This is a genomic window from Rossellomorea sp. RS05 (assembly GCF_039822645.1).
In the GTDB taxonomy this organism is placed as follows: domain Bacteria; phylum Bacillota; class Bacilli; order Bacillales; family Bacillaceae_B; genus Rossellomorea; species Rossellomorea marisflavi_B.
Window position 1 is genome coordinate 57,672 of sequence record NZ_JBDKWY010000010.1, and the last position, 57,671, is coordinate 115,342.

Genomic DNA, 57,671 nt, shown 5'->3' on the forward strand with positions numbered 1-57,671 from the left:
GATGACGGCAAGATCAAAGCCATTCCAATCGATTTCACGGCAGTCGGTCTATTCATCAATAAAGACCTGTTTGACGAAGCCGGAGTTAAGTACCCGACATCAGGTGATGATGTGTGGACATGGGATGAGTTTGTAAGCGCTTTAAAGACAGTGACTGAAAAAACGGATGCAAAATACGGGATGGTCATGGATCAATCCGAACACCGTCTGAGCACCTTGCTCTATCAGTTCGGAAGCAAAGGATTCTATGAGGAGAATGGAAAGTACACCACGAATCCTGAAACGAAAAAAGGCCTTGAATATTTCGTGAAGCTGAACGACGACAAAATCATGCCGAAAGCCGTTTGGGCTGCGGGTGAAGATCCATCTTCCATGTTCAAGAGCGGACAGGTGGCAGCATACTACTCAGGTGTATGGCAGGTAAAAGATTTCGAGAAGAACATCAAGAACTTCGAATGGGCAAGCGTCCAGATGCCGTATGAAACGGTCCGCTCCACGAACTTCGGTGGAAACTACATGGTGAAATTCGAAGGATCCGGAGTGGAGAAAGAAACGCAGAAATTCATCGACTGGCTTTACACGAAGGAAAACTATGAAGAGCTTGCAGGTCTCGGCGGATATCTTCCGGTTGTCGAGGGTGCAGAAGTGGACTACGGTGTAGGCGAAGCAGGAACACATGCGTATGAAGTATACAACGAAGAGATCAGCTCTACGGCCAAGGTGGCTGCAAAGTCAAAATCAGAACGCGATACGATGCAATTGACATCTGAAAAAATAGCCAATAACGTGCTCCGCGACAACATGATCAAGACGTTGAACGGCGAGCAATCCATCGATGACACCATCAAGACGGTAGAGCAAAGGTACACGGATGCGTATGTAAAGTAACATTAAAAACCGGCGCGGGAGTATGGTCCATACTCCCCGCTTTATGAAAAGAGGCTATGTAAATGAATGACTATCATTTTACCGTCCAGCCGGGTGAACCGCTAAACCGCTGGGTCCACACCGATTTAACCATCGCTCCATACCAATCCGAAAAGGCCGTATTCGATCACCCTGTGAACATCACGGAAGAATATGTGCAGATCGTTTATCCCGGCAGACAGCAATTCCTGGATCAGCGTCTGAAAGAAGAGGTCCTTCTTCCTGAAACGGATTTTCACCACATCTACTTCCCTTTTGAGAATCCCCGATTAGAGTTTTCGGCTTTCATCCCTACACCACATCTCCTGAGCGTCTATGGCAGGACGTTCATCAAGCCCGACCAAGGCGGTACAATTCCGTTCACGGTCAGCACATGCGGAAGCGTCGAGATCTGGGTGAATGGTACGAAGCAACTGAGCTGGACCCCCTACACAAGGAATCTTGCTTCCCATAAAGACATCACCTTGTCCCTTGAAGAAGGCTTTAATGAAGTCATTCTCTACATGGACGACCTTGCCGAGAGGGATGTGAACTATTTCACCGAGCTCCGATATACGGGGAAGACGGCCCTTGAAGGCTACATACAGGTTCCGGCCAAAGCGGAACAAATCGAACAGGCAGAGCGCCTACTGACTTCCCTGCACTTTTCGAAAGACATCTATCGATCAGGACGATTGGAGGTCTATATGAACCGGGAAGAGGCTTCCGGCATCGAAGAGCTGTTCGTCAATGTGAACCGCAATCATCTGTTGAATCCCGTGTTCGACAGTAAAGCCGACGACGAACTGGATGCCTTTGATTTCTCTTTTAGTGTGAATCTTGATGAAAGTGGATTCCAGAAGCTCATGAGCGTAGATGAGCTGTCCTCGAACGGTCTGCTGCAGTTCGATATCGGCGTGGTGCTCCCTGGTGGAGTGCAAGTGGCGAGGAGGATGGTGGCTTCGATCCTGACGAACGACGATCCGGGTCGGTCATTCTCGGATTCGCTTACGGAACGAAAGCAGGAGGTCCTCGAATTCTTCTCTCGAAGCGAGAAGCTCGATCTGAATGCCGGCTTCAGCTTGATCCACCTGAATGGAAAAGTGGATGAACAAGCGAAGCGTCATATCAGGAGCTGCTTTGATGAAATACAGAAAAAAGGCGACTGCGCCGATTTCCGCCTGGCGCCGCTGCTTGGCTTCACCATCAAGTATCAGGACACGATCCAGGCCGACTTTCATGAGGAGCTGAAGGAGCTTGCCGTGAACTTCCGATACTGGATCGATGAGCCGGGGAACGATGTGATGTGGTACTTCAGTGAAAACCATGCCCTGCTGTTCCATGTGTCCCAGTATTTCGCCGGACATCTCTATCCCGACGCAACGTTCAGCGTGAGCGGGAGGACAGGGCGCGAGCAGCATGAGAAAGGGAAGGAACGACTGGAAGAGTGGTTTGAAGTGTTTCTGAAGTACGGCTACTCCGAGTGGAACTCGACAACCTATCTTCCGATTGACCTGATCGGATTCTTCAGCCTCTATGAATCGGCACCGGATGAGCATATACGGAAGCTTGCGAAAAAGGCATTGGATTTCACCTTCAAGATCATTGCCGTAAACCTGCACGGAAAGACGATGTCCACAACCTATGGACGGGTGTATGAACACGATCTGAAGGCGATGGAGATGGGGGAGACGGCCAATCTGGCGTTCATCACGTGGAAAAAAGGCAAGTTCAACACGGCGATGAGATGTACAACGCTCTTCTGTCTATCATCCTATGAACCGCCTAAACTAGAAGATTACTTCATCGAGGATGCTTCAAAGGCCCTCGTGACCCAGTACAAACAAGGGATCAAAGAGGTCTACACGTACAATTACAAAACATCGAGCTACTGTATGAGCTCGGCAATCCACTTCAATTCCTATCAGAAAGGCCATCAGCAGCATGCTATGAATATCGCCCTCGACCAGGATAATACCCAGATATGGATCAACCATCCCGGGGAGGCGGTATATAGCGGTGAGAACCGGCCGAGCTTCTGGGCAGGGAACGGGATCAGCCCGAACATCACCCAGTATAAGCAGTATATGTTCCTCGAGTATCGCTTGAAAGAGCCGTTCCTTCCATATATACATGCGTATCTTCCGTTCTGGAAGCTTGACGAGGTGAGGGGAGAAGGCAACTGGTTGTTTGCGAAGAAGGAGGATGCCTATATCGGGCTATATTTCAGCAATGGATACGAGCTGCAGGAGAAGGGCGCGATTGCACACCGGGAAGCCCGTTCATATGGGGCACATCACCGAGTGATCGCGACGTGTGCTTCAGAAACAGAAGTGGGTTCATTCGAGGTATTCGTGGAAGAACAGATGAACGCAACTATTTCGATCGACAGCCATCAATGGTCGTACGAAACGGAAAGAGCCGGAACGCTCCAGGTGATCGATGATCAGCTCCATGTGGACGGGAAGCCGGTAGAATACGACGCAGGCTATGAAGTCGAGGAAGAGCATATAAGCATTCCACAGTTTCAACAGTAATCACTAACACATCTTACCCTGGGACCCGCCTGCATGGCGGCCCCTGGGTACGATGTGAAGGATTGAGGGGGAAGAATGGTGAGGAGAAAAGATAAAAACCAGAAATGGGCTCTGGCCTTCGTCATTGTCAACATGGTTTTATTCACGGTATTTTTTGCCTGGCCCGGCATACTCGGCGTGTACTATTCGTTCACGGACTACACTGGGATCAGCGCTTCGTTTATCGGGCTGGACAACTATATTCAACTATTCCAGGACAAAAGCTTCTATAAATCCCTGGGAAGGACGATCCTCTATACGGCGGTCGGAGTGCCTCTTCTATATGCATTCTCCCTGCTGATATCGGTCCTCCTGGTGAGCAAGTTCACAAAGGGGAAATCTGTGGCCAAGGTCATCTTCTTCTTCCCATGGTTGATTTCCTCCATCGTGACCGGGGTCATCTTCCGCTGGTTGTTCGGAGAAAGCTTCGGGTTCGTCAACTTTCTCCTTTCACTGATCGGAATGGAGCCGGTGGGCTGGTCCTCTGACGGAAATATGGCGTTCATCCTCGTACTATTCGCCACCGTGTGGATGGGGACGGCGTTCAATATGCTCCTGATGATCTCGGCGCTCGTGAATATCCCACAATCGTACTATGAAGCAGCCGATATCGACGGTGCAAGCGGCTGGCAGAAGTTCATCCATGTGACGCTTCCAAGCCTGAAGCCGACATCCTTCATGGTCATCCTGCTGTCGGTCATCCATCTGATGAAAGAGTTTCCGATGGTGCAGGCCCTTAATAACGGGGGACCTGGTACGGATAACACATTCCTCGTCCAATATATCTATCAGACAGGATTCGACCAGCGGAATATCGGCTATGCAAGCGCGGTTTCCATGGTACTGTTCGTCATTCTCCTTCTCTTTGCAATCATTAATCTAAAGGTGGAAGAAAGGAGCAAATTATGATGAAGCGATATCGCGGCAGTACGATCCTGATGACGGCGATCATGGCCATACTGGCCATCGCCTATCTGTTCCCGGTCCTGTGGCTTTTGCTCAGTTCGTTCAAGCCGGGCAGCGAGCTCTTCAGCTTCCCGCTGAAGCTATTTCCTGAAGAATTCACCCTGGATAACTACAAATACGCATGGTCGACCATGGAGTTTACGAAATACGTGCTGAACACCTCCTTCGTCACCATCGTGGCAACCCTTTTGACCATCATGGCGAGTGCTTCCTGCGGGTACGCACTGGCGAAATACAAATACAAGTGGCTCAGCGTCTTCTTCATCTGTATCCTGGCCACGACCATGCTTCCGACAGAAGTAATCATGAATCCGACGTTCACGGTCATCCAGAAGGTCGGGTTGTACGATAATCTGTGGGGATTGATCATCCCGTCCATCAACACGGCAACCGGGATCTTCATGTTCAGGCAGTTCTTCATGACGGTACCAGATGATCTCCTCGAAGCGGCACGCATCGACGGAGCGAATGAAGGAAGGATCTTCTTCCGCCTCATGCTCCCGATCGCAAAACCAATCATCATCACGCTCGCCATCTTCTCCTTCCAGTGGAGATGGAATGACTACATCTGGCCGCTCATCGTCATAAGCGATCCAAATAAGTACACCATCCAGGTCGCCATCCGGAGCATCGTAGGAGCGGATAATATCGATTGGGTCCTTCTATTATCGGCGTCCGTCATTTCCCTCCTGCCGATGGTGCTGCTCTACGCGATCTTCCAGCGCTACATCATGGATACGGGAGCCAGTTCCGGTTTGAAAGATTAATGGGAAAGGATAGGAGATTTCCTATCTGTTAGCGAATGTAGTAAAGAATACGGCGTTACCAAAAGATACTATGCGAGGTGGAAGCAATGACACTACTGATAAAGAACGTCCAGGAAACGGTCCATAAGGTGACGGGGCAGCTATTGGATCTGAAAAGGCCCGAGAATGAATCGGAGCTTGAAGGGATCGGCGATGGAGCCAAGATCGGTTATTTTCCCAGAGACTTCGGGATGGAAGAATGGGATTGGCCACAGGGAGTCGGACTGTATGGACTGAAAAGCCTGTCGGGTCAAGACGGTTTTCCGGATTACCACACGTTTTTAAAAGAGTGGGCAGAAGATCAGAAGGAGAGGGGCCTTCCCCTCAAGAACATCAACACCACCGCCCCGCTCCTCACCCTCATGGATGTGGAGGGAACAGAGCAGCTTGCCCTGGAGTGGGCGGACTGGATCATGGAAAAGGCACCAAGGACCGAACGTGGAGGCCTTCAACACGTCACCAGCGGTGCCACCAAAAACGATTTGACGATGAATGACGGTCAGATCTGGATCGATACGCTCTTCATGGTCGTCCTCTTCCTCGGGAAGATGGGGATCAGGTACGACCGTAAAGAATGGAAGGAAGAAGCGGTGGGCCAGTTCCTCCTTCATATAGAGCTCCTGCTCAGTGAAGAGGAAGGTCTCTTCTATCACGGCTTTGATTTTAACGGTCATCACCGGTTCAGTGAAGCCTACTGGTGCCGGGGGAACAGTTGGTTCACTTTGGCAGCACCCGAATTTCTTGCTATGATGGAAGGACAGCTGGATGACGGAACGTACAATACCATTCTCAACACCTATAAGGTCCAGGTCGACACGCTTGTGGAGCTTCAGGCACAGGACGGCCTCTGGCATACGCTGCTTGATGACGAGGATTCCTACACGGAAGTATCGGGATCCTCTTCCATCGCGGCGGGCATCCTGAAAGGCATCCGCTATGGATTCCTGGACGAAACTTATCTGGATGTATGCAGGAGAGCGGTTAATTCCATTCTTAAGGAAGTCGACGATGACGGCACCGTCCTCAACGTATCGGCGGGAACGGCGATCGGGGCCGCCAAAGAGGACTATAAGAACATCATCATTGCTCCCACAGCTTATGGGCAGGCTTTGGCGATTGTACTATTTTCTGAAGTTCTTCAGCATGATAACTTAGTAGCCTGATACAGTAGGAAATAGACATCGGAGTGGGCCCTGAAAGAGGAGTTAACTATGAAAACAACAATCTATGATGTGGCAAAGGAAGCGGGCGTATCCATTGCCACCGTATCGAAAGTCATCAATAATACAGGGCGGATCAGTGAGAAGACCCGCAAGAAGGTAACGAAGATCATGGGGGATCTTGAATATCAGCCGAGCAGCGTGGCTGCAGCCCTCACGGGGAAACGGACGTTCACCATCGGCGTCCTCGTACCCGATATCGCCAACCCCTTCTTTGCAGAAATCGCCCGTGCCCTCGAGAACAACGCCAGGAAAAGCGGCTATACGATCATCCTCTGCAGCACGGATTATCAGAAAGAGCGGGAGCAAGATTATTTCGATCTGCTCATGAAGAAGCAGGTGGACGGGATGATCATCGCCACCGAACCGAAGGAGCTTCAGAAGTTCAAGAATCTGGAGAGCCGCGGCATCCCCTACATCATGTTCTCTTTCGATCATCTCGAACTCGACTCCCATGTGGTGACGACGGATGATGTGAAGGGGGGCTATCTTGCCGGGAGATACCTTCTGGACCATGGTCACCGTCATGCAGCCGTCATCACGGAGCTGCAGCGGGCGAGTGGAAAGCTCAGACTTGAAGGGTTCAAGAGGGCATTCGGAGCCGCAGGGATCGAGCTCGGATCCGATTCCGTGATTAATTCCAAGTCCACTTTCGAGGATGCGAAAAAAGCGGCAAGGAAGATCCTGAAGAAAGAAAACAGGCCATCAGCCGTTTTTGCCTCGACCGATCTGATTGCAGCCATTTTCATCAATGAAGCGCGGAAAGCAGGCGTATCGATACCAGACGAGATGTCGATCATCGGCTTCGATAACACGATCTATGCGGAAATCGCCGATCCGGGTTTGACGACGATCGCCCAGCCGATTCCAGAGCTTGCTTCCTATGCCATCGAGCAACTGATGAAATCCATCAAGGACCCTGACAGTCCCGCCCATCGAATCACACTGGCTCCCCATCTAGTCGAGAGGGATTCAGTAAAGACACTAGAGAACCATGAAGCTGACTGAATAAGTCGGCTTTCATTTAACGGAAAAGAGAAAGCGCTTAACTTAAAAGGCATACAGATAGGGAAAAGGGAGGAAGACAGAATGGAAATGACAGTGGGAATTATAGGTGCAGGCAGGATCGGAAAGATCCATGTAGAGAACTTGAGGAAGCTGAGGAATGTGAAAGTGAAGAGCGTGTCAGATGTTCAGGTGTCACACCTGCAGGACTGGGCGAAGGAGACGGGGATCGAGCATCTGACAACGGATTACCGGGAGCTCCTTGCCGATCCGGCCATCTCTGTGATTTTCATCTGTTCCCCGACGAATACCCATGCCGACCTCATACGCGAGGCAGCAGAAGCAGGGAAGCATATATTCTGCGAAAAGCCGGTCAGCTTCACTGTTGAAGAAACCGAAGCGGCACTGGCAGCGGTGAAAAGGGCGGGTGTGAAGCTCCAGGTCGGATTCAACCGCCGTTTTGACGCCAACTTCCAAAAGGTTCGTGAGCTTGTGAGCGAAGGGAAAGTCGGGACTCCGAATACCCTCCGTATCACATCAAGGGATCCGGAGCCGCCGAATGCTGCATACATCCGTACATCCGGTGGCCTGTTCATGGATATGACCATCCATGATTTCGATATGGCCAGGTACATCATGGGGAGCGAAGTAGTCGAAGTCCATGCCCACGGTGCTGTCCTTGTGGATCCTGCTATCGGGGAAGCAGGAGACATCGATACGGCCATCGTCTCCCTGAAGTTTGCCAACGGTGCCCTAGGGGTCATCGAGAACAGCCGCCGAGCTGCTTACGGATATGATCAGCGCCTTGAGGTCTTCGGAGATAAAGGAGCCGCCCAGGCTGAAAATGTAAGGGCTAACACGGTCAAACTCGCAACGGAAGATTATGTGACGACGGAAAAACCGCTCTACTTCTTCCTTGAGCGCTACACCCAAGCCTATGTGGAAGAAGTGATCGGGTTCATCCAGGCCATCGAGAATGACTCGCCGGTGTTATGCTCTGGATTTGACGGGCTGCAGGCCGAACGGATCGCCAAAGCGGCCAGAACCTCCCTTGAAACGGGCGTACCGGTCAAACTGACCCACGAAACGGTCAAAAGGAGTGAGATCGTATGAACCCACTATCGTTTCATGAAGACCGTCCCTTCGACCTGATTGCCGTCGGCCGACTGTGCATCGATCTGAATGCGAATGAAACGAACCGTCCGATGGAAGAAACGAGCACCTTCACGAAATACGTCGGGGGTTCACCTGCCAATATCGCCATCGGCTCTGCACGACTAGGCATGAAGACCGGCTTCATCGGAAAGGTATCCGACGACCAGATGGGCAGGTTCATCACCGGATACCTTGAGCGGAATGGGATCGATACAGAAGGGGTGAAGATCGACAATACCGGAGCCGTGACGGGACTTGCATTCACGGAGATCAAAAGTCCGGAAGACTGCAGCATCCTCATGTACAGGGACAATGTGGCCGACCTACTCCTTCATCCGTCCGAGGTGAGTGAAGCGTATATCAGGAAGTCCAAGGCCCTGCTCGTCTCTGGAACGGCCCTTGCCAAAAGTCCGTCCCGTGAAGCAGTATTCCTTGCCCTGGAGTATGCGGTCAAGCATGATGTCACCGTGTTCTTCGATCTCGATTACCGGCCTTACACATGGAAGGATGAAGCAGAAACGGCGGTCTATTATAACCTGGCTGCCGAGAAATGCGATTGCATCATCGGGACGCGTGAAGAATTCGACATGATGGAGAGGCTCCTGAACCGCACCGAATCGGATGATCACTACACGGCGACACGATGGTTCTCCCATCGTGCGGACATCGTCGTCATCAAGCACGGAGGAGCGGGATCGATCGCCTATACGAAAGACGGGGGTTCACACCGCAGTGGAATCTTCAGGACGAATGTACTGAAGACGTTCGGAGCGGGAGATTCTTACGCCTCCGCCTTCATCCACGGCCTGATGAAAGGAACGGATGTATCAGAAGCCATGAAGCGTGGAAGTGCATCGGCCTCGATCGTCATCTCCAGGCACAGCTGCTCCGACGCCATGCCGACAGAAGAAGAGCTTCTTGAACATATGGATTCAGCTCTATACGAAACAATCTAATACAAGATGGAAAGGGAGAGGTAGCATGACAGTGACAACCGTACGTACAGTGAAGAACTATATCGGAGGAAAGTGGATCGAATCAGCATCGGAGAATACAGAAATCGTCTATAATCCTGCCACCGGTGAAGAAATCGCCATCGTAAAGCTCAGCACGCGGGAAGAAGTGAACGAAGCGGTCGAAGTGGCTCATGAAGCGTTCAAATCATGGTCCCAGGTGCCGGTGCCAAAACGCGGGCGCATCCTGTTCAAGTATCAGCAGCTCCTGGTCGAGCATTGGGATGAACTGGCGAAGCTTGTCACGATCGAGAACGGTAAGAGCTTCGCCGAAGCACACGGGGAAGTCCTCCGCGGCATCGAATGCGTCGAGTTTGCCGCAGGGATCCCGAACCTCATGATGGGCAAGCAGCTACCTGACATCGCAGCCGGTTTGGAATCAGGCATGTACCGGTACCCGATCGGGGTCGTGGGCGGCATCACGCCGTTCAACTTCCCGATGATGGTCCCTTGCTGGATGTTCCCTCTCGCCATCGCCTGCGGGAATACATTTGTCCTCAAGCCTTCCGAACGGACCCCGCTTCTTGCGGCAAGGCTTGCCGAGCTCTTCGAGGAAGCCGGTCTACCGAGCGGCGTATTGAATATTGTCAACGGGGCCCATGATGTCGTGAACGGCTTGATCGAAGAGAAGAAGGTAAAGGCGATCTCCTTTGTCGGCTCCCAGCCGGTCGCAGAACTCGTCTACAAGAAAGGAACAGAGAATCTGAAGCGTGTGCAGGCACTGTCAGGTGCGAAGAACCATTCCATCGTCCTGAAGGATGCGAACTTGGAAGTCGCCGTATCCCAGATCACGGGAGCCGCCTTCGGTTCTGCCGGTGAACGCTGCATGGCCGCCGCAGTCGTCGCCGTAGAGGAGAGCATCGCCGACGCATTCATCGAGAAGCTGAAGCAGGCCGCAGACGACATCACGATCGGGAACGGTCTGGAAGAAGGCGTCTTCCTCGGGCCGGTCATCCGCCAGAATCATAAGGAACGCACATTGAGCTATATCGATTCCGGGATCTCACAAGGCGCGACCCTCCTCCGTGATGGCAGGAAAGACAAGGAGACGGAAGGGGAAGGATACTTCCTCGGACCGACGATCTTTGATCATGTGACGCAGGAAATGAAGATCTGGCAGGATGAAATCTTCGCCCCTGTCCTTTCCGTCGTCAGGGTGAAGGACCTTACAGATGCCATCGACCTGGCCAATGCCTCTGCGTTCGCAAACGGTGCGTGCATCTATACGGATAGTGCCTCAGCCATCCGCCAGTTCAGGGAAACGATGGATTCAGGGATGCTCGGCGTCAATATCGGAGTGCCGGCACCAATGGCGTTCTTCCCGTTCTCCGGCTACAAGGATTCTTTCTACGGTGACCTTCATGCGAATGGAACCGACGGCTTGGAATTCTATACAAGGAAGAAGATGGTCACGGCCCGTTACGTCAAATAATGGACGGGAGCGGCATTCGCCGCTTCCTTTTTTATCCTATGGAGTGAATAACAGAAGGAGGGAATCAGTATGGAAACAATCCGACTCACCACTGCACAGGCCCTAGTGAAGTTCCTGAATGCGCAGTATGTCGAGTTTGATGGCAGGAAAGAGCGATTCGTCAAAGGGGTCTTCACCATTTTCGGACATGGAAATGTCCTTGGCCTCGGGCAGGCACTCGAAGAGGATCCGGGTGAACTTGAGGTGTACCAGGGCAGGAACGAGCAAGGGATGGGCCATGCAGCCATGGCCTTCGCCAAGCAATCGAAACGGAAGCAGATCATGGCCTGCACCGCCTCGGTCGGTCCCGGTTCTGCCAATATGGTCACGTCTGCCGCCACGGCAACGGCCAACCAGATCCCGGTCCTGTACCTGCCGGGAGACGTCTTCGCCTCGCGCCAGCCCGATCCCGTCCTCCAGCAGATCGAGCAGACCCATGATCTTTCCATATCCACCAATGACGCGTTCCGTCCTGTCAGCAAGTACTGGGACCGGGTGAGCAGACCCGAGCAGCTCATGCAGGCGATGCTGAACGCCATGCGCGTCCTCACCAACCCTGCAGATACAGGAGCCGTCACGATTTCACTGCCCCAGGATGTACAGGGGGAAGCATGGGATTATCCGCAATCATTCTTCCGAAAACGGGTCCATCGCATCGAGCGTCACATGCCTTCCGTTGAGAGCGTAGCGGATGCCGTGGAATTGATCCGCTCCAAAAAGAGGCCGTTCATGATCCTCGGAGGAGGCGTCCGCTACTCTGAAGCAGCCGGGGCGTTCCTTCGATTCGCAGAAGCGTTCCGAATCCCCTTCGGTGAAACCCAGGCAGGGAAGAGCGGGGTTCCGGGCACTCACAGCCTGAATCTTGGAGGGGTGGGCGTGACCGGCAATGCGGCCGCCAACCTCCTCGCATCAAAGGCCGACCTGATCATCGGGGTAGGTACACGATTCACGGATTTCACCACGGGATCCAAGGAATTATTCCAGGAAGCAGACGTCCTCACGATTAACATCTCGGATTTCCATGCCGGTAAACTTGATGCTGTGAAGGTGGTTGCAGATGCGAAAACGGGTCTCGAAGCGATCGCTTCGGAACTGGGAGAGTATCAATCTTCCTATCAGGGAGAATTGGAAGAAGCGCGTGAACAGTGGGAAGCAGAACTTCATCGTCTTCATCATATCGAAGTCGATGCCTCGTTCACACCTGAGATTGCCGGACAGCTTGATGAGGAACTCCCTCATTATAAGGAAGCATTAAACACCAATCTTGCACAAACGACGGTCATCGGCCACGTCAATCGGTTGATCGACCAGGATGCCATAATCGTAGGGGCAGCAGGGAGCCTGCCTGGTGACCTGCAGCGCATGTGGGTGTCGAAGGAGCAAGACACCTACCACATGGAATACGGCTATTCCTGCATGGGGTATGAGATCGCCGGTGCCCTGGGCGTGAAGCTTGCCGAGCCGGGCCGTGAAGTGTATGCACTGGCCGGTGACGGGAGCTACCTCATGCTCCATACGGAATTGATTACAAGCCTGCAGGAACGCAAGAAAATCAATATCCTCCTCTTTGATAATGCCGGATTCGGCTGCATCAATAATCTGCAGATGGACAACGGGATGGGAAGCTTCGCCACTGAGTTCCGGCATCGCAATCAGGCAAGCGGCCGCATGGATGGTCCCGTCTTGACGATCGATTATGCAAAGGTCGCTGAAGGGTACGGTGCCAAAACCTATTCCGTCCGCACCCTTGAAGAGCTGGAGACGGCGATCAAGGATGCCAAGGATCAGCCGGTGAGCACGCTCATCGACATCAAAGTCCTGCCGAAGACCATGACCCATGGCTATGATTCTTGGTGGAACACAGGGGTTGCCGAAGTATCGGAAAAACAAAGCATCCGTGAAGCGTATGACCGGAATATGGCCAAACGTCAAACGGCGCGTCAGTATTGATGGGAGGAAAAGGGATGTTTAACGGAAGACAGATCAAGCTGGCCATCGCTCCGATCGGCTGGACCAACGATGACATGCCGGAGCTCGGTGGTGAGGTCACCTTTGAGCAGTGTATCAGTGAAATGGCCCTGGCCGGATTCCAGGGAAGCGAAGTGGGGAATAAATACCCCCGTAATCCGGATCAGCTGAGGAAGGCCCTTGATCTCAGGGGGCTGTCCATTGCCAGCGCTTGGTTCAGCGCACTTCTGACTACGGATGGGTATGAGCGCACTGCTGCTGAATTCACTGCCCACCGTGATTTCCTTCATGAAATGGGGGCAAAGGTCATCGTCGTCAGCGAGCAGGGGAAAAGCATCCAGGGACTGATGGATGTACCGCTATTCGATCATAAGCCGGTCTTTAGCGAGGAAGAATGGGCCCTTCTCACTGACGGGCTCAACCGACTTGGAAGGCTTGCAGCCGAAAAAGGGATGAAACTCGTTTATCACCACCATATGGGAACGGGTGTCCAGACAACAGAAGAAATCAGAAGGCTCATGGAAGGGACCGATCCCGATAAGGTGTCCCTTTTGTATGATACTGGTCACCTCGTGTTTTCAGGAGAAGATCCCCTTGTGATCCTTGAAGACTATATGGACCGGATCCATCATGTCCACCTGAAGGATGTCAGGGCGGAAGTCGTCGAGAGGGTGAAGCGGGAGAAATGGAGCTTCTTGCAGGCCGTGAAGGCAGGGGCATTCACCGTCCCCGGCGATGGAAGCATCGACTTCCGCCCTGTCTTCGAATCGATTGCTGAAGGCGCGTATGAAGGCTGGTTCGTCGTGGAAGCAGAGCAGGACCCGGCCATCGCCAACCCCCTTGAATATGCCATCAAAGCCAGGGGCTATATCAGGGAAACGGCAGGCATCTAGAACAGAAGGAGGAGAATCACCATGTATGAAAAGCTCGGAGAATTGAAGCAAGGCTACAATACCGTCACAGATATGGACTCCAAGCATCCGGATATGCTGCAGGATATCGGAGTGTACCTGCTGAGTGCCGGAGACAGGGAAACTCTGCATGACGCAGGGAAGGAAACTGCCGTGCTCCTCATGGAAGGATCCATCACCCTGGAGTGGAACGGCCACGTTGAGGACATCAGCAGGGGAAGTGTCTTCGATGAAGATCCGTGGTGCCTCCACGTCCCGAAAGGAGTCCAGGTCACCGTGACCGCCAAGGGGGAGAGCGAAGTGCTGGTGCAGAAGACCAATAACGCTGCCGACTTTGCACCGAAGTTTTATACGCCTGAGGATTGCTCGAGCACGGTGGCGGGAGAAGGCGTATGGAACGGGACCGCCGAGCGCGTGATCCGCACCATCTTCGATCACGATAACGCTCCCTACTCGAATCTCGTGATCGGCGAAGTGATTTCCTATCCAGGGAGATGGTCGAGCTACCCCCCTCATCATCACGATCAGCCCGAGGTGTACTATTACAAGTTCGACCGCCCCCAAGGATTCGGCTGCGCCATGGTCGGACCCGACGCCCGTCGCGTCGAGCACAACAGCTATATCACCATTCCCGGCAGCCTGGACCATCCACAGGCGACGGCGCCGGGTTACGCCATGTACTTCTGCTGGATGATCCGTCACCTCGACGACAATGCGTGGACGGAACGGATCATGGAAGAGGAGCATACATGGCTTTTGGAAGAAAACGCAAAGATCTGGCCGGACCGATAAATTTCTCTATATAAAAATTGTATAATCTTGTAAAATAGGACTATATCCGATTCATGGATGCAGTCCTATTTTTTTGGCTGTCGAGGTGGGAAAATGATTGATAGGAGATGAGGAGAAGATGAATAGATTGATTCTGCTTGCTTGCACACTGCTTCTATTTTTTATTTTGACCGCTTTCGAGTCTGAAAGAGAAGGAGAGTCCATCGGGCAATATGCCGAGGATCATGCCGTCCAAGACGTGCTGGATACCGTAAGATCGGAGGATCATTCCGATTTTCACTTTTCCACCAGCGAAGCCATCAAGGTAGGCCTGTTCCAGCCATCATGGAGTTACGGGGAGGCGTTCATTGATCAAGAGAGTGATGCCCTTGAACAAACAGATGAATGGTATGCTGTCGTGTATCAGGACGGCAAGCCTGTGAACGTCATGGCTGCTTCGAAGAATGAGCACGGGAAATACGCATTCATGGGTATCGGATTCGGCCAAGATCTGGCCGTTGCCCTGGACACGGTAGGGACCGAGGCAGGAAAACTGGTATACGAGTTTCCTAACGATGCCTGGTTCATGATTAACGAAGACAGCGTATATGGCCTCAATCGGCCTGCGGAGTCCCTCATAGGAAAAGAGGATTGGAGTCTCACCCGATACATGGAATATGTTCATGAGCGATATAGTGATCTCGAAGTGATTATGGAGGATGGACAGAATGCCGCTACGGGCGGGGCCGGAGCGCTTCCAGAACAAGGGGGATCGGAACGTTCCGGTCTCGTATATGTCGGACTGGGCATCCTGATCATGGCGGGAGTCGTGATGATGTATAGAATGATGAGGAAAAGATCCTCTGAATCTTATAAGTCTTATGAAAAACGTTGAAACTGGAGGAAGCATATGACGACCCAATGGCAAGAAATCACCATCATCAGCGGAGAGGAAATCGATCTCCATCTCGTAAAAACTGTACCAGGCAACCCGGCGAAGAATTGGGTCCCGGCCTATCACTTCAACATGGCTCTGAAGGGTTCCGACACGCCGATAGGGGTCATCGATCTCCGAATCGGCCATAACGAGAACCTCTACTATGGAGGGCATATCGGCTATGCCGTCCATTCCGAGCATCGGGGCCATCACTATGCAGGGAAGGCGGTGCTCCTGTTGAAGGAACTTGCACTCGCACACGGGATGGAAAAGGTGACGATCACCTGCAACCCCGACAACCTCCCGTCCAGGAAGACGTGTGAATATGTGGGAGCGGAGCTGAAGGGAATCGTAGCTGTCCCTCCCCATAATGATCTGTACCAGCGCGGGGAAAAGGAAAAATGCATCTATGAGTTAGTTTGGTAGAATAATAGGCAATCAATTCGTTCAAACGTTTGTTTAATTTCAATTGTAGGGAGAGCATGCATTATGAAGAAAACCGTCATCTTTGATATGGACGGAACATTATTCCAGACAAATAAAATCCTCGAGGCGTCCCTCGTGGATACGTTCGATCATCTCGCCTGTGCCGGCAAATGGCAAGGGGCCGTTCCTTTGAAAGAGTATCAGGATATCATGGGGGTCCCCCTCCCGAAAGTATGGGAGACGTTGATGCCCGATCATTCAGAAGGGGATCGCCATGAAACGGATCGGTACTTCCTTGAGAGCCTGATCGCTAACATTCACGGGGGAAAAGGCGCGCTCTATCCAAACGTGACCGAGCTTTTTGAACGATTGGGCGCAGAGGGCTGTACCATTTACATAGCCAGTAATGGGTTGAAAAGGTATCTGGCCGCCATCGTTGACCACTATAAGCTCGACCGTTGGGTTGCAGGAGTCTTCAGCATCGAGGAGATCGACTCCCTGAATAAATCCGACCTTGTCGGAGCCATCCTGGCAGAAGCGGGGGATGGACCTGCCGTGATGGTCGGGGACCGCCTGTCCGATTTCAACGCAGGGCGCGATAACAACATCCCGTCCATCGGCTGCCGGTTCGACTTTGCCCGTGAGGAAGAACTGGCATGTGCCGACTATGTCATCGATGATCTGTTGGATGTAGTGGAGATCATGAACAAGGCTGAGTATATAACAGAGTAATAGGAGGATCCTGATTCTGAATGAATCGGGATCTTTTTTTGTTTATCCGACATCCCCCTGACACATTCGCTCCCTACAATACAACTATAGACCAAGCGAAAGGAGGAACGAATATGAGTCAAATCGGAAGAAAAGAACTGAAATTCGCCATTTCCATCCCGAAATATCACATCCTGATCCATAAGCTCAAGTGGCTGATGACGAGGGACGAGAATGCGGGAAGGGACGGCAAGTACCATATACGAAGTGCTTATTTCGATAATATGGACGACCGGATCCTGACGGAGAAGAAGGAAGGCTACCTGAACCGTGATAAGTACCGGGTGAGGATCTACAACCTCTCCACGTCCGTAATCCACCTTGAGCGGAAGAGTAAGCGGAACAATCAGACGTTCAAAACAAAATGCCCGCTGACCCGGAAGGAATATGAAGCCATCCGCCGGGGAGAAACGGAGTGGATGGAGGACGACGTGAGACCCCTCATCCGCGATCTGTATGGGGAGATGAAGAGACGGCTGATCAAGCCGGTGGCGGTCGTCGACTATGAGCGTGAAGCCTTCACCTATCCGTATGGAAACGTCAGGATCACCTTTGATCAGAACATCCGCACGAGCCTGAGGAATACGGCGATGTTCGACCGGAACCTGCCCATGGTACCGGTCATGGAAGAGCCCCTCATCATCCTTGAGGTGAAGTTCGATGAATATCTTCCGGATATGATCAAATATGCCCTGCAGGCAGTGGATACAAGAACGGAAGCCTACTCGAAGTATCAGCTCAGCAGGATGTTCGGATAAACCAAAAATAGAATAAGAAAGATGAGGTACACAAACGTGAATGAACAAATCAATTTCAGTGATATTTTTAAATCCAGTTTCATCGAGAAGACGACGTCGTTCAGTCTGACCGACTCCATCATCGGTCTCGTCGTAGCTTTCTTGATCGGCCTTTTCATCTATGTTGTTTATAAGAAGACATTCAATGGGGTCATCTATTCCCATTCTTTCAATATTTCCTTACTCATCATGACGATGGCGACGGCCCTTGTAATCATGGGGATCTCGAATAACGTCCTCTTGTCCCTTGGTATGGTCGGTGCCCTATCCATCGTCCGGTTCAGGACACCGATCAAGGATCCCATGGATCTGGTCTACATCTTCTGGTCCATCGTGTCAGGAATCCTGTGCGGAGCAGGGTTCATCCCTCTTGTTGTCATCGGTTCTGTCCTGATCGGGATCGTGCTCCTTGTGTTTGTGAACAAAATGACAGTTGAAAACCCGTTCCTGCTGATCGTGAAGGCAGGCGGTGGAAGCAGCAGTGAAGCAATCGAAGCAGAACTCAAAAAGCTGACGTCACGCTATCAGCTGAAATCTCAATCCTTCATGGGAAGCGACGAAATGGAAACGACGTATGAAGTCCGCATGAAAACAGGCGAATCGGCCATGCTTGCTGAATTGAAGGCATTGCCGGGAATCAAATCCGCCGTCATGGTGAGCTATGATGGAAACTTCACTGCATAGGAGGTGGAGGGAATGATCGGGAAAAAGATGGTGGCTGTGGTCTTTGCCCTCCTCATGCTTACCTTCGTGGCAAGCGTATATGTCCTTCCTGCCGTCGGACTCGAGGAGAAGGATACGTCCACCTCCTATAAACAGACAGTCTTTAATGAAAGCAAGGTAGGGCGCGTCGATATCGAAATCGATGAAGACGACTGGGACGATCTTGTGGAAAACGCAACCAAGGAGGAATATAAGCGGGCGACCGTGACCGTCAACGGCAAAAAGGTGAGCGATGTGGCCATCAGGGCGAAGGGGAATTCTTCCCTGACGTCCGTTGCCAATAGTGACTCTGACCGGTACAGCCTGAAGATCGATTTCGATCATTATGACAGCTCTCAAAGCCTGTATGGCCTCAAGAAATTGAATTTGAACAATAACTATAGTGACTCGACGCAGATGAGGGAATTTGTTTCCTATGAAATGATGGAAGAGATGGGGATTGCAACGCCTGCCCACTCTTATATGTATGTGACCATCAACGGTGAAGACTACGGGCTTCTCCTTGGAGTCGAACAGGTGGATGAAACATTCCTCGCAAGCGAGTTCGAATCCAATGACGGGTTCCTGTTCAAGCCGGACGGGGTCGGTTCCGATCTCAAATGGATCAGTGATGATCTAGACGATTACACGGGTGTCGAGCTGAAAACGAACGAGTCCAACAAAGATCAGTCGACCTTCACCGATATGCTTGATGCCATCAACAACGGCGGTGACCTTCAGGAGTATCTCGATGTTGATGAAATGCTCCGCTATTTTGCCGTCAATACAGCGCTCGTCAACCTTGATAGCTATCAGGGGCAGATGAAGCACAACTATTATCTCTATGAAGAGGATGGGACCTTCTCCATTATCCCTTGGGATTATAATATGTCCTTCGGAGGCTTCGGCGTCGGAATGGGCGGAAGAGGCAATGAGGGAGAGAACGACCTAGTGGATGGGGAACAGGCTGAAGAGCCTGGCAACCAAGCTGCCGATCAGAACGGTGCTCCTCAAGGGAAAGATGGGAACGACAAGCGAGGCATGGGTGGGGGGATGATGACGAGTCAGCTCATCACCGACTCTGCCATCGACTTCAGTGTGAGCGAACCCGTTGCCAATACGACCCTTGAAGAACGTCCACTGCTCAATGCCCTCCTTTCCAACTCAGAGTACAAGGAGAAATACGAAGAGTACTTGAAGACATTTGCCGAGGAGATCTTCACAGAGGAGCGCGTATCCGAGATCACGAACAATTTGGCGTCGATCCTCACTACTTATGTCGAGAGCGACCCGACCAAGTTCTTCACAACGGATGAATTCTTGAAAGGCGTTTCCGGCGACGAAAGCCTGGCAGAATTCACAAAGCTGAGGTCCGAGTCGATCCTTGAGCAACTTTCCGGCGAACGGACGGTTGAGAGCCAGGCAGGATCCAGCAGTCAGGGGCAAGGAGCGCCGAATGGCGGGCAGGGTAATCGAGCAGCAGGAAATCAGCAGGATGCGAACCAAGAGAATCCCGCGGCTGATGACAATGCCCCCCAAAATGGAGCGCCGGTAGGAAATGAACAGGACGGTGCACAGGCTCCTCCGGCCCAAGGGGGGCAAAATGGTGCTCCTCCTGATGCAGGGAACGGCCGACAGGGAGAGCCACCTGAAGGGTTCGATCCCGCCGATAGACCTGATGGATTCAACCCCGGGGATGGTCCCGGGGGAGGAGGACCACAAGGGAACGGAGCACAGGAAGAAGCCGTTGATTCGACGGCGGCCCTCACAGTGAGCGTAGTCTCCGTAGCCGTTCTCCTGCTTGGCCTCGGTGTAGCATGGCGTTTTAGAAGAAGACGCGGCTTTCGTTGAGTCCATGACAAGCAATATCCTTTACCGTCTCGTCCGAAACCCGTATAATTAAAAGAATAAACTATTCGCGATGACACCTATACTAAGTAACCGGATAGCCCTCTGCGGCTCTGGTTACTTTTTTGTTAGGGTGGGTACGATAAAAATGGATTATAATCGCAGGACGAGTAAAGGGTTTGATGACAATGAGACAACTACATCGACAACATATATGGCTTGGACGCTTCCTCGCTTCCGATCCCGGGAGGAAAAGGCTGGAACAAGCAGGGAAAGCGACTCTTAGTCTCATGACAGCTGTTTTTATCACGTTAATTCTATTAAAGATGAATCAACATCCATCCATAACCCCAGCCATCATATCAGGAATGATGGGGATGTTCGGGATTGTTATCGTATTGGATGGTACAAAAAATAAAAAGAAGGTCACACTTCTTTGGATTGCCGTGTCAGTCGCTACAGGCGTTACGCTTGGGTCGCTTTTAAGTCCATATCCATACGCAGTTAATGTTCTTCTGGTCGCGGCAATGTTCAGTGCCTTCTATTTCACTCGCTACGCCATCAGATACTTCTCGATTGGGATGGCATCCTTTATGTCCATTTATTTTTCTTCTGTTCTTAAGCTAGATGTCTCTCAACTTGCCTGGTTCTACATCGGAATTGCAATAGGTGCAACAAGTGCTTATTTCTACCAGTTCCTATTGTTTAAAAGCTCTTCCCAAGTCTTGAAAAGAAGTCTGATTTCATTTCATATTCAATCGAATGTAACGTTTACGATTCTTCTTAAGGCGATGGAAGACCCAGCTAGCAATGAGAAAAGAAGGAAGAAACTGGATCGTAATGTGAGGAAATTGAACGAGTATGCGAGGACGCTTTCAGTTGATATGAACGAAGGAGATCTGAAGGACCTGTGGCCGGGAATGGAAGTGTCTGAGCTGCGTCTTTATGTATTTGATGCCGCCATGCTGATTCAGACCCTTTCGGATTCACTGAAGAAACTCAAGGAATTGAACGTATTTGAACAGGATGAGATACGAGAAGTCCTGATACGTGTCATCCGTTCTCTAAGAGATGCGGATGTACTCGCTGAAAACTACGAACCTAAAACGCTCGAAGAAACAGAAAAGGCCCTTCAGCAGTTACGATTGATGTTAATGAAAGTGATGACGGAAGAGAAAGACCCTCCTCGCTGGATTTACTTGCTTCGAAGGATCGAGTCGATTTCTAACCATGTCTTGCGGGCTGCCCTTTCCCTCCAGCAGGCATTGAAGGGTAAGAAAGAAAGTGTTCCTCGGGAAGAAATTGAATGCGAAAAAGAAGAGAAAAAAGATAAGCCAGAATTAAAGGGACTGAAATCATCTACGAGAAAGGGAATTCAAGCCTTGTTTGCCGGAGGTTTGGCTATTCTGGCAGGGGAATTGATTGCACCAGCACAGCCATACTGGGTTCTGTTGACCACGTTCATCGTCCAGATGGGGACCGAAACGGTTGGTAGGACGTACTTAAAGGCATTTCAGCGTTCAATCGGTACGGTGATTGGGGCCTTGCTTGGTTTTGGTCTAGCCAACCTCGTTTCGGGGGTAAGACCCCTGGAAGTAGTACTCCTCTTCATGGCACTCTTTTTTTCCTATTATTTATTTTCCGTTTCTTATACGATGATGAGTTTGTTTATTACCATGTTGATTGCCTTCATGTATGACATCCTACTTGGAGGGATTTCATTTGGACTTATGGGTGCAAGGGTACTTGATACGATTATAGGAGCCTTCATTGCCCTTCTTGTATCTGCGCTCATCTTCCCTAAGAAAACGAAGTCCAAGGTGACGGATACGTTTGATGATTTTTTTGATGAACTTAGTGAATATGTCGAATCGTATCTGGACTCATTCCTGAAAGAAAAGAAAAAGCCATTGACGGTCAGGGCATTCGATCTTGATCAAAAAGTCCAGACCATTAAGGATGAGGCGCAATCGATTCTCCAGCGACCTGGTGCAATGACAAAGACCGACCTTGGTCGTTGGCTCACGGTTGTCACAGCCATCAATTACTATGCGAAGCACCTTCTTGCTTCCTCACACCGAAGGAATGAGCCGTTTCCAGAAGAGCTGCAAAAGGGGATTGTAACCATTGGGGACAAACTGACACAAAATATTGAATCGGTCCGGTCCATGATGAAAGATCCATCTGTCCATCATGACCTGTGGAGTCTTGCCGATGAACGCAGAGATATTGAAACACAGGCTCCTGACCGATTGAAGTCCCATATTGATGTGATCCATCATGTGTATTATGTATGGAAGATAAACCAGTCCATAGTGGCTCTTGGGGAAGAGCTTGGTGGGAGCATCAGGGACAAAGACAAAGGCTCGGATATAGCATAAAAACCCTGAAATCCACCTTGAAAACAAACAAAAACAAAACCGAACGATTAGCCTATGCTGGTTAGCATGGGAAGTCGTTCGGTTATTTGCGTTGTTGCTCTATCTTATGATCATATCTCCACTTGTAAGATCAACGTTGATGGAGTGCTCACCCGTCCCTTTCGTTCCCTTGATGGAATCCTCCGTGGTCGTTTTATCCTGTAGTTTAATGGTGCTTAGGATATCTCCACTGCTTGCATTTCCGTTCAGTTTGAAGTTGGCATCCTTAGGAAGCTTCAGGTCAACATCTCCCGATCCGATGGTAAAGTCCACATCACCAGTCAGTTTCTTCATGGAAACGGACAGATCGCCAGATGAGACGGTTCCTTTGAGCGGCCCCTCATATCCGGTCAACAGGACATCTCCTGAATTTAAGACGAGGTTTCCTTTCTTCGTTTTAATATCTTTGGCAACAAAGTCGCCAGATGATCCCTTATAGGTAAAACTTTCTGTATCGAAGTTCCCGATTTTCATATCACCGGACCCCATCACCACCTTCATATCTTGAAGAGACATTGCATCATCAGGTGAAAAGATCAGGTCGCCAGATCCAAGGGCAATCTCTACGTTTTCCGAATAGCCCTGGGGTAGATACACGATAGTGTCGTACCCTTTAGAACCGAAACTGAAGGAGAAAAATTCCTTTGTTTTGACGGAAAGGTTGATTTCATCGCCTTTGTCCTCAAGCTTCATCTTACCTTTTCCATTGAACTCGACCCTGACTTCTTCAGCTTCTGACGTCACGACCTTCGTGTCACCACTTCCGATCGATAGATGGATAAGCTTGGTTTCATCGGTCACCTTGGCGCTGTCCGTGGTTGAACCGCTCTTGGCAAACAGGGTGGTCCGGTCATTGAGTATGAAGAAGACCGCACCGAGTGAAAGTAACGCGACTGCGATGGCAAACATATTTTTTTTCATAGTTCTTTCTCTCCTTGGTTTGTTTTTCCAATCTCTTTATAGTGTAAGGGGAGAGAGGGGTTTTCGCAATGAGCCCCCGGATCAATCTTTCATCGGCCTCTGGTCTTAGAAGGGGTTTGAAACGTGATGAAATGGGGGAGTATGCAGGATGGAAGGTGGGAAGAAGATGACGTATCCTATTGTGAAGAAAGGTTTTTTTGAACAACCGACCCTCAAGCTTGCCAGGTCCCTCCTTGGATGCCTTCTCGTGAAGGAAACGGATGAAGGGGTGACTTCTGGGTATATCGTGGAGACTGAAGCCTATATGGGAGCATTGGACCAGGCAGCCCACAGCTTCGGGAACCGGCGAACCAAGCGGACCGAGGTGATGTTTGGTGAACGGGGGAGCATATACACTTATGTGATGCATACCCACTGCCTAGTCAATGTTGTGAGTGGGGATGTGGGGGTTCCAGAAGCTATTCTTATTCGTGCCGTGGAGCCATTTGAAGGCAAGGATCTGATGAGAGAACGTCGCAAAGGTCAACCAGAAAAAAACTGGACGAGTGGCCCTGGAAAGCTGACTAAGGCAATGGGGATCACTATGGAGGATTACGGAGGTTCCTTTCGAAAGCCGCCCCTCATGATTTGCGAAGGTATGAGGCCTGACAGCATCAAAGAAGGCAGGAGAATCGGCATTGAGAACAGTGGTGAGGCGAGGGATTATCCGTGGAGGTTTTGGATAGAGGGAAATCCTTATGTGTCAAAAGCAAGATAGAAGTAATTTTTAGAAAATAGGGACAAATACCCCCAAATGAGCCATTGTTTATGGTATATTTTACTTATAAAACATACGTCTAGTGGGAAGGCGTTGAACCTGAATGTACGATGGGCGCTTGCATTCAGGGGAGCCAGTAGCGCAACCGACCGCATATGAAGTCTATTTCTATGTGGTTTTTTTGTACCTGCTTGTTCAAAATATACAGAGAGATAAGGGGTCCTAATGAATATTTTCAGTATTTTTCAAGATGACTTAATCTATCACGAATTCCAGCCCTTGTTTCGGCTGGGACATCATCAGTCTCTCTATGCGTATGAGGGGCTCCTCCGCAATACGTTCAATCAGAATCCAGAGCATGTGTTCCAAACGGCCATCAAAGCCAATATCCTGTATAAGCTCGACACCCTGTCCATCACAAAGGCGATGGAGAGCTTCGTGAATACCGGCCTCGACTGTAAGCTGTTCCTGAATATCTATATCACGACCATCCTTCATCCGAGTTTCCGTCACTACTTTGATCATCTGATGAAGACCCACCCTTCAATGGAAGGGAGGCTCGTCCTCGAGATCAATGAATCAAGTGCAGAGGAGCTATGGCAGAATCCCTTATTAAAACAGGCGTTGAAAGGGTTGAGGGAGTATGGGGTATGGTATGCCATCGATGATTTCGGGCAGGGTACCTCTTCCATCAAGAAGTCCATGGAATATGAGCCCGAAGTGATCAAGCTTGATCGCTATTTTGCCATGGATCTTGCTCAAGATCCCAAGAAGCAGCGATTCCTGTCTTTCTTCAGCCAGTTCTATTCCGAAGATACCCTAATTGTCCTCGAGGGGATCGAAAAGCAGGAAGACATGGAGGTTGCCCTTCATCTGGGGATTGCCATCGGACAGGGCTATCATTTGGGCAAGCCGGGAAAACTGCTGGCTTAATCAAAGTACTTATAGGTTTGGCAGGCATCATGCCTTCCCTGTTCTTTATTTACAGAAAATAAATTAAATTGAAAAATATTGAAGAGGAGAGTAGGATAAAGGGAAAAGAGAAAAAGGGGATCCATATGAACAAGTACGTTGTTGTACCGTTACGATTTATTCTGTATTACATACTGGGGATTCTTGGAATCCTTGGGGTGAGCGTCGCACCACAGGTTCTGAGTGAAAAAGGACTGTACAATTTCGTTGCTTTCATTGAAGAATTTCTCAAGTTCACCATCTATTTCGCCGACCCGGGAAACTGGGAATATAACTACAAGGGACAAGTCGACTCCCTTTTCAATGTCCTGTGGGAGCCTTATCTTTATTCCATGACCGTCATATTCGGGGCAATCGCCCTTGGGCTTTTACTAGCGCTGGTATTTGCCATGATCACTTTTTTCCTCCCGACTCCGCTTTCTTCCACGTTGAAGAAAATCCTGAACTTCATGGAGTCGGTGCCGGATCTGCTATTTGCTTTCCTCCTGCAGCTATTCATCGTTTTCTTCTTCAAGAAGTACGGCATCATGCTCATGGAATTCACGGAGTTTGACGGCGTGCAGATATACGCTGCGCCGATCTTCACCCTCGCCATCGTTCCGATGGTCTCCTTCTTCAGGATCCTCCTTCTCGTCATGGAAGAGGAAATGGTGAAAGATCACATTGAATTTGCCAGGAGCAAAGGGCTATCCAAAAGCCGCATCCTCTTCTCACATGTGATGAAGAATATTACACCAAGCTCCTTCTATCATGGGAAGCTCATCATCTGGGGGACCCTGTCGAGTTTATTCATCATCGAAACCCTATTTGATATGAGGGGAATCACCTTCTATATCACACAGGATTTCAGACCCGTCGTGATTGCGTATGCCCTGATCCTTCTTTTCACTCCGTTCTTTTTTATTTATCAAGGGGTGTACCTGTGGATGAACCGTGCTGCTGTGATTGATGATTCCCACTACCGGATCAAAAAGGACAAGATCAAGTTCTCAGAATGGAAGATTTGGGGTTTCATCGCCACTTCGTGGAGGGCTTGGAAAGTACATATGAAGAATCCGAAATTTGCTGGAGGATTCATCATCATCTTCGGAATGATTGTGTATAGTTTCTGCCATTCCTTCTTCAAGGATGAACCTGTCAGCAAGCTTTACTATGTAAAGGATGATGCAGGTACTCTGATAAGCGTCCCGCCTCATGCACCATCAGAGTTCATGGCGCTCGGATCCGACTACAATGGCTTCAGCATCTTGGACCAGCTAATCGTCGGAGCGAAGTACACGCTCATCTTCGCCCTTGTGGTGGCGCTACTGCGGGTTGTAGGTGGCTTCTATCTCGGGGTGGGCTATCACTTCTTCTTGAATGAACGCAGGAAGAACTGGGTGAATAGAATCGTGGATTCGATCCACTTCCTGCCGTTGAGCCTCATTGCGTATCTTCTATTAAGACCGGTGCTGTGGGGATTGACATTCGAAGGATTCCAGCACTCCCTGTTTGAACGGCTCGTCTTCGAGGCGATCGTCCTGACGATCTTGGTGCTGCCCCTGACGATGGTATTGATCGGCAATGAGCTTAAGCTGATCGGACAGCAGGACTTCGTCGTTTCGGCCAAGCTTCTTGGAGGGAGTAACCGCCATCTGCTCTGGACACATCTATTCCCGCACCTGGCTCCGAGGATGTTCATCCTGTTCGGGCAGCAGTTCATCCAAACGATGCTCATCCTGGTCCATATGGGGCTGTTCTATCTATTCCTTGGTGGCACCATCGTATCAAGGGGGCTCCTTCCCGATCCGCCGAAGTCGGCTACATTTGAATGGTCAGGGCTTATCAGTTCTTCCAAACAAGCACTGATGACAGAGAAATATTGGATCGTCCTATTCCCGCTCATCGCCTTCATGATCGCCATCTTCGCCATGCAGTTGGTGGTCCAGGGAGTCAAGGAGATCCAGCAGGCCAAGGTCGGTGTAAGGGTGAATAAGAAGCCGATCAAAGGTTGGAAAAAGTGGAGTAAGAGTGAGAAGCCAAAGGTGAATCCACCTCTTGAAGGAGACTTCACCTTGACGCATCAGAACATCAAGGGATGATGTCCACCCGGCATGAAATCCGAAACGGAGGGACATGTTAAAGGAAAAGGAGTGATGAACGATGAGGATACTGCTCATCAGCTTGACGCTGTCTTTTTCTTTGACAACGACGGGGTTTGCGAGGGACATCCTGCCCTTGCCTGCCCATAAAAAAGAACTGGCCATCGTAATCGATGACCTTGGGAACGATATGGATGGAACGGAAGATATCCTTAATACAGAGGCGACGCTGACGATTGCTGTCATGCCGTTCCTGCCGTCCACAAAGAAGGATGCCGAACGGGCTCATGCGAAGGGCCACGAAGTGATTCTCCATATGCCGATGGAACCTGTGACGGGAAAGGCAAGCTGGCTTGGGCCAGGGGCGTTGACAACAGACTTGTCGGATGATGAAATCCGAAGCCGCGTGGAGAAAGCGATTAAAGACGTCCCCTATGCCGTAGGGATGAATCATCACATGGGTTCAAAGGTGACAGCCGATGAACGCATCATGAGGATCGTCCTCGAAGTATGCAAAAAGCACGGGATGTTTTATCTCGACAGCAAAACTACGGGTGAAAGCGTCATCCCGAAGCTTGCTGACGAACTGAAGGTGCCTTACCTCGAGAACGGACTCTTTTTCGATGATATCTATACGAAGGAGCATATCGGGCAGCAGGCGACAAAACTTGCCGCTAAACTTGAAAAAGATGACAGCATGGTGGCCATTGGTCACGTCGGTGTAACGGGTACGATGATTGCATCAATGCTGAAGGACTTCATTCCTGTCTACGAAAAAGAAGCCAATATTGTCCCATTATCCGACCTTATTCCTGAGTATCACTTGATTGATGAAAGCATGCCATGAGTTGTATGCTGATAGGTGATGAACAATCGGAGGGAGAGTCGATTACATGAAAATGGCTATTGTGACCGGAGCAACAAGGGGACTGGGCGAAGCGATTGCTTCTGACCTGGTGGAAAAAGGGGTCGGACTTATCAACATATCCCGTCGAGATAATGAAAATCTGAAGGCCTTGGCCATGGATGCAGGGGTGGTCTATTCCTTCCATTCGTGCGATCTGACATCTGCTGCCGACACGGAACAGGTATTCAGGGAAGTGGGAGCAAGCGTGTTTTCAAGCGGAGCCGACACAATTTATGTGATTCAGAATGCCGGCTTGGTCACCCCCATCAATCCGTCCGGACAAGTGGATGCCGGGAGCTTGGAAGCAAGTGTTCACGTGAATCTCCTTGCTCCCATGATCGTCCTCAATGAAATGATCTCCGCGTCTGCGGGCAAATCTGGACAGATGGTGATTGTCAATGTCAGTTCAGGTGCAGGTAGCCGGCCAGTGTATGGGTGGAGTACATACTGCTCCACCAAGGCAGGACTTAATATGCTGACAGAAACCGTGAGCCTGGAGCTATCGACTTCAGGACATGATCATAAGGTTATTTCCTTCAGCCCGGGTGTCATGGATACAAATATGCAGGGAGAAATCCGTTCCTCCTCACAGGAAGCTTTTGTTGAAGTAGAGAAGTTCAAACGCTACAAGGAAGAGGGGACGCTCCGCTCGGCAAAAACGGTGGCAGAAGCCATTGTAGGTTTATTAATGGATGGAGAGATAGACAGCGGGAAGCTCTACCATATTAATGATTTGGTATGAACAAGAAGAAGCCCCGGTGCTCCTTGGTGATCCAAGGGCATCGGGGCTTCTTGTTTTATTACGATCTTACAGGCTCTGTTGTATGAGTCTTTTTACGGGTGAAGCGCGGCAATGCAAACTTAATGGCAATTAGTCCGCAAATGGCTGTCAATACCGGGTAGAACGAGTAAGGCAAGACACTGAGCGGAGAGATTTTCGCCGTCTCGGCTACCAGAAGGATCTGTGCTCCGTAAGGGATGAGACCTTGAATGGAACAAGAAAAGATATCCAGGACACTGGCCGTTTTGCGATTATCGACTTTGTACTCATCACTGATGGATTTAGCCAATGGCCCAGCGATGATGATTGATATCGTATTATTTGCTGTACAAAGATTTGTTGATGCGACAAGACCGGCTGTCGCGTACTGCGCACCCTTCGGTGAGCGAATCTTCCTGGTTGCAAAATACAGAAGTGCTTGGATTCCGCCGTTGTGACGGATCAACTCGACGACCCCACCGATGAAGATGGAGAGAAAGGCGATTTCACCCATGCCAAGCATACCGTCGGCAACAGCACCGAAGTATTCTGACGGTGCGAAACTGCCATCGATGAAGCCGATGATTCCAGAAAGAACGATTCCTCCAAGCAATACGGCAAATACGTTTAAGCCGATCAAAGCTGTAATGAGGACGACGATATACGGAAGGATCTTGATCCATTCATAGTTACCTGCATTGACGGATGATTGTTGCCCCAAAGTGATAAAGAACAAGATGATCAGCGTGATGATACAGGCTGGAAGTACGATGGAAAAATTGACCTTGAACTTGTCTTTCATTTCGGTTTTCTGTGTACGGACAGCGGCAATCGTTGTATCAGAGATAAAGGATAAATTATCCCCGAACATAGATCCGCCAACTACGGTTGCCATGGCAAGAGGCATGGAGATGTCGGTTCCGTTACTGATCCCGACGCCGATCGGGGCAAGAGCCGCAATCGTTCCCATTGATGTTCCCATTGAGATGGATATAAAGGCTGCGATGACGAATAGGCCCACAATCAACAGGTTACCAGGCAGGACGGATAGAGCCAGGTTGACCGTAGCGTCCACAGCCCCCATCTTATCGGCAACGCCCGAGAAAGCACCTGCAAGAAGGAAGATGAAGACCATGATCATAATGTCCAGGTGGCCGGCTCCCTTCGCAAAACGTTCGACTTTTACATTCAGACTGTCCTTCCGGTTCATGGCCAGCGCCACGACAGCAGCGATGATGATTGCGACGAGTACTGGGAAGGAATAGAAGTCCCCTGAAATAATCCCTACTCCGAGGAACAAGGCAACGAATATGAGTAATGGTAATAATGCCAGTAGATTCCCTTTTTCCTGATTCATGTTGTGCACTCCTTTTAGATGATTTGTTGCGCGTAAAATAAAAAACCTCTTCAAATAAGAAGAGGTTTCCATGAAAACGAAACACCCTTCTTATCTTTCAAGCCGGTGGCTTGCTGGATGTGGCACAGCACTCGTTGGGACGAGTCCGCTGCCGAGACATCAAAGGGCCAGTCCCTCCGTCTCTCTGGATAAGAAGATTTTACGTTATGCAGTTATGATTAAGATACTTACATACTTTAATGGGTTTCATCTTAAATGTCAAACGGGAAATTTTTCATCCGCATTAAGCAAACGCATTCATATTTTGAAGATGAACACAGTTAGTATTGTAACTGGAATAAATCAGATGATATAATCAGTTAATGGAAAAATAAGGGGTTCAGAGCCCTCAGCACACAGAAGAGGTGACCGTATGAAGAAGCGATATTGGCTGCTGGCATTGAGTATGTGTCTGTTACTGGTGGGGTGTTCTCAAGGGAAGGGAAATGGTTCATCGAAGTTGACGCTGGAACCGTATGACCTGAGTGATAAGGAAGAAAAGGTGGTTGCCGTTACAGGGAGAGACTCCATGTTCTTCTTTACCCTGGATGGAACCCTAGCAAAGGATATGGATATTGAAAGGACCATGGAAGTGTATGAAAAAGGGAAGCTCGTAAGCGATGAGCCGTTCCAATACGGCGAAGAAGCGAAAAAGTATAAACACTCCCTGAACTCCTTCGGCATGGAAAGCTCGGAAAAGGATCTGAAGATCTTTCATGGGAGCGAAGGTACCTTCCTTACAATGGACGAAGACCCCATACCTGAAGAAAGTGGAAGCAGTGCATCCTCCTTGTTAACAGAAAAAGTGGAGCTCAAGAAAGATAAGCCCGTCTATATCTACGGAATGGCCACTTCTAAAATCGGCGGGGATCCCGCAAGTATTGGATTGGAAGATGGGAAACCTGTCGGTGGCTTCAAAAAATCCGACAAGGCCTATATCTATAAAATCACCCTGGTGGACCGTAAATCTGAATAATTTTCAGAATAAAGATTATTTTATTAGAATAATAGGTTTTAAATCTTTTGACTGGTGGTACAAGAAAGGTATATATCACATATAGGATTCGAGCGTTAACAACTTTCATGTAAAAGGGGAGTCTATTATGGATAATACCTTCGTCTACTCAAAAGAATATGCCAACCTTGGCGACATTATAGAATTCAAAAGGAAAAAGCACGTCCTGCAAGGCGTCGTGACGACCCTAAGGGAGAACACGGTCATTGTGCGCATGGATAAGGAATCAGCGATGAAGCTGGACCTTCCCGATGATCAAACCGTGGTTGCCCATAAGAACTATGCCGTCATCGAGCGAGCTGAAAATGGCACGAATCCGGTCTTCGTCTACGATGGATGGAACAGTGCATTGAAGGCGTAAATAGTATACAAGAAAAATCCCCCGGCGCTAAATTGAGCGTCCGGGGGATTTTTTTGAGTTGTTCAAGTGATAAGGTGAAGCATGCAGAAAGACTCCTGTGCAGGCGGTTCACCTTCTCCTCGGTTCACCGCCGGTTTGCGTACTCCTTGACCATTTCTTCTGTCACGGTCTTGCGCTGGGGTACGACGCCCTGCCTTGCAAGGGCATTGATCTCCTGGGTGACGTGATTGATGCGGTCGGTGGTGAATGGCCTTCCGGCTTCGCATAATGTGAGGGCTTCTTCGATGGCCTGTTCCCTCGATTCATCAAGCTTCATGAACTCCTTCACGAGGCTGTGCTGCTTGCTTGAATGCTTTGTGATGTCCTTGTGTACGCTCATGCCCTCATCCCTCTTTCGATTGGTATATGTCTCATTATGCTTGTTTTTCACAGCGGTGGCAATGGTTATAGGATCGGGGAGAGGAGCCGGGATATGGACTCCTTGAATTTGATCATGAGAGGTCGGCGGTGATAGTCCTCGAGGGTCAATTCCCTGCTTAATTTCCTGTCTTCCATGAAGGAGCGGCTGAGCTCACGTGAAAGCTTCCGGTCATAAAGAAAGGCATTCACCTCAAAGTTCAGGCGGAAGCTCCTCACGTCGATATTGGCTGTGCCGACCGATGAAAGTTCATCATCCACTACGATCGTCTTCGCGTGGATGAAGCCGTTATCGTAGATGAAGATCCTTGCCCCTGCCTTCAATAATTCCCCCACATACGAGTAAGTCGCCCAGTAAACAAACATGTGATCAGGCTTGTTCGGGATCATAATCCGGACGTCCTTCCCGGTGAGTGCAGCGATGCGCAGGGAATCCAAGAGACTTTCATCCGGGATGAAATAGGGTGTCTGGATGTAGATCGAGTGCTTGGCCGATGAAATCATCTTCAAGTAGCCGTTCTTGATCTGCTCCCATTCTGAATCAGGTCCCGAGGTGACAATCTGGATCCCCGTCGAACCACTGAAGGAAGCGGTCGGGAAGTATTTTCCCTCATAGGAGATCTTCCTTGACTTTGTGGCCTGGTTCCAGTCCAGGATGAAGCGTGTCTGCATGGCGAGGGAGGCGCTGCCGATCACCCGGAGATGCGTGTCCCTCCAGTATCCGAACTTTGGATCCAAGCCGAGGTATTCATCGCCGACGTTGAATCCTCCCACGTACCCAACCTTCCCGTCGATGATGACGAGTTTGCGGTGATTCCGGTAGTTGAGGCGCAGGTTTACAAATGGGATCTTCGACGGGAAGAAGACTGCGACTTCTCCACCCACTGCCGTCAAATGCCTGAAAAAACGGGGTCTCGTCCGTCTCGAACCCATCTCATCGTACAGGATCCGGACTTCAAGACCCTGTTTTGCCTTTTCGATGAGCTTCTCCACGATTTTTTTGCCGAGCTGATCTTTTTTGAAGATATAATATTGAATATGAATATGGCTCCTTGCCTGTTCGATGTCACGCAGGAGAGCTTCGAACTTCTCCTGACCGTCTGTATAGACCGTGACATCATTGTCCTGGGTCAGCAGGGCGTCGTTGTTGATGAGGTGCATATAGATGAGGTCCTGATGGGGAGAAATTTCTCTGTGCCTGAAAGGGAGGGAACGTTCCCTCAACGACCGGGTCTGTTCAATCAGGAGGTCCTCGATTCCGATCTTTTTGATTCCTTCCCAGTCGAAGAGGCGTTTCCTGGTCATGTTTTGTCCGAAAATCAAATAAAGGATGAAGCCGAGATACGGAATATAAAAGAGAACCATGAGCCAAGCCCACGTCGCCCCGGCATTTCTCCTTTCAAGGAAGACGATGATGGAAGCGAGCACCAGGTTGAAGAAGAATAAAACCCCTAAGAGGATGGAAAGAATGTGCATGCTTTTTCTCCTTTTCAAACCAACTAATGGTAATATATTGTAGTGTACGAGTTATAGTATGTCCGGATCAGAAAGAAGGTGAACAGATGAAGTATGCTTTCATACGGACGATGCTGATGGCGGGTCTCTGGGCGTTTTGGATAACAGAAGCGTATACGGGCCTTGAATCCCTTATCACCCTTATCATCCTGTCCGCCTTGTCCATTGCACTGTTCTTCTTGGTGCCGTTGATGAAAATCCCCCAGATCAGCTATATGCTTCAGCTGCTATTGGTGATGGTCGGAACCATCATCACCCATTATACACCACTCATCATGTGGACCGTCGTGTTCCTGATTCTCATGGAAGCTGCGGTCACACTGAGGAAGGATCAATTTCGGCAGAGTCTATTTGCAACGGCCGCCTTCTTGATCGTGGTGGCAATTTATTCTTATCCTATCACTGATTATGAAATATGGATCATCGTGGTCTTTTTCCTCTTTTCTACTTATAAGGTAAATGAGGACCGGCTGGAAAGCAAGGAGCAACGGGTGCTCTATGAACAGTTATTGGGAGAATATAGAAGCCTCAAGCGTCTGCAATTCGTGACGGAGCAACATTCGAAGGCCGAGGAGCGTACGAGGATCGCGCGTGATATCCATGATTCTGTTGGTCACAAACTGACGGCCCTCCTTATGCAGATCGAGATGTTGTCGATCCAGAATGGGAAGGAAGGATATCGAGATCTTAAGCGTCTTGCCGTAGATAGCCTGGAAGAGACGAGGGAAGCAGTAAGAACACTGAAGGATGGGGAACTGTCGGGTATTCAATCCGTCCTCCAGCTTGTCAGGAAGCTAGAATCCGAGAGTCATATCCAGATCCAGCTCACCACCCGGCAGGGGATCCTCTCCTCAAGGTTTACCAATGAACAGAATGTCGCCCTTTATAGAAGCATCCAGGAGGGCGTGACTAATGCCATGAGACATGCTCATGTGAGAGAAATACGCGTGACACTCGGAAAGACGGCACAGGGGCACGCAAGCCTGGTCATCGTGAACAATGTGAAAGATCCGGTCCCGATCAAACCGGGATTCGGCCTGACAAGTATGAGGGAGCGACTCGAGAAGATCGGGGGTCGTCTTGACATCCAACAGACCGATCGTGAGTTCTCTTTGACTATATCATTTCCTATAGAGGAGGCGTAGCCAGATGAAAAGGATCATGATTGTAGAAGATCAAGGCATAGTCCGGCAGGGTTTGAAGATGATGATCGAGCAGGATCCTGCCTTTAAGGTGGTCGCTGAAGCCTCTAACGGAAGAGAGGCTTTGGAGAAGATGGACCTTCATGCCCTAGATCTGATCCTGATGGATATCAGGATGCCTGAGATGAACGGAATCGAAGCGACAAGGGCCATCAAAGCAAGTTGGCCCCAGGTGAAGGTCCTGATGCTCACAACCTTCAACGATGACGAATATGCCATGCAGGCGTTGAAGGAAGGGGCCAATGGATTCCTCCTGAAAACCTCGGACGGGGAGCAACTCCTGCACTCTGTCCACAGCTGCCTGAATGGGGGGATGACGATCCACGATGAAGTGGCGGCGAAAGTGGTCCCCCGCCTTCTTTCCACCCGGAAGGAAACGCCACCGACCCATTCCCTTACGCCGAGGGAACTGTCCATTACGAAGCTGGTTGGGGAAGGGAAGACCAATAAAGAGATTGCCGATCAGCTTTTCTTATCGGTGGGTACAGTGAAAAATCACATCTCCCAGATCCTTCAGAAGCTGGAGCTGAGGGATCGCACCCAGCTCGCTATCTATGCAGTGCGGCATGATATCGCCTGAGGCCGGTTATCCGGTCTTTTTTTATGGAAAATATGACGGAGGTCATGGGTATAGGGTGAAGGTTGTGACAAAGGTAAGTGTAAGGTCCACCCTTTCTCCAATAGAATGAATGTATAAAGAAGGAGGCGGTTCACTATGTTGGAAGCCGTGGAGCTGACAAAACATTTCAAGAAGAATAAGGTCGTGGACGGATTGAACCTGTTCATCGAGAAGGGAGAAACGGTCGGATTGCTTGGTCCGAACGGAGCCGGGAAGTCCACGACGATCTCGATGATCTCGACCCTCATCTCACCGACCGATGGAGATGTGCGGTTGAAGAATGAGAGCGTCCTGAGAGACCCTCAGTCCCTCAGGGAAGTACTCGGTGTCGTCCCTCAGGAAATCGCTCTATACACGGACCTCACCGCAAAGGAGAACCTGGAATTCTTCGGGAGGATCAACCATCTGAAAGGGGGCCTTCTGAAGGAACGGGTCACCCAGGTATTGGACCAGATCGGGCTGACCGAGAGGAAGAATGATATCGTCAAAACCTTCTCGGGAGGGATGAAAAGGCGGCTGAACATAGGTGTCGCCCTTCTCCATGAGCCGGAAATCCTCATCATGGATGAACCGACCGTCGGGATCGATCCCCAGTCAAGGAGCTATATCCTTGAGCAGGTCAAGAGACTCAATCAGGAGAAGGGCATGACCATCATCTATACGAGTCATTATATGGAGGAAGTGGAGTTCCTATGCGACCGAATCTATATCATGGATAAAGGACATATCATCGCCTCGGGTACAAAAGAGGAGATCAAAAGCATCCTTTCTTCTGAATCCACGATTGTGATCAAACTCGAGAAGATGGTGCCCTCATTCACTGAAGGCCTTTCTGCCATCCCATCCGTCATGAACGTGACGTCTTCAGAGAAGGAAATCGTGATGGTGATCCCGAAAGAACAGAATCTGTTCAATCAGGTATTCCAGCTCGCTGAGGATACCGGTGCCGTGATCCTGTCCATTGATCGAAAGACCCCGACGCTTGAGGATGTTTTCCTCCATTTAACCGGTCGGGCATTACGGGATTGAGGAGGAGTATAAGATGACGATTCCATTTATCAAAAAACAATTGCTCCTGATGATCCGGAACCCCCAAGTCCTCCTCATACTGTTGGGGATGCCCCTTCTGCTCATCACCATCCTGGGGTTTGCCCTGGGAGATCTGATGAACGGGGAGGAAGAGCTTATTGAAGCCAAGGTTGGTTTTGTTGTGGAAGGGAATCCTTCAGATGAACTCAAGCAATTCCAAAAAGAAGTAGATGAGAGCGAGATGCCGGCACAACAAAAAGAGGGCTTGAAAGCGGCAGCCGCCAAGGCCCTTCCCATCGACGCCCTGAAAAAGGATCTATTTGGTAGTAAAGAAGTGAAGAAGTTCATCCACCTGAAAGAGAAAAAAGCAGAAGATCTTGAGCGGCTCAGGGATAACGATGATTATTCAGCCATCATCCATTTTTCCGAAGGTTATACCCTGACCATGCTGCGTCAGGCTTTCCTTGGCGGAAGTGAAAGTCCGGACATCACAGTGATTAAAAATGAAGGGAGGCCGCTAACGGCTAACCTGGTAACCGATCTGCTCACGTCGTATCAAGAGCAATATACGCTTGCCCTGCAGGCAGGGAAAGCAGGGATCGATCCTGCTGCCATCATCCCTGATGATGCATCCTTCGGTTCCGTGGAAAAGCTCGAGGACCGTCAACCCCTTTCGTCGATGGCGTATTATGCAGTGGGGATGAGTGTCATGTTCGTCCTTTATATCGCGACGAATATGGGAAGCTTCGCGTTCATGGAGAAGGAAGATCGCGTGTTTGACCGTCTGATCTTCGCCGGGGTATCACCATTGAAGTATCTATTGAGCGTATTGATCACCACGATCATCCTCGCGTTCCTCCAGATCAGTATCCTGTTCGGTGCGAGCGCGCTCATCTATGGAGTGAAATTCCCGGACATAGGCGCATTTCTTCTTGTGACCGTATGCATCTGCTTTGCCGTCGGCGGACTAGGGGCATTGATTACGGCCATATGCTATAAAGGCAACTCAGAGACGGTCGCGAGCTTTTTCTCCTCCATCGGAGTGGCAGTCCTCGCCTTCCTCGGTGGAAGCTTCGGTCCGCTTACGAGCGGCAAGCTCATGGGGATCCTCGCCGATCTGGTTCCGAATGGGGCCGCCATGACAGCGTATTTCAAAGTCTTTCAAGGATATGGGATCGGAGATGTCCTCCCGAATATATGGGCCATGCTCGGTTTCGGTCTCCTTGCCATCATTGTTGCCACGATTGTATTTCCTAAGGAAGGGGGGCACGCAGTATGAAGGGCCTGTTGTACGGGAAATTGAAAATGTTGATCAGGAAGCCTTGGCCGTTCCTGCTCACCACCATTGTCTGTCTGATGTTTGCTTTCTTTACCAGTCAGTCCGGCGCCAATGAAGTGACCGTGCCGTACTCGACTGAAGGGGGGGAAGACGCTCCCAAAGCGATCATGGAGGAATTGATGGCATCCGATTCAATCATCTTCCAGGAAATGTCGAAGGGTGACCTTAATGACCAGGTCAGTGAAGGGAAGAGCCCACTGGGCCTTGTACTTGGTGATGACGATTATACCATCATTGCTTCGGCCGATACCCCGAACGTTCCACAGGTCGATCAGATCGTGAGGAAGGCGTACATGAAGGTGGCACAGCAGAAGGGATTGGAGGCTGTTGCTGCAGAGCAGGAAATCGGCTCGGATGAGGTACAGGGGTGGTTCAAGGATGTCAAAGATGACCCGTCTTTCTCTCTAAAGGAAACGACGTTCCGGAGCGACGGAGACTGGGTATACGATGTGAAGCTTCAGTCGCTCTTCGGATTCTCTCTGTTTTTCGTGATTTATACGATCGCTTATAATGTGGCGACCATCATGCATGAGAAGCGTATGGGGATCTGGGACCGGATGATCCTGTCTCCCGTGAAGAAGTGGGAAATGTATACGGCGAATCTGTTATACAGCTTCATCCTGGGGTACGTACAGATCCTCCTTGTATTTCTGGTGTTCCGTTACATTACAGATGTTAATTTCTACGGTCATTTCGCATGGGTGCTCGTATTGCTCATACCATATGTCTTTGCAATCGTGGCATTATCCATCTTCATCACGGGGCTTGTGAAGAAATCCCAGCACTTCAATGCCGTGATTCCCATTGTTGCCGTGAGCATGGCCATGCTTGGTGGGGCTTACTGGCCGCTTGAGATCGTGAGCTCCCCCGTGATGATCGCGATTTCCAAAGTCATCCCCATCACATATGGAATGGAGATCCTGAAGGGCATTACCATCAATCAGCTCGGTCTGGGAGACATCCTTTACCCGGTTTCCATCCTTCTCCTTATGGGAGTGTTATTCCTCGGTCTGGGGCTCAATTTCATGGAGAAAAGGCACGTATAGAGCCTAGAAGATTTTCCAGAATCCGAGTACGACCAGCAAGACACTGGTGATGACTGTGATTCCGATCAGCATAAAGAAGAAATCAAGAACGCTGTCTACGAATACTTTCTTGCGGTTGGAACGTCTGAAATGGCGAACTTCCTTACGTGGTGTATGCGTATGGACGACTCGACTCATAGTGAGATTCCTCCTTTATGGTAGTAATGAGTTAATTCGAGGAATGAAGTGAAAATCCTTCCTGGATTGAAGAATTATGCCGAAACCTGTTGATGGAGGTGGAGCGTGAGGGGCATGACGGCGATGTTTCATAAGAGAGTATAAACCGGGCGCTCGCGTCCGGTTTTTCATTTGATGGTGTCCCGAAGACCGGCTTGAGGTTCAATGAATGATGTGATAAAAGATCGATCGAACAGAGAAAAAAGTTCAGCTTTGTAGGATTATTGTTTCATATTTGGGGAAAAAGAAAAGCAATTGAATAAAGGTGAAACTTTTTAAAGCGTCGAACGTACAAATAGGTGAGTGATACATACAAGAGCTGTCGCTGTTGATTATGATCCTTCTTGTACGAAACCAAACTGGCCAAAGGCCAAAAAAAGAGGTGAATAACGTGGTAAAGGAGAACGATCGCTTAAAACGAGTGATAACCAAATTGTCGAATGTCGGTGTCAACATCACCAAAACGAAATCAAGACGGGAAATCCTACAGTCACTGAAGCAGTATCAGCCATTACCGAAGACGTTAACACAAGACTCTTAATGTCCATGGGGATGTACAGACATAATTCCTGACCCTTCACGATATACTAGGGAATAATGAAGAGGAGGGGATCCCATGGAGAGACTGATGTTCGATATGGCTACGCTGAAGGACATCAAAAAGAAAGCCGATGAATTGTCCTATTTCTGCTTGAGCGGGACGGAGGAACTGGACGCGGTGAAGTTGACCCAGGCGCTGGATCAAGTAAGCCGGGCGCTTTCGATGTTTGCAGAAGTGGAGCTCCATCTGATGAATGGCCGTTCGATTCCATTTGATCCCGAGAGCTACATCAGGGGCAGACTCGGGCTGGCACACCGTTCATTGCTGTCTGTATCCCCATCACATACAGCATAGAGAAGAGGTTGACCCAAGACGGGTAAACGTACTGACACATGAGTGAGGCTTTTGACTGTTAAATGAATACGCAGAACTCATTTGGCCTGTCCTTTAAGGATGACTATTCCTCATCGTTTTGGGTCAGCCTCTTTTTGTTTCCTGGAAAGTCCGGCTACATACCCTTATTGAGAAGAAAGCAGGTGAGCGCCATGTACTCAGACATTCTATTGATATGCAACGGGAAGGCGGGGCAAGGAAAACTGGAAGCATTGCTGAAGGATACCATTCCCCCACTTTTAGATGTGTGCACGAATTTAACGATCCACCCAACCAAAGATAAAGGCGATGCCGAGCGCTTCTGCCGGGAAAAAGGCCGTTCATTCGACCTTGTCATCGTCCTCGGTGGGGACGGGACTGTCCATGAGGTCATCAACGGGCTCGCTGACTTGGACGAACGCCCTTTGACAGCCATCCTTCCTGGCGGGACATGCAATGATTTTGCCCGATCCCTTCATATCCCCATGAATATCAAGCAGGCTGTCCAGCTCATTGTCGAGCACCCTCTCCGGAAGAGCGTTGATCTTGTTAAGACGGACAACCGTTATTTCAGTAATTTCTGGGGAACCGGATTGATTTCACAGGCGAGCGATAACATCGACGTCGGATCAAAAGGAGTCCTCGGGAAGCTGAGTTATTATATCAGCGCCTTTCAAACCATACAGGATGCCCCGGTTCTGAAGGTGAAAGTGAGAACCGACGAAGAGGAATTCGAGGAAGATGTAGTGATGGTACTGGCCGCCAATGGAAAATCGATCGGTGCGAATGCCCTGCCTCAATCCATCAGCCTAGAAGATGGATTACTCGATCTGTATCTAGTGAAACGGACGGGCTTTCCGCTTCTGAAGGAATTCTTCTTGATGAAGGGGACCGGCGATGTGAGTCATACGTTCGAGGATATCCGTCATATCCGTACATCGAGTTTGGAGGTCGAACTTTCTGAGGAAGAGAAGTTCGATATGGACGGCGAATTGTATGACGGTAAACGTCAGACGATGAAAGTGCTTCACAACCATATGGATTTCATCGTAGGTGTTGAAGGATAAAAGGAAAGAGGGCCTTATCCCGGAACTATCCGGGGTACGGCCCTCTTTGTTTTTTATTGTACGGATGTTCTTCTTCTCTTGATCATGACGTATCCAATATACAGGACGACGAGTACGGCTCCCACGACAAAGCTTAGTATGGCAAAGTTCTGTTCAATGAATGGCTTTGCCTTTTCACCGAGGGCCATGATGATGGCCGCTTCGAGGAAGAAACGGAATCCGCGACCGATGATGGACCAGATGACCAATACACGGATCCGGATGCCGGAAACCCCTGCAAAGATGGTGAAAATTTTATAAGGAATGGGAGTGAGCCCTGCAATCAGGATGGCCATTGGACCAAACTTATTGAAGTAGTCCTCCACTTTTTGGATGCGTTCTTCTTTAAATAAGTAGACCAGTATCGGTCGGCCAAGCTTCTTTCCGATCCACCAACCGAACAGAGCTCCGATTACGGAAGCGACTGTCGTATAAAGGGCATATAACAATGCGCTATCCGGGTTGGCAATCGACATAGGGATAAGCAGGACATCAGGTGGGATCGGGAAAAAGGATGAATCAGCGAAAGACACCAGGATCAATCCCCATATACCATAATCCATCAACCACGTTTCAAACATATGTATCCATTCAGACATATTCAATGAGTCTCCTTGTTCAATAAGTGTCGGCTCACGCACTGGCAAGCAGTAATGCAGGTCGACCGAATATTCTTTCAATCGACACAATGTACATGCCCTGCAGGATAGGACTCCTGAAAGTATACCATGATTACAGTAAAGAGTCATCGGAAGCTTCGTTACAGATTCGTGAAATCAACAGATTCCTGTCGCTATTTCCCGAGAAATATCCGACAGGAATCGAGATTACATTTCCGTGGGTGCCAAGATGCCCAAGATGCGCAGTCCCTCCGTAAGAACGATGGATACGGCAGCTACGAGGCTCACGCGTGATGCCTGATCACCGTCGCCAGAGAGGATCTTGGTTTTCCCATAATACCGATTGAAATGCTGAGCCGTCTCAATCAGGTATTTCGCCAAGATCGACGGGGAATGGTGGGTCCATGAGCGGGCGATCACCTCCGGAAATGACCGCAGCTGCTTGATGACCTCCCAGCTTTCGTCATCAGCAAGGCCTGTGAACTCTCCAGCCTTCACACTGGATTTTCTCAGAATCGAATGGGCCCTTGCATTCGTATATTGGATATACGGTCCGGTCTCGCCTTCGAACGTGAGCATATGATCCAATGAAAATTCAATGTCATTCAAACGGTCGTTCTTCAGGTCATGGAAGATGACGGCCCCGACACCGACTGCTTGGGCCACAGCTTCTGCAGCGGGCAGATGGGGGTTCTTGCTTTCGATGTTTTGTTGGGACAGGGCGATTGCTTCCCTCAGTACTTCCTCTAGGAGGATGACCCGGCCTTTCCTCGTGGACATTTTCTTGCCGCCTTTCAGGTAGAGACCGAAGGGGATATGTTTCATATGGTCAGCCCAATCATAGCCCATCTGTGCCAGAACGTTTTTCACCTGCTTAAAGTGAACGGTCTGTTCCTGACCCACGATATAGAGGGCCTCATCGAATCCGTACTCCCGCTGGCGGTAGAGGGCGGCGGCGAGATCACGGGTGGCGTATAAGGTGGCGCCGTCCGACTTTTTAATCAGGCAGGGTGGAAGGCTTGTGTCATCGGTCATCCAGACCACCTGGGCACCATCGGATTCAGTCAGCAATCCTTTTTCAGCCAGGTGTTCGACCACTTCATCCATTTTGTCATTGAAGAAGGCTTCACCATTATACGAATCGAATTCCACTCCAAGAAGGGTATAGATCTCCTTGAACGCACTCAGCGATTCATCCTTGAACCATTTCCAAAGAGAGACCATTTCTGCGTCTCCGTCTTCAAGGAGCTTGAATGCTTTTCTGCCTTCCTCGTCCAAGGAAGGGTCCGCTTCGGCTTCTTCATGGAATCGTTTGTAGAGGGTGAAGAGCTCGGCAATGGGGTTCTGTTTGACCTTTTCCTCGTCTCCCCATTTTTTGTACGCAACCATCAGTTTCCCGAACTGAGTACCCCAATCGCCGACATAGTTGATCTTCACCGTATCGAATCCGCATTTTTCGCCGATGCCGGCAATGGCGTTTCCGATGACAGTGGAGCGGAGATGCCCCATGGAGAAGGGCTTGGCGATATTGGGGGATGAGAGATCCAAGACGACAGTACGGTTATTCCCGAACGTCTGGGTCCCGTATTGCTGCTGTTGATCAAGAATCGTGGAGACAATTTGCTTGCCGGCTTTGACCGGATCGAACTTGATATTCACATAAGGACCCGCTGCTTCCACAGAGGCAAAATAGGGGGAGTGGACCTTCCCCGAAACCTCGGCGGCGATGGCCTGCGGTGCCTTCTTCTGTTCCTTGGCAAGGCCGAAGCAGGGAAAGGCTGCGTCGCCCATATGAGAAAACTTTGGCGTCTCGATCAAGGTATAAAGCTCCTCTTTGTTCCAATGGGGTAAAACCTGTTCATGCAGTACGTCTGCAAAAATCATCTTTAAATCCATCTTCATCCACCTCCAGAAAAATAAAAAACCCGCCTCTATAAAACATAGAGACGAGTTTGAACTCGCGGTACCACTCTGATTCCCTCCAACAAGGGCTCTCATTGCATAACGGGGGGATTCCCCGGCCGTAAGACGGCATCTCAAAAGTGCGGTTCATCCCTTGCTTCCCACCAGGCTCCCACCATCCCCGGCTCGCTTTGTTCCACAATGGGACTACTCTCTTCATCATCGACGGTTTGTCATATAATTAACTATATTTTACACATTTTGATGGAGAATGCAACTCTTGATCACGAATTATCCGACGAGAACATATACGATCGGTGATGGAACTTCATGCTGAATATGAGGCCGAGTGCGAGCATATTCCCCATGAGCGAGCTTCCTCCATAGGAGATCAAAGGAAGCGGGATCCCGGTGATCGGAAGGAGCTGGATCGTCATACCGATATTCTGGAATACGTGGAAGGTGATCATGCTGATGACACCTGCGCACACATACGCGTTGTAAGGCTCTTTTGTATCCAGGGCGGTCTTGGTTAAGTGGTAGATCAGGATGAAGAAGAGACTGATCACGACGCTTGCCCCGACAAAGCCGAAACGCTCGGCGATTCCGCTGAAGATGAAGTCGGTGTGGGCTTCCGGGATATAGACTTCACTGCCATTGAATCCCTTCCCGTAAATCTGCCCCGATCCGACTGCGTTCAGGGACTTGATCAAGTGGAATCCTTCTTCCCTTGTGTAGTTATACGGATCGAGCCAGGAGTAGATCCGACCGAATTGGTAAGGATGGAGACCTAAATATTTTTCCAAGAAATTCGGCGCGAAAAGAACAAGGGAAAAGACAGTCCCTCCTATGACGGCGATGGATCCATATATGGGTACGATCAACTTCCAAGTGATCCCTGATACTAGGATGATTCCAGTGACAATGGAGATGAACACCAAGGCTGTACCGAAGTCATCGGCAATGATGAAGATGAGGGGCCCCATGGTGGTCAGCCCGATTTTAACCAATAACTTAAAATCGGTCTGGAATGTCTTCACAGGAGTTTGTTCATGGTGATTCGTAATGACCCTTGCCAAAGCCAGGATCAGGAACGTTTTGACGAACTCTGATGGCTGGATGAGGATGGACTCGGTGATCTTGTACCAACTGTGTGCCCCGTTACGTTCTGGTACGAGGCTTTCCGGAGAGACGATCAATCCAAGTAGCAAGAGTATACCGAATCCATAGGTGTACCATGCCATCCGTTTGTACTGTTCAGGATCGAAGTACATGGTACAGGCGATGATCACTCCACCCACTATGTACCAAACTCCTTGCCGGATAACGAAGTTTGTTGCATACTGTCCGGACGTTTGGGCGCTGCTTATGCTAATGGCACTGACAATAAAAAATAACATGAGGATGAAAAGCAATCCCCAATCGATTCGATCAGCGAGACGCTGGCGGTTTTCCATAATCATTTCACCTGTATTTCTAAAGATTTCACATATCTTAGTCTAATAGAAAGAGAGGAAAATTTCTACTCTCTATCTACGGGTTTCCGTTTGTGATGGACGGGAGAAGGGATGCTACTGTAAGCGATTGGCAAAGAAAAAGCCGTCAGTGGAAGGGTTCCACGGATCGGCTTTAACGTTTCTATACCATTTATTACATTATTGTGAAAGAGCTTTGTCTGTCTGCACGAGTGGAGCAGGCTCCCCGGTCGTTTCCGGTATCGGTTGGAGCTTCGTCACTTCCACGGATTTGATCTGATGGTCCTCCATCGTCTGGATGTAGAATTCAAAGTCGGCGTACGAAATGCTGTCTCCCTGCTGAGCGTCGTAATTATGCGTCAGGATCCAGCCACCGAGTGTATCGACATCATCTTCGGTCACGTCAATCCCGAGGATATCCTTCAGGTCGCTGACAAGGACCTTTCCATCGAGGATGAAGTGGTTGTCCTTGATTTTCCGAATCTGTGGTGTCTCATCCATATCGAATTCATCCCGGATCTCCCCGACGATCTCTTCGACGATGTCTTCGATGGTGACAAGTCCGGATGTCCCGCCGTATTCATCGAGAAGGATGGCAACGTAGGTCTGTTCCTTCTGCATCCTGAGGAGCAGGACGTGGATCGGAATCGTCTCAAGGACCTGTATGATCGGTCTTACGTAGGATCCGAGCGGTCTGAGCTCCGTATCCTTGTGGAGGAGGTCGGTGAAGACTTCCTTCACATTGATGAATCCGGTGATATGGTCCTTATCGCCGTCAGTGATGGGATAACGGGTGAACTTCTCCTCCTGCACAAGCTCGAGGAGTGAATCGATGGGATCATCAGCGGATAAGGTCACGATTTCGGTGCGCGGGACCATGATTTCTTTCGCTGAGCGTTCGTTGAATTCGAAGATGTTGTTCACATATTTGAATTCGGACTGATTGATTTCTCCGCTTTTATAGCTTTCCGATACAATCAGGCGAAGTTCTTCTTCCGAGTGGGCCCCGTCATGCTCGGATGCGGCCTTCAGGCCGAACATCCTCGTCACGACCCGGGCAGAGCCGTTCAATACCCAGATGAAGGGGTACAGGATCCTGTAGAAGGTGATAAGTGGACGGGCGAATAATAAGGCCAGTGATTCCGCTTTTTGAATGGCGACGGTCTTCGGGGCCAGCTCTCCGACGACAACGTGCAGGAACGTCATGAGAGTGAAGGCGATCCCGACGGAGATTCCGTGGGAAAGGGCCTCGGACGCAGCGATTTTCGATAATAAAGGTTCCAAGATACCAGCGATGGCAGGTTCTCCGATCCAACCGAGGCCAAGAGCGGTCACGGTTATACCGAGCTGGCATGCGGAGAGGTACTCATCCAGATTTGTAATGATTTTCTTAGCAGCTATGGCATTTCGATTACCTTCCTCGACCAGTTGCTCGATTTGTGATTTTCTTACCTTCACGATCGCAAACTCCGAAGCTACGAAAAAAGCTGTTAAACCGATCAAAATCGCGACAAGCACCAAACTGTATATGTCCAAATAATTTTCCTTATCCCGTCAGACGGGTAAGGAGTCACCTCCTGTTGGTTATCAGTGATAACCGGATAAGTTTAAGTTAAAATCATTATAAGAATAACTACTTTCAGCGTCAAATTCTAAATAGGAAGAGATTTAATAATAAACTATGTCAAAAGCTAACCAATATGATGGTTATTTTCCGATTTTCGCACATTAGCTGTCCTTGAGATGTAGCCTTTCCTATTATATTACTATATTCGACAATTCTATACTGCTTTTGTCATCATTTTGAAATGAAATAGAAAAGAGCAACAGGGGAAATAATTTGATAAAATAGGAAGTATTAATCATGCATCGTGTCACCACTTGGAGGGAACGTTTTTGAAGGCTAATAATGTAGTGAAAGATATCATCTATGTCCATCAAAATGCGGATCAGCAATTCGTTGTGTCCTACGGGATCCATTTCAATGAATTTGTCATGAACGCTCATCACCCGTTACAGAACCTGCTCTTGATCAAGCATCAGTATGAGCATGGAGGGTTCAACATACATACCCATATGGAATATGTGGAGCAGGGTGATATGAAGAAGCTCATGAATGATCATGTACAGACGTACGGTGATTTCTGCTGGATCGATTTCGAAGAGGAAGTCGGGGTCGATGAGCTGAACGGACAGGAGATCGCGGAGCTGCTCTATATGGGACACATCAAGCAGCCTCTCAATCTGCCTTTCTACTCCAAGCTGAACAACCGCTTTGCGTACCTGACTCACGATGACGGCTGGTTCAATAAGGTGTTTTACAGGGATTTCGAAGACTTTTATCATCTCCTCGGGGAAACGATCACGTCGAAATTGAAGACCTCCAAAGCCGGAAAGGGTCTCTTCGGCATGAAGAAGGAAAAAGACTTTCCCGCCATCGGGAAGGACGTCATCCGCTCACTCCGTGATAAGCTCAAAGAAGGAGTCGTCATCTCCCTTGAAAAGGCGATCCTCGCCAGGGGGAAGATCGAGATTCCGTTCTGGGTGATGGGAGACTACTTTGATATGGACGAGATGGGAGAGGATTATAAGCAGATCAGGAAGGCACCTGCCAACGGCCTTCTTTCCTTCGACCGTAAAACGAAGAGCTGGAGCGCGCTCCTGAAATGAGAGAGGAACCGGGCGTGACGTCACTGAAGATCGGGGAAGGGCTCGTTGAAGCCATCTTCCGTTCCCGGCCGAACCGGTTCATCCTCCACTGCGAGCTGCCCGGGGGCTCGGTGGAAAAGGTCCACCTCCCTGACCCGGGAAGGCTGAAGGGAATCCTCGTTCCCGGCCGTAGCATATGGCTTCTGCCGGCCAAGGACCCTTCGCGGAAGACGAAGTGGTCGGCCGTCATGGTCCGCGATCCCGACAGTGGTGCCTATATCTCCCTGAACACCCAGCTTCCCAACCGGTTGATCCGGGAGGCATTCATGAACGGTGAACTGGATGAATTCTCTGATTGGGCATTTGACCGCGCTGAATACCGCATCGGTCACTCCCGCTACGACTTCCTTCTACGACATAAGGAGAGGGATGCTTCCCTTTTAGTCGAGGTGAAAAGCGTCACCATGTCAGATGGACGGGCAGGAAGATTCCCCGATGCCGTGACCGCCAGGGGTGCGAGACACGTGGAAGGGCTCGCGGCGCTTCGGGGAGAGTATGAGACCGCTGTTTTATTCGTCGCCCAGCGAGGGGATATCGACTCGATCACCTCTGCGCCTGAAATCGATCCGTATTTCGCAAAAGTCATGGAGGAAGCAGCACAAAAAGGCGTCCGGTTTTATGGGCGCGTATGTGAAGTGACTCCTACCCGTTTGACCCTGGGAAGGAAGATTCCAGTGGATACCTCGATATAAAAAGGATTCCCCGCCGCCGGCGGAGAATCCTTTTTTCTATGGAAGTTGGATCTCTTCTGTTACTTTATACTCGTCCGCCCCTTTGGCAGTCAGCCAGGCGCTCAGGGTGTAAGTGCCTGCAGGAAGGTTCGGAAGCTTTATTTCCTGTGCCAGTGCATCACCGGGGGCGATGGTCTTTTCCCGGATGGCCTGGGTGTACATCTTGTTCTCTGAATCCTTGTAAACGGCCTTCCCATCGGCGTCCTTCAATTCGAAGTCAATCGTCTGCCCCGAGGTGAAGGTGAAGGTCATTTCTTTGTCGGTCTCGTTTTTGACACTATATTCATACGTCGAATCCTTCTTCGTTATGGCGGCTTTCATTTCCCCGTCCTCCATTTCATTGTGTTCAACATGATTTCCGTTCTCTTGATCTCCATCTTTCACTTCGTCCGTACCGCAGCCTGCCAGGATGACTCCTGCCAGTATGAATGGGATGAGCTTCTTCATCATTTGACACCTCTCTCAGGTAGAAGTGGCGTTTACGCCCGCATGGTCACCGTCCCGCCCTGAAATGCGCAGGGAAAGGTTTCCTAAACCAGATTATAGGGGATTGTTTTACATACATAATAACACGCAATTCCGGAAAAGGGAGGAACAAGATGAAAAGATATGTATTTGTGATAATGGTCTCATTGATCCTTGCGTCCTGCGGGGCTCAAACAGGTGAAACCAAACTTCCGGACGATTGGGATGATATCGTCAGTCAGGCGGAAGGTTCCAAGGTCAATCTCTTCATGTGGGGAGGGGATGAAGTCGTCAACCAGTACATCGATGACACAGTGGCTCCGGGGCTGAAGAAGGAATTCGGCATCTCATTGAAGCGGATCCCGATGGATACCCCGGAAATCCTGCAGAAGCTCCAAACGGAAAAGAAGGCAGGGAAAAAGGACGGGTCCATGGACATTGTATGGATGAACGGAGAAAACTTCAAGAATGCGAAAGAAAACGATCTGCTGGCCGGTCCCATCACGGAGCTCCTTCCCAATATGGAGTCATACTATAACGAAAAGGATTTCACCTATGACTTCGGAACCCCGACGGAAGGATATGAGGCACCGTGGGGGAAGGTTCAGTTCGTCTTCTTCTACAATGCTGACAAGATGGACAGCCCGCCGCGGACGGTGGACGAGCTGAAATCGTTCGTGAAGGAGCATCCGGGAACATTCACCTACCCCGACCCGACGGACTTCACGGGTAATGCCTTCATCCGTCATCTCCTCAATGCAAACTCAGACCAGCCCATCCAGAAGGCCGGGGAAGATATCGAAGAAGCAGGCGGAAAGGTTTGGGATGACTTGAATGAAATGAAAGGGGATCTGTGGAGAGACGGGAAGACTTACCCGAAGGAGCTGTCAGATCTGGATCGTCTGTTCGGACAGGAGGAGGTATGGATATCTATGGGATATAACGAAGCAAGGGCGGAATCCCTTGTGAAGAAGGGCATCTATCCTGAAGGGACCAAACCGTTCCTTCTTGAAGATGCAGGCTCGATCGGGAATACACATTTCCTTTCAGTGCCGTTCAATTCACCGAATCAGGCTGGTGCCCTCGTGGCCATCGACTATATGCTTTCCCCAGAGATGCAGCTGGAGAAGATGCAGCCGGACGGGTGGGGAGACAGCACCCCGATTTCAGTGGATAAGCTTGAAGACGGGATGAGGAAAAAGTTTGAGGAGCTCGACAGGGGTGAAACGGTCCTAGATCCTGCTCGATTGGAAGATGCCTATATCGGGGAGATGGACGCCTCCTATGTAGAATGGGTAAAGGAGAACTGGGTGCGTGAAGTGGCGGAAACCGACTGAGGGGCTCCTACTTGTACCAAGTATCCTTTTCCTGATGGTATTCGGCCTAGGCATTATCACAGCCTTCATGGAGAGCCTGGTGGATGATGGGAAGCTGACGATGGGCTACTACATGGAACTATTCAGGAAGGAACGTTTCATGCGTTCTGTCCTTTACAGCTTCTGGATCACGGCCCTGTCCACGGTCCTGTCCCTTGTCATCGGCCTCCTCTTCGTCCGGGTCTTCCAGGAAAAACTTAGAGGTGGGACGGGCCGGCTCCTTGTGTGGATCCCCATGCTATTCCCTCATTTCGTATGGGCCTATCTTGTGTTCCTGCTTTTGAATCAAAGCGGATTCCTGTCCAACCTCTTGGGTGTCAGTGGTCTGATGGCCGAACGGACGGATTTTCCCGTCCTCGTGCAGGATCCGGGCGGGATCGGGATCATTGTCACATATGTTTGGAAAGAGGTGCCGTTCGTCATATTGATGCTCCTGCCGGTCTATGCCTCTCTTTCTAAAGGGTACAGGGAAGCGGCTACCCTTCTTGGTGCCAACCCCGTTCGCATGTTCACCACGGCAGAGTGGCCCTTCATCAAGCCGGCCCTTATCGAGACGGGTGCCATCCTGTTTGCGTTTATCTTCACAGCGTTCGAGGTCCCCCAGCTCCTTGGGGTCACGTCGCCACAAATGATCGCTGTCCTTACATACGAATGGTTCTACAGCGGAGCGTGGACGGATCGTCCCTTTGCATTCGCCGCCCTGCTCATGGCGGGGGGCGCTGTCGGGATGAGCATGTGGCTCCTGACCCACTCCATGAATAAAGAGAGGCTCAGGATCGCCAGTGGAGGGAGGGGCGGATGAAACGAATCGGATTCTATTCGGCCACCCTCCTGTTCTTCCTGTTTCCCGTCTGCTTTTTCATCTATAAAAGTTTCTTCGGGATCTGGAGATGGGGAGAGGCATTCCCTGTAGATCCCGACGCGAGGGCGTGGAAGGTAATCGCTGGGGAAGGAGAGCTCCTCTCGGCCGTGGTGGTGTCCGTCGGGATCGCCGTAATGGTACTCATACTGAACCTGTTGATCGGGTTGACCGCAGGGAAAGCGTTCGCCCTCCATCGGTTCAGGGGGAAGGTCATCCTGGAAAGCATGCTGATGATGCCTCTGTTCCTTCCGGCATTAGTCGTCGCCGCCGGTCTCCAGCTCGTCTTCATCCGTCTTGGACTTGCCGATACGTGGCTTGGTGTCGCCGTTGTGCATTTGATCCCCACGGTCCCTTATAGCATCAAACTCTTCAAATCCGCCTATGAGGGGATCGGGACGGAATTGATCGAGCAGTCCATGCTCCTCGGGGGAGGCGCTATGGACAGGTTCCGACATTTCGAACTGCCCCAGCTCATCCCTGCCATGAACAGTGTCCTGTTCCTGACCGTCGTGATCAGCCTTGGCCAATACGTGCTTACGGCCATCATCGGCGGGGGCAACGTCGTCACGCTGGCCATGATCTATTACCCGTTCACCCGCACGGCGGATGAGTCGGTCATGTCGGCCTTCTCCCTTATGTTCATGATGATCCCCTTGATCACATACCTCATCTCGGTGATGGTGTTGAAATTCTTCATCCCGTACCGTCCGTCAAAGAAAAGGAGGGGAAATGAAACCCCATGGAACTGAAGGAATTGCACAAGAAGTATAAAAAGCGATCGATCCTTTCGGGGGTCTCACTCCGTATGGAAGAGGGAGAAATCGTCTCCCTTGTCGGTTTATCAGGGTCGGGGAAATCCACTCTTCTCCGCATCATATCCGGGCTGGAGTCACCCGATGCCGGTTCGATCCATCTGGCGGGAAAAGACGTCACATCCATGAAACCGAAAGACCGGCCAGTCGGTATGGTCTTCCAAAAACCACTCCTATTCCCGCATATGACGGTTCTTGAAAATGTCCTGTATGGGCTCAAAATGAAAGGATACAGGAAGAGCGATGCGAAGAAGGAAGCGGATGGATTCATCGAAATGGCGGGCCTTTCAGAGGTGCTGGATCATTATCCGTCCGAGCTGTCGGGAGGTCAGATGCAGCGCGTATCACTTATCCGATCCCTGATCCTCCGCCCGAAGCTCCTCCTGCTGGACGAACCGTTCGCCAGTCTGGATCATACCCGGAGGATGGAAATCCGTGCGTGGGTCAAAGACGTGATCAAGGAAGTGGGCACCACGGCGCTATTCGTGACACATGACCGGGATGAAGCGAGCGAAATGGGCGACCGGATCGCCGTCCTTGAATCGGGGCGCATCTCCCAGATTGGAACGCCGGAGCATGTTTATCACCATCCTGCCACTCCGTTCATCGCCGGTCTCATGAGTGACGGTATCCACCTCGGGAATGAGCGGTTCGTCCACCGGGAACACTTATCGACAGAGAGACACCATCCGGATGATTTACAATGGGTGGGATTGATACGGGAGAAAAAGTATAGGATGGGACATCATATGTATTCCATCCATATTGAAGAGCTTCAGCAGTCGGTCGTCCTGGAGGTGGCTGACGGTGATCAGGGTGGGCCTGTCACGATCACGGCTTCGGAAAAAAACATTCAAACGTTTGATTAAGAGGGAAGGGAGGGAAAAGGATGAAGAAGAAGGAATGGGTGAAGATTGCCATCGTGCTTGCCGTCATCCTGTTTTTGATCTGGTTCAGCCGTCATGTTTTCAGTGTGAACCCCATCGCCATCAGGGATTGGATCACTTCCTTCGGGATCTGGGCGCCCCTCGTGTTCATTGTGGCCTATACGATACGTCCGCTCATCCTCTTCCCGGCTTCGATCCTGTCGTTCGGGGCCGGGCTTGCGTTCGGTCCCCTGGAAGGTTTCGCCTACATTGTGGTCGGTGCGATCGGAGGGGCGACCGTAGCGTTCTATGCTGCTACCCTGCTGGGGGATCGGATCTTGAAGAACCCTTCGGAACGGATGAAGAGGATTCGCGGCCGTATGGAGGAGGACGGATTCATCTACATCCTAGTGATGCGCCTAGTTCCATTCTTGAACTTTGATCTGGTCAGTTATTTGGCCGGTATGGCGAAGGTGAGGTATGGTCCGTTCATCTTGGCGACGGCCATCGGGATCCTTCCAGGCACATTCGGATATGTCTATCTGGGTTCGAGTCTTGTCCAGGACGATAAAAGTCATATTTACATAGCCATCTTCGTGTTCGTCCTCGTAGCGGCGATCCCTTTCGTTTTCAGGAAGAAGCTCAAGAACTGGCTCGGATTATCTAAAAGGCGGTAGGAGGAAGGAACATGCTGGATACACATGCGCGAAAATGGGTGCAGCCGGGCATCGAGACAACCGCCCGTTCATTTTTGAAGGCCGGGTTCACTCCGAATGGGGTGACGGTAGCTGCTTTCATCATCGGAGGAGGAACAGGGCTCGTTTATTATGCCGGATTTCCTATCCTGGCTGTACTGCTTCTGTGGCTGTCGGGTTTTTTGGATGCAGTCGACGGCTCCATGGCGAGACTCACGAAGCCTTCTCCGTTCGGGACGGTCATGGATGTCACGTTTGATCGGATCGTGGAGATTTCCGTGATCCTGGGCGTTGCGGCGGTACACCCCAAGGCTATGTGGCCACTCCTCCTCCTGAGTGTCTCAATCATCATCTCCATGACGATCTTCCTCACGGTCGGTGCCGTCTCGGAGAAAGAAAGCGGAAAATCGTTTTATTATCAGACGGGTCTGGCTGAGAGGACAGAAGGGTTCATCTTGTTCAGCTTGATGATGCTGTTCCCGTCGATTGTCGTTTGGACGACCCTTCTATTTGTTGCAGTGGAATTGTTCACGGGCTTTCAGCGGTTTGCAGAAGCAAAGCGACTACTTTCATAATGGAGTGATAGAGATGGAGAAATATGATGTGATTGTAATCGGTGGAGGATCAGCGGGATTGACGGTCGCGTCGGGTGCGGCGTCCCTTGGTGCACGCGTCGCCCTCATTGAACAGAGTGGGCGCCTCGGAGGTGACTGCCTCCACTTCGGATGCGTCCCGTCCAAGGCGTTCATCCAGGCGGCTAAAGAAGTTTCCACCGCACGCAGGGCGGCTTCGTTCGGCTTGGATGTGAGCGGGACGGTCGATCTGTCTGCCGTCAAGACCCGGGTCGAAGAAGCGGTGGGGAGCATCCAACAGCAGGATGACCCTAAGCGGTTCACGGAGATGGGGGTGGATATCTATTTCGGGCGTGCAGAGTTCGTCACCCCGAATGCCCTCTTGATCGAAGGGGAAGATTACGTCTACGGAAAAAGCATCGTCATCGCTACGGGATCAAGCCCGCTTATTCCGGAGATCCCCGGGTTGGAAGATGTGACCTATCATACAAATGAATCGGTGTTCGATCTGGAGGAGCTTCCGGGAAAAGCCATCTTCATAGGGGGTGGACCGATCAGCCTTGAGCTTGCCCAGGCTTTCAGCCATCTTGGTTCCGAGGTGACGGTGGTCGAGAAGGCGTCGTCCATCCTTTCCAAAGAAGACCGGAGCATTCAGGAGGCCGCGGTTGAAGTCCTCGGAGAAGGTCTGAGAATCGTGACGGACGCCGATATCCAGAAGGTGACCAAAGACGGGGACGGACTTTCCCTCCATTGCACGGTTGAGGGGAAAGACCTCCACATCAACGGGGACATGCTCTTTGTCGGAACGGGAAGGAAGCCCAACTCAGAAGCCCTTAATGTGGACAAAGCAGGGGTGGAGACGGATCAAAAGGGCTTCATTCCTGCCGGTGACGATCTGAGGACGAATGTGTCCCACATCTTCTCCATCGGTGATGCGAACGGTCGCTACTTCTTCACTCACGCAGCAGGGATGGAAGGGAAACAGGTAGTCCAGAATGCCGTCTTCGGCCTGAAGGGGAAGGTGAGCTACGATCAGCTTCCATGGGTGACCTATACTTCACCCGAGATCTTCCATGCAGGAATGACGGAGGAAGAAGCAAAGGAATCAGGGGTCAATTATAAGGTGTACGAAACGACCCTGGATGACGTCGATCGCTTCGTGGCAGATCACCAGACCCACGGCCTCGTGAAGATTCTCACGGATTGGAAGGGGAAGATCCTCGGGGCACATGCCGTCGGGGAAGGAGCGGGGGACTGGATGCAGCCTGTCCTATACGCCATGGCGAAGAACAACGGCATCGGCTCCCTTTCGAATATGACCTATCCATACCCTAATCATGCATCTGCCGTCCAGCAGACAGCAGATCTATTCTGGCGAGAGAAGCTCTTTGACGGACCGGTTCCTGCCCTGACGAAAAAACTGATTGAATATAAACGATAAACCGTTAAAAAAACAGGCCATCCAGGCATGGAAGGAAGACCCTTCCCCAGGAAAGCCTGTTTTTATTTTTCATGGGAGCTGTACTTTTTCATGAACGACCGGTCCAATCTTTTCTTGAGCTTCCTCGTCCATCTCCCTTGGACCGCGAATGATCCATATAGGAGGAATCCGTTGCCGTTACCCGTTGACAGGATCGCCAGGTATCGGCTTCGCGGTTGAAAGGCAAGAAGCTTTCGGCCGGTAAGGAACCGGTTCAGGTTCTCCCATAGGACGGGACCTTGCCTGACAGCCGTGACCCCGTTTTTGGGGAAGTCGGGGAAATCTGCCAGGGTGCCGCAGTCGCCGGCAGCGAAGAGACTGGGGAATGAGATGGACTGAAGATGGGCGTTCGTCAACATGAACCCTTTCTCATCCGTCGGGATCAGACTGCTGCCGAACAGTCCCTGTGCTGCTGCACCACCGAGGAACATCACCTCGTCAAAGGGGATGTGACGGGCCTGGTCTGTCACGACTGTCCCATCCGTCACCTGTTCGGCTTTTCCCTTCACGGTGCAGATTCTCCGGCGATCGAGAAGCGATGCCATATTCCTTGATGCAAGGACCCCGGCCTCATGGAGCAACGGGGAGGAATGAATGACAGTGATGGAATCATCGGGTTTCCCGTTTTTTTCTTTCCAGGCGCGAAGGGAGAGGGCGAGTTCGCATGCCGCCGCTCCGCCTCCGATGAAGACCGTATCCCTACTGCGGTACAGCCTTTCGACCTGGGAAGGGAAGCGATGATTCGGTTTGATTCTCAGATTGGCTCCCGCCAGTCCGGGGGTGCCCGGGTCCTCGTTCCGGGAGCCGATATCAAAGGAGGCCGCGTCATAGGAATACAGCTCACCCGCATCCGTCAGCAGCTGCTGTTGGATGGGATCGACGGAGAGAATGGATGCTTCGACGAATTCGCAGTGTGCTTTCCGGCACAGGGCCTCAAGATCGACACGGATTTCCTCCTCGCTGTACACACCTTCGACGAAACCGGAAAACATGCCGCTGTAATATTGGTGGCGCGAGGGAGAGATGAGGATCCATCGGTCGGCCGTTTGTTCCTTGGATCGTTCCAGGAGGCAATGGAGGTGGCTGTGACCGCCTCCCGCGAGGATGACGGTGTTCATGACCGCTCCTCCCATTCTTCCCTGGTGATCCCCATCCTGATCGAGTCGTAATACACGCCTTCGTGATAGCGGCATTTTCTCATCCTGCCTTCGAGGATCATGCCGATTTTCTCGGCGGTACGCATCATACGTTCGTTACCCGACCAGGTGGTGATGCCGACCCTGCCAATTTCCTTGGTGGCGAAAAGATGCTCCACCCACTGGTCGAGTGCATCCGTGCCATACCCGCCGTTCCAGTAACGTGGATCATAGATGCCGATCCCGGCCTCCAGCCATCTTGTCGGTTCATATTCCCAGTAAAAGCTCACCGTCCCGATGATGAGCCCGTCCGCTTCAATGATCCGCTGATGTTCGAGGTATCGATCAGGATCTGAAACATATGAAGCTTCGTACTCGTCTAATGACATGTTGACGTGTGGGAAATAAGGAGCGTCCCATTTTTTCCACTCGGGGGAGGGGTCACTGTATAACAGCTTCCACAGTGCGGGTAAATCTTCTTTTTCAATCGGGCGAAGTGTCGTTTTCACATCGTTTCCTCCTGTCTCGTTCTTGCTGACTCTCATTATACCGAAATTCCTGAAAATGGGGACAGGGATGAAAAACAGGATGGCCCTGTGTGGCCATCCTGTATCCAGCAACTTATGAAACGTGTTGTTTTTTACCTGTAAGGCGATCGGCGATGGACGCAATCGCTCCATCCCCTGTTACGTTGCACGCTGTACCGAAGCTGTCCTGTGCCAGGTACAG

General features: G+C 50.5%; 56 protein-coding genes and 2 riboswitches (2 of these 58 cut by a window edge). Of the genes, 43 read left to right on the forward strand and 13 right to left on the reverse strand.

The window, feature by feature from the left end; translation table 11 throughout:
* The 19 genes from ABJ225_RS19700 to ABJ225_RS19790 all read left to right on the forward strand — a co-directional run.
* Window positions 1-888, forward strand: partial view of an ABC transporter substrate-binding protein gene (locus tag ABJ225_RS19700; RefSeq protein ID WP_347321412.1) — the 3' portion only. Its footprint begins 369 nt before the window's first position; the window shows 888 of its 1,257 coding nt (coding positions 370-1,257); its start codon lies beyond the left edge, outside the window; it ends in the stop codon at window positions 886-888.
* Between the two features lie 62 nt (window positions 889-950).
* A complete protein-coding gene (locus ABJ225_RS19705; protein WP_347321413.1) occupies window positions 951-3,443 on the forward strand; it encodes a hypothetical protein in 2,493 nt (830 codons plus the stop codon).
* Between the two features lie 78 nt (window positions 3,444-3,521).
* Window positions 3,522-4,391, forward strand: coding sequence for a carbohydrate ABC transporter permease (locus tag ABJ225_RS19710; RefSeq protein ID WP_231888716.1), 870 nt, complete (start codon window positions 3,522-3,524; stop codon window positions 4,389-4,391).
* Window positions 4,391-5,215 (forward strand): carbohydrate ABC transporter permease, encoded by an 825-nt coding sequence (locus ABJ225_RS19715; RefSeq protein ID WP_197082315.1) that lies wholly within the window; start codon window positions 4,391-4,393, stop codon window positions 5,213-5,215. Before ABJ225_RS19710 ends, ABJ225_RS19715 begins: the two co-directional genes overlap by 1 nt.
* Before the next feature lie 86 nt (window positions 5,216-5,301).
* Window positions 5,302-6,417, forward strand: coding sequence for a glycoside hydrolase family 88/105 protein (locus ABJ225_RS19720; RefSeq protein WP_347321414.1), 1,116 nt, complete (start codon window positions 5,302-5,304; stop codon window positions 6,415-6,417).
* 48 nt (window positions 6,418-6,465) lie between these two features.
* The gene (locus ABJ225_RS19725) at window positions 6,466-7,482 is read left to right on the forward strand and encodes a LacI family DNA-binding transcriptional regulator (protein ID WP_347321415.1); all 1,017 of its coding nucleotides are present in this window, start codon (window positions 6,466-6,468) and stop codon (window positions 7,480-7,482) included.
* Between the two features lie 81 nt (window positions 7,483-7,563).
* Window positions 7,564-8,592: an inositol 2-dehydrogenase gene (iolG, locus tag ABJ225_RS19730; protein WP_347321416.1), complete on the forward strand. Its 1,029-nt coding sequence runs from the start codon at window positions 7,564-7,566 to the stop codon at window positions 8,590-8,592.
* A complete protein-coding gene (iolC, locus tag ABJ225_RS19735) occupies window positions 8,589-9,590 on the forward strand; it encodes a 5-dehydro-2-deoxygluconokinase (protein WP_347321417.1) in 1,002 nt (333 codons plus the stop codon). Before iolG ends, iolC begins: the two co-directional genes overlap by 4 nt.
* Before the next feature lie 25 nt (window positions 9,591-9,615).
* Window positions 9,616-11,079 carry a CoA-acylating methylmalonate-semialdehyde dehydrogenase gene (locus tag ABJ225_RS19740; RefSeq protein WP_347321418.1) on the forward strand — a complete coding sequence of 488 codons (1,464 nt, stop codon included), beginning with the start codon at window positions 9,616-9,618 and terminating at the stop codon, window positions 11,077-11,079.
* 69 nt (window positions 11,080-11,148) lie between these two features.
* Window positions 11,149-13,068: a 3D-(3,5/4)-trihydroxycyclohexane-1,2-dione acylhydrolase (decyclizing) gene (iolD, locus tag ABJ225_RS19745; protein WP_347321419.1), complete on the forward strand. Its 1,920-nt coding sequence runs from the start codon at window positions 11,149-11,151 to the stop codon at window positions 13,066-13,068.
* A gap of 14 nt (window positions 13,069-13,082) precedes the next feature.
* The gene (gene iolE / locus ABJ225_RS19750) at window positions 13,083-13,979 is read left to right on the forward strand and encodes a myo-inosose-2 dehydratase (protein WP_347321420.1); all 897 of its coding nucleotides are present in this window, start codon (window positions 13,083-13,085) and stop codon (window positions 13,977-13,979) included.
* Between the two features lie 21 nt (window positions 13,980-14,000).
* Complete coding sequence (locus tag ABJ225_RS19755; RefSeq protein ID WP_347321421.1) at window positions 14,001-14,789, forward strand: 5-deoxy-glucuronate isomerase; 789 nt, start codon at window positions 14,001-14,003, stop codon at window positions 14,787-14,789.
* A 118-nt stretch (window positions 14,790-14,907) separates the two neighbouring features.
* Window positions 14,908-15,663, forward strand: coding sequence for a hypothetical protein (locus tag ABJ225_RS19760; protein WP_347321422.1), 756 nt, complete (start codon window positions 14,908-14,910; stop codon window positions 15,661-15,663).
* Window positions 15,664-15,678: 15 nt separating this feature from the next.
* Complete coding sequence (locus ABJ225_RS19765) at window positions 15,679-16,131, forward strand: GNAT family N-acetyltransferase (RefSeq protein ID WP_347321423.1); 453 nt, start codon at window positions 15,679-15,681, stop codon at window positions 16,129-16,131.
* Window positions 16,132-16,194: 63 nt separating this feature from the next.
* Entirely contained in the window at window positions 16,195-16,863 is a 669-nt protein-coding gene (locus ABJ225_RS19770) for an HAD family hydrolase (RefSeq protein WP_347321424.1), read from the forward strand.
* Between the two features lie 113 nt (window positions 16,864-16,976).
* Complete coding sequence (locus tag ABJ225_RS19775; protein ID WP_347321425.1) at window positions 16,977-17,660, forward strand: polyphosphate polymerase domain-containing protein; 684 nt, start codon at window positions 16,977-16,979, stop codon at window positions 17,658-17,660.
* Window positions 17,661-17,681: 21 nt separating this feature from the next.
* Entirely contained in the window at window positions 17,682-18,383 is a 702-nt protein-coding gene (locus ABJ225_RS19780; protein ID WP_048007268.1) for a DUF4956 domain-containing protein, read from the forward strand.
* A 12-nt stretch (window positions 18,384-18,395) separates the two neighbouring features.
* Entirely contained in the window at window positions 18,396-20,252 is a 1,857-nt protein-coding gene (locus ABJ225_RS19785; RefSeq protein WP_347321426.1) for a CotH kinase family protein, read from the forward strand.
* 185 nt (window positions 20,253-20,437) lie between these two features.
* Entirely contained in the window at window positions 20,438-22,630 is a 2,193-nt protein-coding gene (locus tag ABJ225_RS19790) for an FUSC family protein (protein WP_347321427.1), read from the forward strand.
* Between the two features lie 99 nt (window positions 22,631-22,729).
* Here the strand turns inward: ABJ225_RS19790 and ABJ225_RS19795 are convergent, their stop codons facing one another.
* The gene (locus ABJ225_RS19795; RefSeq protein WP_347321428.1) at window positions 22,730-23,590 is read right to left on the reverse strand and encodes a DUF4097 family beta strand repeat-containing protein; all 861 of its coding nucleotides are present in this window, start codon (window positions 23,588-23,590) and stop codon (window positions 22,730-22,732) included.
* A 166-nt stretch (window positions 23,591-23,756) separates the two neighbouring features.
* Here ABJ225_RS19795 and ABJ225_RS19800 point away from each other — a divergent pair, with 166 nt between their 5' ends.
* From ABJ225_RS19800 to ABJ225_RS19820, 5 genes are all read left to right on the forward strand, one after another.
* Window positions 23,757-24,347 (forward strand): DNA-3-methyladenine glycosylase, encoded by a 591-nt coding sequence (locus ABJ225_RS19800; protein ID WP_347321429.1) that lies wholly within the window; start codon window positions 23,757-23,759, stop codon window positions 24,345-24,347.
* Between the two features lie 77 nt (window positions 24,348-24,424).
* Window positions 24,425-24,507: riboswitch (cyclic di-GMP riboswitch) on the forward strand.
* A 65-nt stretch (window positions 24,508-24,572) separates the two neighbouring features.
* Window positions 24,573-25,280, forward strand: coding sequence for an EAL domain-containing protein (locus ABJ225_RS19805; RefSeq protein WP_286188430.1), 708 nt, complete (start codon window positions 24,573-24,575; stop codon window positions 25,278-25,280).
* A gap of 125 nt (window positions 25,281-25,405) precedes the next feature.
* Window positions 25,406-27,400, forward strand: coding sequence for an ABC transporter permease subunit (locus tag ABJ225_RS19810; protein WP_347321430.1), 1,995 nt, complete (start codon window positions 25,406-25,408; stop codon window positions 27,398-27,400).
* Between the two features lie 61 nt (window positions 27,401-27,461).
* A complete protein-coding gene (locus tag ABJ225_RS19815) occupies window positions 27,462-28,247 on the forward strand; it encodes a divergent polysaccharide deacetylase family protein (RefSeq protein WP_347321431.1) in 786 nt (261 codons plus the stop codon).
* 46 nt (window positions 28,248-28,293) lie between these two features.
* Entirely contained in the window at window positions 28,294-29,049 is a 756-nt protein-coding gene (locus ABJ225_RS19820) for a (S)-benzoin forming benzil reductase (protein ID WP_347321432.1), read from the forward strand.
* A gap of 58 nt (window positions 29,050-29,107) precedes the next feature.
* Here ABJ225_RS19820 and ABJ225_RS19825 read toward each other — a convergent pair whose 3' ends face one another.
* Entirely contained in the window at window positions 29,108-30,424 is a 1,317-nt protein-coding gene (locus ABJ225_RS19825; RefSeq protein ID WP_347321433.1) for a Na+/H+ antiporter NhaC family protein, read from the reverse strand.
* Between the two features lie 87 nt (window positions 30,425-30,511).
* Window positions 30,512-30,619, reverse strand: a riboswitch (SAM riboswitch).
* A gap of 217 nt (window positions 30,620-30,836) precedes the next feature.
* On the opposite strand from ABJ225_RS19825, the gene ABJ225_RS19830 reads away from it, so the two are divergent.
* Window positions 30,837-31,439: a hypothetical protein gene (locus ABJ225_RS19830; RefSeq protein WP_347321434.1), complete on the forward strand. Its 603-nt coding sequence runs from the start codon at window positions 30,837-30,839 to the stop codon at window positions 31,437-31,439.
* A gap of 127 nt (window positions 31,440-31,566) precedes the next feature.
* On the forward strand, window positions 31,567-31,839 hold the full coding sequence (locus ABJ225_RS19835) for a DUF2187 family protein (RefSeq protein ID WP_048007262.1): 273 nt from the start codon (window positions 31,567-31,569) through the stop codon (window positions 31,837-31,839).
* Between the two features lie 124 nt (window positions 31,840-31,963).
* Here ABJ225_RS19835 and ABJ225_RS19840 read toward each other — a convergent pair whose 3' ends face one another.
* Window positions 31,964-32,218: a YpbS family protein gene (locus tag ABJ225_RS19840; protein ID WP_347321435.1), complete on the reverse strand. Its 255-nt coding sequence runs from the start codon at window positions 32,216-32,218 to the stop codon at window positions 31,964-31,966.
* A 65-nt stretch (window positions 32,219-32,283) separates the two neighbouring features.
* Window positions 32,284-33,732, reverse strand: a complete 1,449-nt coding sequence (cls, locus tag ABJ225_RS19845; RefSeq protein WP_048007260.1) for a cardiolipin synthase — start codon at window positions 33,730-33,732, stop codon at window positions 32,284-32,286.
* An 86-nt stretch (window positions 33,733-33,818) separates the two neighbouring features.
* Between cls and ABJ225_RS19850 the strand changes: the two genes are divergently transcribed.
* The 5 genes from ABJ225_RS19850 to ABJ225_RS19870 all read left to right on the forward strand — a co-directional run bounded on the left by ABJ225_RS19850 (window position 33,819) and on the right by ABJ225_RS19870 (window position 39,006).
* Complete coding sequence (locus ABJ225_RS19850; protein ID WP_218247508.1) at window positions 33,819-34,916, forward strand: sensor histidine kinase; 1,098 nt, start codon at window positions 33,819-33,821, stop codon at window positions 34,914-34,916.
* A 4-nt stretch (window positions 34,917-34,920) separates the two neighbouring features.
* Window positions 34,921-35,553, forward strand: coding sequence for a response regulator (locus ABJ225_RS19855; protein ID WP_056541517.1), 633 nt, complete (start codon window positions 34,921-34,923; stop codon window positions 35,551-35,553).
* A 135-nt stretch (window positions 35,554-35,688) separates the two neighbouring features.
* Entirely contained in the window at window positions 35,689-36,621 is a 933-nt protein-coding gene (locus ABJ225_RS19860) for an ABC transporter ATP-binding protein (protein WP_159639848.1), read from the forward strand.
* Between the two features lie 13 nt (window positions 36,622-36,634).
* Window positions 36,635-37,900 carry an ABC transporter permease gene (locus tag ABJ225_RS19865; protein ID WP_347321436.1) on the forward strand — a complete coding sequence of 422 codons (1,266 nt, stop codon included), beginning with the start codon at window positions 36,635-36,637 and terminating at the stop codon, window positions 37,898-37,900.
* Entirely contained in the window at window positions 37,897-39,006 is a 1,110-nt protein-coding gene (locus ABJ225_RS19870; protein ID WP_347321437.1) for an ABC transporter permease, read from the forward strand. Before ABJ225_RS19865 ends, ABJ225_RS19870 begins: the two co-directional genes overlap by 4 nt.
* A gap of 3 nt (window positions 39,007-39,009) precedes the next feature.
* Here the strand turns inward: ABJ225_RS19870 and ABJ225_RS19875 are convergent, their stop codons facing one another.
* Entirely contained in the window at window positions 39,010-39,183 is a 174-nt protein-coding gene (locus tag ABJ225_RS19875; RefSeq protein ID WP_156183343.1) for a hypothetical protein, read from the reverse strand.
* A gap of 430 nt (window positions 39,184-39,613) precedes the next feature.
* On the opposite strand from ABJ225_RS19875, the gene ABJ225_RS19880 reads away from it, so the two are divergent.
* The 3 genes from ABJ225_RS19880 to ABJ225_RS19890 all read left to right on the forward strand — a co-directional run bounded on the left by ABJ225_RS19880 (window position 39,614) and on the right by ABJ225_RS19890 (window position 41,202).
* A complete protein-coding gene (locus ABJ225_RS19880) occupies window positions 39,614-39,763 on the forward strand; it encodes an Lmo0850 family protein (RefSeq protein ID WP_258523275.1) in 150 nt (49 codons plus the stop codon).
* A gap of 75 nt (window positions 39,764-39,838) precedes the next feature.
* Window positions 39,839-40,117, forward strand: coding sequence for a hypothetical protein (locus ABJ225_RS19885; protein ID WP_236556551.1), 279 nt, complete (start codon window positions 39,839-39,841; stop codon window positions 40,115-40,117).
* A 191-nt stretch (window positions 40,118-40,308) separates the two neighbouring features.
* Window positions 40,309-41,202, forward strand: coding sequence for a diacylglycerol/lipid kinase family protein (locus ABJ225_RS19890; protein WP_218247512.1), 894 nt, complete (start codon window positions 40,309-40,311; stop codon window positions 41,200-41,202).
* A 53-nt stretch (window positions 41,203-41,255) separates the two neighbouring features.
* On the opposite strand, the gene ABJ225_RS19895 is transcribed toward ABJ225_RS19890, so the two are convergent.
* The 4 genes from ABJ225_RS19895 to ABJ225_RS19910 all read right to left on the reverse strand — a co-directional run bounded on the left by ABJ225_RS19895 (window position 41,256) and on the right by ABJ225_RS19910 (window position 46,774).
* A complete protein-coding gene (locus ABJ225_RS19895; protein WP_218247513.1) occupies window positions 41,256-41,840 on the reverse strand; it encodes a YqaA family protein in 585 nt (194 codons plus the stop codon).
* Window positions 41,841-42,068: 228 nt separating this feature from the next.
* Complete coding sequence (argS, locus tag ABJ225_RS19900; protein WP_347321438.1) at window positions 42,069-43,757, reverse strand: arginine--tRNA ligase; 1,689 nt, start codon at window positions 43,755-43,757, stop codon at window positions 42,069-42,071.
* Between the two features lie 290 nt (window positions 43,758-44,047).
* Window positions 44,048-45,220, reverse strand: a complete 1,173-nt coding sequence (locus ABJ225_RS19905; RefSeq protein WP_218247515.1) for an FtsW/RodA/SpoVE family cell cycle protein — start codon at window positions 45,218-45,220, stop codon at window positions 44,048-44,050.
* A gap of 198 nt (window positions 45,221-45,418) precedes the next feature.
* Window positions 45,419-46,774 carry a hemolysin family protein gene (locus ABJ225_RS19910; RefSeq protein ID WP_481900643.1) on the reverse strand — a complete coding sequence of 452 codons (1,356 nt, stop codon included), beginning with the start codon at window positions 46,772-46,774 and terminating at the stop codon, window positions 45,419-45,421.
* A gap of 360 nt (window positions 46,775-47,134) precedes the next feature.
* Between ABJ225_RS19910 and ABJ225_RS19915 the strand changes: the two genes are divergently transcribed.
* Window positions 47,135-47,908 (forward strand): hypothetical protein, encoded by a 774-nt coding sequence (locus tag ABJ225_RS19915; protein ID WP_048007249.1) that lies wholly within the window; start codon window positions 47,135-47,137, stop codon window positions 47,906-47,908.
* Entirely contained in the window at window positions 47,905-48,639 is a 735-nt protein-coding gene (sfsA, locus tag ABJ225_RS19920) for a DNA/RNA nuclease SfsA (protein WP_347321439.1), read from the forward strand. The genes ABJ225_RS19915 and sfsA overlap by 4 nt, the downstream gene beginning before the upstream one ends.
* 36 nt (window positions 48,640-48,675) lie before the next feature.
* On the opposite strand, the gene ABJ225_RS19925 is transcribed toward sfsA, so the two are convergent.
* Window positions 48,676-49,125 carry a BsuPI-related putative proteinase inhibitor gene (locus tag ABJ225_RS19925; RefSeq protein WP_347321440.1) on the reverse strand — a complete coding sequence of 150 codons (450 nt, stop codon included), beginning with the start codon at window positions 49,123-49,125 and terminating at the stop codon, window positions 48,676-48,678.
* Window positions 49,126-49,277: 152 nt separating this feature from the next.
* On the opposite strand from ABJ225_RS19925, the gene ABJ225_RS19930 reads away from it, so the two are divergent.
* From ABJ225_RS19930 to ABJ225_RS19960, 7 genes are read left to right on the forward strand one after another with little or no spacing between them, the layout of a single operon-like run.
* The gene (locus ABJ225_RS19930) at window positions 49,278-50,480 is read left to right on the forward strand and encodes an ABC transporter substrate-binding protein (protein WP_347321441.1); all 1,203 of its coding nucleotides are present in this window, start codon (window positions 49,278-49,280) and stop codon (window positions 50,478-50,480) included.
* On the forward strand, window positions 50,458-51,321 hold the full coding sequence (locus ABJ225_RS19935; RefSeq protein WP_347321442.1) for an ABC transporter permease: 864 nt from the start codon (window positions 50,458-50,460) through the stop codon (window positions 51,319-51,321). The genes ABJ225_RS19930 and ABJ225_RS19935 overlap by 23 nt, the downstream gene beginning before the upstream one ends.
* Complete coding sequence (locus tag ABJ225_RS19940; RefSeq protein WP_347321443.1) at window positions 51,318-52,130, forward strand: ABC transporter permease; 813 nt, start codon at window positions 51,318-51,320, stop codon at window positions 52,128-52,130. The genes ABJ225_RS19935 and ABJ225_RS19940 overlap by 4 nt, the downstream gene beginning before the upstream one ends.
* Window positions 52,121-53,062, forward strand: a complete 942-nt coding sequence (locus tag ABJ225_RS19945; RefSeq protein ID WP_063191090.1) for an ABC transporter ATP-binding protein — start codon at window positions 52,121-52,123, stop codon at window positions 53,060-53,062. Before ABJ225_RS19940 ends, ABJ225_RS19945 begins: the two co-directional genes overlap by 10 nt.
* 20 nt (window positions 53,063-53,082) lie before the next feature.
* Window positions 53,083-53,736, forward strand: a complete 654-nt coding sequence (locus ABJ225_RS19950; RefSeq protein WP_079513879.1) for a TVP38/TMEM64 family protein — start codon at window positions 53,083-53,085, stop codon at window positions 53,734-53,736.
* An 11-nt stretch (window positions 53,737-53,747) separates the two neighbouring features.
* Complete coding sequence (locus ABJ225_RS19955; RefSeq protein WP_347321444.1) at window positions 53,748-54,329, forward strand: CDP-alcohol phosphatidyltransferase family protein; 582 nt, start codon at window positions 53,748-53,750, stop codon at window positions 54,327-54,329.
* A 13-nt stretch (window positions 54,330-54,342) separates the two neighbouring features.
* Complete coding sequence (locus ABJ225_RS19960) at window positions 54,343-55,767, forward strand: dihydrolipoyl dehydrogenase family protein (protein WP_347321445.1); 1,425 nt, start codon at window positions 54,343-54,345, stop codon at window positions 55,765-55,767.
* Between the two features lie 62 nt (window positions 55,768-55,829).
* Here the strand turns inward: ABJ225_RS19960 and ABJ225_RS19965 are convergent, their stop codons facing one another.
* The 3 genes from ABJ225_RS19965 to ABJ225_RS19975 form a co-directional block, all read right to left on the reverse strand.
* Entirely contained in the window at window positions 55,830-56,924 is a 1,095-nt protein-coding gene (locus tag ABJ225_RS19965; protein ID WP_347321446.1) for an FAD-dependent oxidoreductase, read from the reverse strand.
* Window positions 56,921-57,451: a GNAT family N-acetyltransferase gene (locus ABJ225_RS19970; RefSeq protein ID WP_373921148.1), complete on the reverse strand. Its 531-nt coding sequence runs from the start codon at window positions 57,449-57,451 to the stop codon at window positions 56,921-56,923. Before ABJ225_RS19970 ends, ABJ225_RS19965 begins: the two co-directional genes overlap by 4 nt.
* Before the next feature lie 112 nt (window positions 57,452-57,563).
* Window positions 57,564-57,671, reverse strand: partial view of a dicarboxylate/amino acid:cation symporter gene (locus ABJ225_RS19975; protein WP_347321447.1) — the 3' portion only. The gene runs 1,062 nt beyond the window's last position; 108 of the gene's 1,170 nt are visible here — the last part of the coding sequence; its start codon lies off the right edge, out of view; its stop codon occupies window positions 57,564-57,566.

Excerpts from the sequence above, each read along its gene's own strand:
- ABJ225_RS19850 (WP_218247508.1), top strand. The coding sequence starts at position 33,819 with ATGAAGTATGCTTTCATACGGACGATGCTGATGGCGGGTCTCTGGGCG.
- argS (WP_347321438.1), bottom strand. The coding sequence starts at position 43,757 with ATGGATTTAAAGATGATTTTTGCAGACGTACTGCATGAACAGGTTTTA.
- ABJ225_RS19720 (WP_347321414.1), top strand. The coding sequence starts at position 5,302 with ATGACACTACTGATAAAGAACGTCCAGGAAACGGTCCATAAGGTGACG.
- ABJ225_RS19875 (WP_156183343.1), bottom strand. The coding sequence starts at position 39,183 with ATGAGTCGAGTCGTCCATACGCATACACCACGTAAGGAAGTTCGCCAT.
- ABJ225_RS19860 (WP_159639848.1), top strand. The coding sequence starts at position 35,689 with ATGTTGGAAGCCGTGGAGCTGACAAAACATTTCAAGAAGAATAAGGTC.
- iolG (WP_347321416.1), top strand. The coding sequence starts at position 7,564 with ATGGAAATGACAGTGGGAATTATAGGTGCAGGCAGGATCGGAAAGATC.
- ABJ225_RS19785 (WP_347321426.1), top strand. The coding sequence starts at position 18,396 with ATGATCGGGAAAAAGATGGTGGCTGTGGTCTTTGCCCTCCTCATGCTT.
- iolC (WP_347321417.1), top strand. The coding sequence starts at position 8,589 with ATGAACCCACTATCGTTTCATGAAGACCGTCCCTTCGACCTGATTGCC.
- ABJ225_RS19930 (WP_347321441.1), top strand. The coding sequence starts at position 49,278 with ATGAAAAGATATGTATTTGTGATAATGGTCTCATTGATCCTTGCGTCC.
- ABJ225_RS19770 (WP_347321424.1), top strand. The coding sequence starts at position 16,195 with ATGAAGAAAACCGTCATCTTTGATATGGACGGAACATTATTCCAGACA.
- ABJ225_RS19835 (WP_048007262.1), top strand. The coding sequence starts at position 31,567 with ATGGATAATACCTTCGTCTACTCAAAAGAATATGCCAACCTTGGCGAC.
- ABJ225_RS19905 (WP_218247515.1), bottom strand. The coding sequence starts at position 45,220 with ATGGAAAACCGCCAGCGTCTCGCTGATCGAATCGATTGGGGATTGCTT.
- iolE (WP_347321420.1), top strand. The coding sequence starts at position 13,083 with ATGTTTAACGGAAGACAGATCAAGCTGGCCATCGCTCCGATCGGCTGG.
- cls (WP_048007260.1), bottom strand. The coding sequence starts at position 33,732 with ATGCACATTCTTTCCATCCTCTTAGGGGTTTTATTCTTCTTCAACCTG.
- ABJ225_RS19795 (WP_347321428.1), bottom strand. The coding sequence starts at position 23,590 with ATGAAAAAAAATATGTTTGCCATCGCAGTCGCGTTACTTTCACTCGGT.
- ABJ225_RS19810 (WP_347321430.1), top strand. The coding sequence starts at position 25,406 with ATGAACAAGTACGTTGTTGTACCGTTACGATTTATTCTGTATTACATA.
- ABJ225_RS19830 (WP_347321434.1), top strand. The coding sequence starts at position 30,837 with ATGAAGAAGCGATATTGGCTGCTGGCATTGAGTATGTGTCTGTTACTG.
- ABJ225_RS19760 (WP_347321422.1), top strand. The coding sequence starts at position 14,908 with ATGAATAGATTGATTCTGCTTGCTTGCACACTGCTTCTATTTTTTATT.
- ABJ225_RS19925 (WP_347321440.1), bottom strand. The coding sequence starts at position 49,125 with ATGAAGAAGCTCATCCCATTCATACTGGCAGGAGTCATCCTGGCAGGC.
- ABJ225_RS19840 (WP_347321435.1), bottom strand. The coding sequence starts at position 32,218 with ATGAGCGTACACAAGGACATCACAAAGCATTCAAGCAAGCAGCACAGC.
- ABJ225_RS19790 (WP_347321427.1), top strand. The coding sequence starts at position 20,438 with ATGAGACAACTACATCGACAACATATATGGCTTGGACGCTTCCTCGCT.
- sfsA (WP_347321439.1), top strand. The coding sequence starts at position 47,905 with ATGAGAGAGGAACCGGGCGTGACGTCACTGAAGATCGGGGAAGGGCTC.
- iolD (WP_347321419.1), top strand. The coding sequence starts at position 11,149 with ATGGAAACAATCCGACTCACCACTGCACAGGCCCTAGTGAAGTTCCTG.
- ABJ225_RS19945 (WP_063191090.1), top strand. The coding sequence starts at position 52,121 with ATGGAACTGAAGGAATTGCACAAGAAGTATAAAAAGCGATCGATCCTT.
- ABJ225_RS19805 (WP_286188430.1), top strand. The coding sequence starts at position 24,573 with ATGAATATTTTCAGTATTTTTCAAGATGACTTAATCTATCACGAATTC.
- ABJ225_RS19890 (WP_218247512.1), top strand. The coding sequence starts at position 40,309 with ATGTACTCAGACATTCTATTGATATGCAACGGGAAGGCGGGGCAAGGA.
- ABJ225_RS19855 (WP_056541517.1), top strand. The coding sequence starts at position 34,921 with ATGAAAAGGATCATGATTGTAGAAGATCAAGGCATAGTCCGGCAGGGT.
- ABJ225_RS19885 (WP_236556551.1), top strand. The coding sequence starts at position 39,839 with ATGGAGAGACTGATGTTCGATATGGCTACGCTGAAGGACATCAAAAAG.
- ABJ225_RS19775 (WP_347321425.1), top strand. The coding sequence starts at position 16,977 with ATGAGTCAAATCGGAAGAAAAGAACTGAAATTCGCCATTTCCATCCCG.
- ABJ225_RS19870 (WP_347321437.1), top strand. The coding sequence starts at position 37,897 with ATGAAGGGCCTGTTGTACGGGAAATTGAAAATGTTGATCAGGAAGCCT.
- ABJ225_RS19895 (WP_218247513.1), bottom strand. The coding sequence starts at position 41,840 with ATGTCTGAATGGATACATATGTTTGAAACGTGGTTGATGGATTATGGT.
- ABJ225_RS19705 (WP_347321413.1), top strand. The coding sequence starts at position 951 with ATGAATGACTATCATTTTACCGTCCAGCCGGGTGAACCGCTAAACCGC.
- ABJ225_RS19820 (WP_347321432.1), top strand. The coding sequence starts at position 28,294 with ATGAAAATGGCTATTGTGACCGGAGCAACAAGGGGACTGGGCGAAGCG.
- ABJ225_RS19740 (WP_347321418.1), top strand. The coding sequence starts at position 9,616 with ATGACAGTGACAACCGTACGTACAGTGAAGAACTATATCGGAGGAAAG.
- ABJ225_RS19865 (WP_347321436.1), top strand. The coding sequence starts at position 36,635 with ATGACGATTCCATTTATCAAAAAACAATTGCTCCTGATGATCCGGAAC.
- ABJ225_RS19940 (WP_347321443.1), top strand. The coding sequence starts at position 51,318 with ATGAAACGAATCGGATTCTATTCGGCCACCCTCCTGTTCTTCCTGTTT.
- ABJ225_RS19960 (WP_347321445.1), top strand. The coding sequence starts at position 54,343 with ATGGAGAAATATGATGTGATTGTAATCGGTGGAGGATCAGCGGGATTG.
- ABJ225_RS19780 (WP_048007268.1), top strand. The coding sequence starts at position 17,682 with ATGAGGTACACAAACGTGAATGAACAAATCAATTTCAGTGATATTTTT.
- ABJ225_RS19825 (WP_347321433.1), bottom strand. The coding sequence starts at position 30,424 with ATGAATCAGGAAAAAGGGAATCTACTGGCATTATTACCATTACTCATA.
- ABJ225_RS19950 (WP_079513879.1), top strand. The coding sequence starts at position 53,083 with ATGAAGAAGAAGGAATGGGTGAAGATTGCCATCGTGCTTGCCGTCATC.
- ABJ225_RS19725 (WP_347321415.1), top strand. The coding sequence starts at position 6,466 with ATGAAAACAACAATCTATGATGTGGCAAAGGAAGCGGGCGTATCCATT.
- ABJ225_RS19755 (WP_347321421.1), top strand. The coding sequence starts at position 14,001 with ATGTATGAAAAGCTCGGAGAATTGAAGCAAGGCTACAATACCGTCACA.
- ABJ225_RS19955 (WP_347321444.1), top strand. The coding sequence starts at position 53,748 with ATGCTGGATACACATGCGCGAAAATGGGTGCAGCCGGGCATCGAGACA.
- ABJ225_RS19800 (WP_347321429.1), top strand. The coding sequence starts at position 23,757 with ATGACGTATCCTATTGTGAAGAAAGGTTTTTTTGAACAACCGACCCTC.
- ABJ225_RS19765 (WP_347321423.1), top strand. The coding sequence starts at position 15,679 with ATGACGACCCAATGGCAAGAAATCACCATCATCAGCGGAGAGGAAATC.
- ABJ225_RS19715 (WP_197082315.1), top strand. The coding sequence starts at position 4,391 with ATGAAGCGATATCGCGGCAGTACGATCCTGATGACGGCGATCATGGCC.
- ABJ225_RS19815 (WP_347321431.1), top strand. The coding sequence starts at position 27,462 with ATGAGGATACTGCTCATCAGCTTGACGCTGTCTTTTTCTTTGACAACG.
- ABJ225_RS19965 (WP_347321446.1), bottom strand. The coding sequence starts at position 56,924 with ATGAACACCGTCATCCTCGCGGGAGGCGGTCACAGCCACCTCCATTGC.